The organism is Cyanobium sp. WAJ14-Wanaka (assembly GCF_024345375.1).
GTDB lineage: Bacteria > Cyanobacteriota > Cyanobacteriia > PCC-6307 > Cyanobiaceae > Cyanobium_A.
This window is the reverse complement of record NZ_JAGQAZ010000002.1, coordinates 54,589-107,975: the sequence shown is the minus strand read 5'-3', so window position 1 is coordinate 107,975 and position 53,387 is coordinate 54,589. Positions and strand designations below refer to the sequence as shown.

Annotated in this window: 64 protein-coding genes (2 of these 64 only partly in view); 35 read left to right on the top strand and 29 right to left on the bottom strand. The window is 64.0% G+C overall.

Translation table 11 applies throughout. The features are described 5' to 3' along the window. Positions 1–28 carry the 3' end of a bifunctional (p)ppGpp synthetase/guanosine-3',5'-bis(diphosphate) 3'-pyrophosphohydrolase gene (locus tag KBY49_RS07375; protein ID WP_255002964.1) on the top strand. The gene continues 2,291 nt to the left of window position 1, outside the view, so 28 of the gene's 2,319 nt are visible here — the last part of the coding sequence; its start codon lies beyond the left edge, outside the window; its stop codon occupies positions 26–28. 90 nt (positions 29–118) lie between these two features. Further along, positions 119–307 carry a hypothetical protein gene (locus KBY49_RS07370; RefSeq protein ID WP_254934167.1) on the top strand — a complete coding sequence of 63 codons (189 nt, stop codon included), beginning with the start codon at positions 119–121 and terminating at the stop codon, positions 305–307. Here the strand turns inward: KBY49_RS07370 and KBY49_RS07365 are convergent. After that, positions 304–447 carry a hypothetical protein gene (locus tag KBY49_RS07365; protein WP_396099606.1) on the bottom strand — a complete coding sequence of 48 codons (144 nt, stop codon included), beginning with the start codon at positions 445–447 and terminating at the stop codon, positions 304–306. The genes KBY49_RS07370 and KBY49_RS07365 overlap by 4 nt on opposite strands. Before the next feature lie 48 nt (positions 448–495). On the opposite strand from KBY49_RS07365, the gene mnmE reads away from it, so the two are divergent. The 8 genes from mnmE (at position 496) to KBY49_RS07325 (ending at position 9,253) form a co-directional block, all read left to right on the top strand. After that, the gene (gene mnmE, locus KBY49_RS07360) at positions 496–1,866 is read left to right on the top strand and encodes a tRNA uridine-5-carboxymethylaminomethyl(34) synthesis GTPase MnmE (protein WP_254934166.1); all 1,371 of its coding nucleotides are present in this window, start codon (positions 496–498) and stop codon (positions 1,864–1,866) included. A 63-nt stretch (positions 1,867–1,929) separates the two neighbouring features. Further along, complete coding sequence (locus KBY49_RS07355) at positions 1,930–2,757, top strand: hypothetical protein (RefSeq protein WP_254934165.1); 828 nt, start codon at positions 1,930–1,932, stop codon at positions 2,755–2,757. Continuing rightward, complete coding sequence (gene nadC, locus KBY49_RS07350; RefSeq protein ID WP_254934164.1) at positions 2,754–3,617, top strand: carboxylating nicotinate-nucleotide diphosphorylase; 864 nt, start codon at positions 2,754–2,756, stop codon at positions 3,615–3,617. The genes KBY49_RS07355 and nadC overlap by 4 nt, the downstream gene beginning before the upstream one ends. 24 nt (positions 3,618–3,641) lie before the next feature. Then, positions 3,642–4,580 carry an extracellular substrate binding-like orphan protein GrrP gene (gene grrP / locus KBY49_RS07345; protein WP_254934163.1) on the top strand — a complete coding sequence of 313 codons (939 nt, stop codon included), beginning with the start codon at positions 3,642–3,644 and terminating at the stop codon, positions 4,578–4,580. Positions 4,581–4,652: 72 nt separating this feature from the next. Further along, entirely contained in the window at positions 4,653–5,063 is a 411-nt protein-coding gene (gene grrA / locus KBY49_RS07340; protein ID WP_254934162.1) for a GrrA/OscA1 family cyclophane-containing rSAM-modified RiPP, read from the top strand. Next, on the top strand, positions 5,060–6,232 hold the full coding sequence (gene grrM / locus KBY49_RS07335; protein ID WP_315857012.1) for a cyclophane-forming radical SAM/SPASM peptide maturase GrrM/OscB: 1,173 nt from the start codon (positions 5,060–5,062) through the stop codon (positions 6,230–6,232). The genes grrA and grrM overlap by 4 nt, the downstream gene beginning before the upstream one ends. A 61-nt stretch (positions 6,233–6,293) precedes the next feature. Further along, positions 6,294–8,123: an arginine--tRNA ligase gene (gene argS, locus KBY49_RS07330; protein WP_254934161.1), complete on the top strand. Its 1,830-nt coding sequence runs from the start codon at positions 6,294–6,296 to the stop codon at positions 8,121–8,123. After that, positions 8,123–9,253 (top strand): histidinol-phosphate transaminase, encoded by a 1,131-nt coding sequence (locus tag KBY49_RS07325; protein ID WP_254934160.1) that lies wholly within the window; start codon positions 8,123–8,125, stop codon positions 9,251–9,253. Before argS ends, KBY49_RS07325 begins: the two co-directional genes overlap by 1 nt. Here KBY49_RS07325 and KBY49_RS07320 read toward each other — a convergent pair. From KBY49_RS07320 to prfB, 6 genes are all read right to left on the bottom strand, one after another. After that, positions 9,234–9,962 (bottom strand): MBL fold metallo-hydrolase, encoded by a 729-nt coding sequence (locus KBY49_RS07320; protein WP_254934159.1) that lies wholly within the window; start codon positions 9,960–9,962, stop codon positions 9,234–9,236. The genes KBY49_RS07325 and KBY49_RS07320 overlap by 20 nt on opposite strands. 64 nt (positions 9,963–10,026) lie before the next feature. Beyond that, positions 10,027–10,620, bottom strand: coding sequence for an aminodeoxychorismate/anthranilate synthase component II (locus KBY49_RS07315; protein ID WP_254934158.1), 594 nt, complete (start codon positions 10,618–10,620; stop codon positions 10,027–10,029). 6 nt (positions 10,621–10,626) lie between these two features. After that, positions 10,627–11,061: a diacylglycerol kinase family protein gene (locus tag KBY49_RS07310; RefSeq protein ID WP_396099601.1), complete on the bottom strand. Its 435-nt coding sequence runs from the start codon at positions 11,059–11,061 to the stop codon at positions 10,627–10,629. 24 nt (positions 11,062–11,085) lie between these two features. After that, complete coding sequence (ybeY, locus tag KBY49_RS07305) at positions 11,086–11,655, bottom strand: rRNA maturation RNase YbeY (protein ID WP_254934156.1); 570 nt, start codon at positions 11,653–11,655, stop codon at positions 11,086–11,088. 11 nt (positions 11,656–11,666) lie between these two features. Continuing rightward, complete coding sequence (locus KBY49_RS07300; protein ID WP_254934155.1) at positions 11,667–11,873, bottom strand: DUF3285 domain-containing protein; 207 nt, start codon at positions 11,871–11,873, stop codon at positions 11,667–11,669. After that, positions 11,866–12,991, bottom strand: a protein-coding gene (prfB, locus tag KBY49_RS07295) for a peptide chain release factor 2 (protein WP_254934154.1) whose coding sequence is annotated in 2 segments (ribosomal slippage) — positions 11,866–12,915 and positions 12,917–12,991 — 1,125 coding nt in all. Because the reading frame shifts where the segments join, the coding sequence is not laid out codon by codon here. Before prfB ends, KBY49_RS07300 begins: the two co-directional genes overlap by 8 nt. A gap of 88 nt (positions 12,992–13,079) precedes the next feature. Between prfB and grxC the strand changes: the two genes are divergently transcribed. Next, positions 13,080–13,340 carry a glutaredoxin 3 gene (gene grxC, locus KBY49_RS07290; RefSeq protein ID WP_254934153.1) on the top strand — a complete coding sequence of 87 codons (261 nt, stop codon included), beginning with the start codon at positions 13,080–13,082 and terminating at the stop codon, positions 13,338–13,340. A gap of 5 nt (positions 13,341–13,345) precedes the next feature. Further along, positions 13,346–14,350, top strand: coding sequence for a glutathione synthase (gene gshB / locus KBY49_RS07285; protein ID WP_254934152.1), 1,005 nt, complete (start codon positions 13,346–13,348; stop codon positions 14,348–14,350). Here the strand turns inward: gshB and KBY49_RS07280 are convergent. Beyond that, positions 14,320–15,747, bottom strand: a complete 1,428-nt coding sequence (locus tag KBY49_RS07280) for an isochorismate synthase MenF (RefSeq protein WP_254934151.1) — start codon at positions 15,745–15,747, stop codon at positions 14,320–14,322. The genes gshB and KBY49_RS07280 overlap by 31 nt on opposite strands. A 53-nt stretch (positions 15,748–15,800) precedes the next feature. On the opposite strand from KBY49_RS07280, the gene menA reads away from it, so the two are divergent. Genes menA through KBY49_RS07265 form a run of 3 tightly spaced genes read left to right on the top strand, consistent with a single transcriptional unit; the run spans position 15,801 to position 19,041 of the window. Continuing rightward, positions 15,801–16,787, top strand: coding sequence for a 2-carboxy-1,4-naphthoquinone phytyltransferase (gene menA / locus KBY49_RS07275; RefSeq protein ID WP_254934611.1), 987 nt, complete (start codon positions 15,801–15,803; stop codon positions 16,785–16,787). Next, positions 16,772–17,776: an o-succinylbenzoate synthase gene (locus KBY49_RS07270; protein WP_254934150.1), complete on the top strand. Its 1,005-nt coding sequence runs from the start codon at positions 16,772–16,774 to the stop codon at positions 17,774–17,776. Before menA ends, KBY49_RS07270 begins: the two co-directional genes overlap by 16 nt. Further along, the gene (locus tag KBY49_RS07265; protein ID WP_254934149.1) at positions 17,773–19,041 is read left to right on the top strand and encodes an AMP-binding protein; all 1,269 of its coding nucleotides are present in this window, start codon (positions 17,773–17,775) and stop codon (positions 19,039–19,041) included. Before KBY49_RS07270 ends, KBY49_RS07265 begins: the two co-directional genes overlap by 4 nt. Before the next feature lie 38 nt (positions 19,042–19,079). On the opposite strand, the gene KBY49_RS07260 is transcribed toward KBY49_RS07265, so the two are convergent. After that, complete coding sequence (locus KBY49_RS07260; protein WP_254934148.1) at positions 19,080–19,202, bottom strand: DUF3721 domain-containing protein; 123 nt, start codon at positions 19,200–19,202, stop codon at positions 19,080–19,082. Beyond that, positions 19,183–19,893 carry a DUF305 domain-containing protein gene (locus tag KBY49_RS07255; RefSeq protein WP_254934147.1) on the bottom strand — a complete coding sequence of 237 codons (711 nt, stop codon included), beginning with the start codon at positions 19,891–19,893 and terminating at the stop codon, positions 19,183–19,185. Before KBY49_RS07255 ends, KBY49_RS07260 begins: the two co-directional genes overlap by 20 nt. Before the next feature lie 60 nt (positions 19,894–19,953). On the opposite strand from KBY49_RS07255, the gene KBY49_RS07250 reads away from it, so the two are divergent. Continuing rightward, positions 19,954–20,334 carry a MerR family transcriptional regulator gene (locus KBY49_RS07250; RefSeq protein WP_254934146.1) on the top strand — a complete coding sequence of 127 codons (381 nt, stop codon included), beginning with the start codon at positions 19,954–19,956 and terminating at the stop codon, positions 20,332–20,334. 91 nt (positions 20,335–20,425) lie between these two features. Here the strand turns inward: KBY49_RS07250 and KBY49_RS07245 are convergent, their stop codons facing one another. From KBY49_RS07245 to KBY49_RS07235, 3 genes are read right to left on the bottom strand one after another with little or no spacing between them, the layout of a single operon-like run. Continuing rightward, positions 20,426–20,872, bottom strand: coding sequence for a thioesterase family protein (locus tag KBY49_RS07245; RefSeq protein WP_254934145.1), 447 nt, complete (start codon positions 20,870–20,872; stop codon positions 20,426–20,428). A 42-nt stretch (positions 20,873–20,914) separates the two neighbouring features. Beyond that, a complete protein-coding gene (locus KBY49_RS07240; protein ID WP_254934144.1) occupies positions 20,915–21,157 on the bottom strand; it encodes a hypothetical protein in 243 nt (80 codons plus the stop codon). Then, complete coding sequence (locus tag KBY49_RS07235) at positions 21,147–22,331, bottom strand: NAD(P)H-quinone oxidoreductase subunit H (RefSeq protein ID WP_254934143.1); 1,185 nt, start codon at positions 22,329–22,331, stop codon at positions 21,147–21,149. The genes KBY49_RS07240 and KBY49_RS07235 overlap by 11 nt, the downstream gene beginning before the upstream one ends. 50 nt (positions 22,332–22,381) lie before the next feature. Here KBY49_RS07235 and rsmH point away from each other — a divergent pair, with 50 nt between their 5' ends. Next, on the top strand, positions 22,382–23,278 hold the full coding sequence (gene rsmH / locus KBY49_RS07230; protein WP_254934142.1) for a 16S rRNA (cytosine(1402)-N(4))-methyltransferase RsmH: 897 nt from the start codon (positions 22,382–22,384) through the stop codon (positions 23,276–23,278). A 26-nt stretch (positions 23,279–23,304) separates the two neighbouring features. Here the strand turns inward: rsmH and KBY49_RS07225 are convergent, their stop codons facing one another. Continuing rightward, positions 23,305–24,072: a hypothetical protein gene (locus KBY49_RS07225; protein WP_254934141.1), complete on the bottom strand. Its 768-nt coding sequence runs from the start codon at positions 24,070–24,072 to the stop codon at positions 23,305–23,307. Positions 24,073–24,135: 63 nt separating this feature from the next. Further along, a complete protein-coding gene (locus KBY49_RS07220) occupies positions 24,136–25,287 on the bottom strand; it encodes a cysteine desulfurase family protein (RefSeq protein WP_254934140.1) in 1,152 nt (383 codons plus the stop codon). Between KBY49_RS07220 and KBY49_RS07215 the strand changes: the two genes are divergently transcribed. The 3 genes from KBY49_RS07215 to KBY49_RS07205 all read left to right on the top strand — a co-directional run bounded on the left by KBY49_RS07215 (position 25,267) and on the right by KBY49_RS07205 (position 27,654). After that, positions 25,267–25,815 (top strand): hypothetical protein, encoded by a 549-nt coding sequence (locus KBY49_RS07215; protein ID WP_254934139.1) that lies wholly within the window; start codon positions 25,267–25,269, stop codon positions 25,813–25,815. The genes KBY49_RS07220 and KBY49_RS07215 overlap by 21 nt on opposite strands. 20 nt (positions 25,816–25,835) lie before the next feature. After that, positions 25,836–26,591 carry a response regulator transcription factor gene (locus tag KBY49_RS07210; RefSeq protein WP_254934138.1) on the top strand — a complete coding sequence of 252 codons (756 nt, stop codon included), beginning with the start codon at positions 25,836–25,838 and terminating at the stop codon, positions 26,589–26,591. A gap of 91 nt (positions 26,592–26,682) precedes the next feature. Continuing rightward, positions 26,683–27,654: a pseudouridine synthase gene (locus KBY49_RS07205; RefSeq protein ID WP_254934137.1), complete on the top strand. Its 972-nt coding sequence runs from the start codon at positions 26,683–26,685 to the stop codon at positions 27,652–27,654. Here KBY49_RS07205 and bchM read toward each other — a convergent pair. Together bchM and KBY49_RS07195 are read right to left on the bottom strand one after the other, a co-directional pair. Beyond that, the gene (gene bchM, locus KBY49_RS07200; protein ID WP_254934136.1) at positions 27,625–28,329 is read right to left on the bottom strand and encodes a magnesium protoporphyrin IX methyltransferase; all 705 of its coding nucleotides are present in this window, start codon (positions 28,327–28,329) and stop codon (positions 27,625–27,627) included. The genes KBY49_RS07205 and bchM overlap by 30 nt on opposite strands. A 68-nt stretch (positions 28,330–28,397) precedes the next feature. Then, positions 28,398–29,573 carry an N-acetylglucosamine-6-phosphate deacetylase gene (locus tag KBY49_RS07195; protein ID WP_254934135.1) on the bottom strand — a complete coding sequence of 392 codons (1,176 nt, stop codon included), beginning with the start codon at positions 29,571–29,573 and terminating at the stop codon, positions 28,398–28,400. A 58-nt stretch (positions 29,574–29,631) separates the two neighbouring features. Here KBY49_RS07195 and purE point away from each other — a divergent pair, with 58 nt between their 5' ends. Next, entirely contained in the window at positions 29,632–30,189 is a 558-nt protein-coding gene (gene purE / locus KBY49_RS07190) for a 5-(carboxyamino)imidazole ribonucleotide mutase (protein ID WP_254934134.1), read from the top strand. Next, complete coding sequence (locus KBY49_RS07185) at positions 30,189–31,247, top strand: AI-2E family transporter (RefSeq protein ID WP_254934133.1); 1,059 nt, start codon at positions 30,189–30,191, stop codon at positions 31,245–31,247. The genes purE and KBY49_RS07185 overlap by 1 nt, the downstream gene beginning before the upstream one ends. Here KBY49_RS07185 and cysC read toward each other — a convergent pair. Further along, entirely contained in the window at positions 31,234–31,872 is a 639-nt protein-coding gene (cysC, locus tag KBY49_RS07180; protein ID WP_254934132.1) for an adenylyl-sulfate kinase, read from the bottom strand. The genes KBY49_RS07185 and cysC overlap by 14 nt on opposite strands. Positions 31,873–31,918: 46 nt before the next feature. Next, positions 31,919–32,263, bottom strand: coding sequence for a translation initiation factor (locus KBY49_RS07175; RefSeq protein ID WP_254934131.1), 345 nt, complete (start codon positions 32,261–32,263; stop codon positions 31,919–31,921). A 55-nt stretch (positions 32,264–32,318) separates the two neighbouring features. Between KBY49_RS07175 and trpB the strand changes: the two genes are divergently transcribed. Beyond that, positions 32,319–33,578, top strand: a complete 1,260-nt coding sequence (trpB, locus tag KBY49_RS07170; RefSeq protein WP_254934130.1) for a tryptophan synthase subunit beta — start codon at positions 32,319–32,321, stop codon at positions 33,576–33,578. Between the two features lie 10 nt (positions 33,579–33,588). On the opposite strand, the gene KBY49_RS07165 is transcribed toward trpB, so the two are convergent. Together KBY49_RS07165 and KBY49_RS07160 are read right to left on the bottom strand one after the other, a co-directional pair. After that, complete coding sequence (locus KBY49_RS07165; protein ID WP_254934610.1) at positions 33,589–34,533, bottom strand: heat-inducible transcriptional repressor HrcA; 945 nt, start codon at positions 34,531–34,533, stop codon at positions 33,589–33,591. Positions 34,534–34,678: 145 nt separating this feature from the next. Next, on the bottom strand, positions 34,679–35,023 hold the full coding sequence (locus KBY49_RS07160; RefSeq protein ID WP_254934129.1) for a rhodanese-like domain-containing protein: 345 nt from the start codon (positions 35,021–35,023) through the stop codon (positions 34,679–34,681). Positions 35,024–35,074: 51 nt separating this feature from the next. Here KBY49_RS07160 and KBY49_RS07155 point away from each other — a divergent pair, with 51 nt between their 5' ends. From KBY49_RS07155 to KBY49_RS07115, 9 genes are all read left to right on the top strand, one after another. After that, positions 35,075–36,694 carry a DUF3352 domain-containing protein gene (locus KBY49_RS07155; protein ID WP_254934128.1) on the top strand — a complete coding sequence of 540 codons (1,620 nt, stop codon included), beginning with the start codon at positions 35,075–35,077 and terminating at the stop codon, positions 36,692–36,694. After that, on the top strand, positions 36,687–37,211 hold the full coding sequence (locus KBY49_RS07150) for a histidine phosphatase family protein (protein WP_254934127.1): 525 nt from the start codon (positions 36,687–36,689) through the stop codon (positions 37,209–37,211). The genes KBY49_RS07155 and KBY49_RS07150 overlap by 8 nt, the downstream gene beginning before the upstream one ends. An 82-nt stretch (positions 37,212–37,293) precedes the next feature. Continuing rightward, the gene (locus KBY49_RS07145; RefSeq protein WP_254934126.1) at positions 37,294–38,463 is read left to right on the top strand and encodes a citrate synthase; all 1,170 of its coding nucleotides are present in this window, start codon (positions 37,294–37,296) and stop codon (positions 38,461–38,463) included. A gap of 57 nt (positions 38,464–38,520) precedes the next feature. Then, the gene (nuoH, locus tag KBY49_RS07140) at positions 38,521–39,639 is read left to right on the top strand and encodes an NADH-quinone oxidoreductase subunit NuoH (RefSeq protein ID WP_254934609.1); all 1,119 of its coding nucleotides are present in this window, start codon (positions 38,521–38,523) and stop codon (positions 39,637–39,639) included. Positions 39,640–39,699: 60 nt separating this feature from the next. Next, positions 39,700–40,275, top strand: coding sequence for an NAD(P)H-quinone oxidoreductase subunit I (ndhI, locus tag KBY49_RS07135; RefSeq protein ID WP_254934125.1), 576 nt, complete (start codon positions 39,700–39,702; stop codon positions 40,273–40,275). After that, positions 40,275–40,877, top strand: a complete 603-nt coding sequence (locus tag KBY49_RS07130) for an NADH-quinone oxidoreductase subunit J (protein ID WP_254934124.1) — start codon at positions 40,275–40,277, stop codon at positions 40,875–40,877. The genes ndhI and KBY49_RS07130 overlap by 1 nt, the downstream gene beginning before the upstream one ends. 23 nt (positions 40,878–40,900) lie before the next feature. Further along, positions 40,901–41,230, top strand: coding sequence for an NADH-quinone oxidoreductase subunit NuoK (gene nuoK / locus KBY49_RS07125; RefSeq protein ID WP_254934123.1), 330 nt, complete (start codon positions 40,901–40,903; stop codon positions 41,228–41,230). Positions 41,231–41,251: 21 nt separating this feature from the next. After that, positions 41,252–42,166, top strand: coding sequence for an NAD(+) kinase (locus KBY49_RS07120; RefSeq protein WP_254934122.1), 915 nt, complete (start codon positions 41,252–41,254; stop codon positions 42,164–42,166). 53 nt (positions 42,167–42,219) lie between these two features. Next, positions 42,220–42,783, top strand: coding sequence for a CYTH domain-containing protein (locus tag KBY49_RS07115; protein WP_254934121.1), 564 nt, complete (start codon positions 42,220–42,222; stop codon positions 42,781–42,783). Here KBY49_RS07115 and KBY49_RS07110 read toward each other — a convergent pair. Beyond that, positions 42,774–43,058: a LuxR C-terminal-related transcriptional regulator gene (locus KBY49_RS07110; protein ID WP_396099784.1), complete on the bottom strand. Its 285-nt coding sequence runs from the start codon at positions 43,056–43,058 to the stop codon at positions 42,774–42,776. The two genes, KBY49_RS07115 and KBY49_RS07110, sit on opposite strands and share 10 nt — an antisense overlap. A gap of 111 nt (positions 43,059–43,169) precedes the next feature. Between KBY49_RS07110 and KBY49_RS07105 the strand changes: the two genes are divergently transcribed. Next, positions 43,170–44,090, top strand: a complete 921-nt coding sequence (locus tag KBY49_RS07105; RefSeq protein WP_254934120.1) for a methylenetetrahydrofolate reductase — start codon at positions 43,170–43,172, stop codon at positions 44,088–44,090. On the opposite strand, the gene KBY49_RS07100 is transcribed toward KBY49_RS07105, so the two are convergent. The 5 genes from KBY49_RS07100 to KBY49_RS07080 all read right to left on the bottom strand — a co-directional run bounded on the left by KBY49_RS07100 (position 44,074) and on the right by KBY49_RS07080 (position 50,864). After that, positions 44,074–45,255 (bottom strand): NDP-sugar synthase, encoded by a 1,182-nt coding sequence (locus tag KBY49_RS07100; protein ID WP_254934119.1) that lies wholly within the window; start codon positions 45,253–45,255, stop codon positions 44,074–44,076. The genes KBY49_RS07105 and KBY49_RS07100 overlap by 17 nt on opposite strands. A gap of 45 nt (positions 45,256–45,300) precedes the next feature. After that, the gene (locus KBY49_RS07095; RefSeq protein WP_254934118.1) at positions 45,301–46,212 is read right to left on the bottom strand and encodes a segregation/condensation protein A; all 912 of its coding nucleotides are present in this window, start codon (positions 46,210–46,212) and stop codon (positions 45,301–45,303) included. A 105-nt stretch (positions 46,213–46,317) separates the two neighbouring features. After that, on the bottom strand, positions 46,318–47,907 hold the full coding sequence (locus KBY49_RS07090) for an NAD(P)H-quinone oxidoreductase subunit 4 (RefSeq protein ID WP_254934117.1): 1,590 nt from the start codon (positions 47,905–47,907) through the stop codon (positions 46,318–46,320). Positions 47,908–48,030: 123 nt separating this feature from the next. Further along, positions 48,031–50,052, bottom strand: a complete 2,022-nt coding sequence (locus tag KBY49_RS07085; protein WP_254934116.1) for an NAD(P)H-quinone oxidoreductase subunit 5 — start codon at positions 50,050–50,052, stop codon at positions 48,031–48,033. 110 nt (positions 50,053–50,162) lie between these two features. Then, positions 50,163–50,864 (bottom strand): NnrU family protein, encoded by a 702-nt coding sequence (locus KBY49_RS07080; protein WP_254934607.1) that lies wholly within the window; start codon positions 50,862–50,864, stop codon positions 50,163–50,165. A 118-nt stretch (positions 50,865–50,982) separates the two neighbouring features. On the opposite strand from KBY49_RS07080, the gene KBY49_RS07075 reads away from it, so the two are divergent. Then, positions 50,983–51,948, top strand: a complete 966-nt coding sequence (locus KBY49_RS07075) for a LysR family transcriptional regulator (protein ID WP_254934115.1) — start codon at positions 50,983–50,985, stop codon at positions 51,946–51,948. Here KBY49_RS07075 and KBY49_RS07070 read toward each other — a convergent pair. Together KBY49_RS07070 and KBY49_RS07065 are read right to left on the bottom strand one after the other, a co-directional pair. Continuing rightward, positions 51,945–52,556, bottom strand: coding sequence for a DUF3172 domain-containing protein (locus KBY49_RS07070; protein WP_254934114.1), 612 nt, complete (start codon positions 52,554–52,556; stop codon positions 51,945–51,947). The two genes, KBY49_RS07075 and KBY49_RS07070, sit on opposite strands and share 4 nt — an antisense overlap. Continuing rightward, positions 52,553–52,906, bottom strand: coding sequence for an NAD(P)H-quinone oxidoreductase subunit M (locus KBY49_RS07065; protein ID WP_315857011.1), 354 nt, complete (start codon positions 52,904–52,906; stop codon positions 52,553–52,555). Before KBY49_RS07065 ends, KBY49_RS07070 begins: the two co-directional genes overlap by 4 nt. 107 nt (positions 52,907–53,013) lie before the next feature. Here KBY49_RS07065 and pds point away from each other — a divergent pair, with 107 nt between their 5' ends. Continuing rightward, positions 53,014–53,387 carry the 5' end (the start) of a 15-cis-phytoene desaturase gene (pds, locus tag KBY49_RS07060; protein WP_254934605.1) on the top strand. Its footprint extends 1,009 nt past the window's final position, so 374 of the gene's 1,383 nt are visible here — the first part of the coding sequence; it begins with the start codon at positions 53,014–53,016; the stop codon falls past the right edge of the window.

Sequence of the window (53,387 nt, the reverse complement as noted above, 5' to 3'; positions counted from 1 at the left end):
CGATATTTGCCGCAGTGGGATTGGTTGAGCCTTGGGAAACCGGCCGAGGGTGCCCGTCGCTACAGCGGCCCGGAGCTAATGGGCCTACACCTGGACCAATCCTTTCGGGAGCCCAGCCATGACCTCCGAGCAAGCCGCCGAACTGATCGACAACACCCTGGATCTCGTGCACCAGCGGCTCCAATCCCTTCAGGCCAGTTCCCTGGCGGGGGAGCAGCGGGCCCTGGCCGAGGAGTTCCGCGAATGGCGCCATCCGGAAGGCGGCCACATCGACCTGATGGTTTTCCCGGGTTTGCAGGGCAGCTAGAGCGGTTTTTGGCGGCGATGCGCCCACTCCAGCCATTGCCAGTAGAGCCAGCCCCCCAGCAGGGAGCTGGCCAGGCCCACGCCCAGCACTATCTGCAGGCCAAAGAACGGGTAGCAGCCGCAGAAAATTCCCGCCGCCAACCCTGGAGCTTGCTGCGCAAATGGCTGGCGCGGCGCTGAAATGGGGCCATGAATGTCAGCGAAACGATTGCCGCGATTGCCACTGCTGTGGCACCCGGGGAAGGCAGTGTGGCGATCGTAAGGATCTCCGGCCCCCAGGCGGAGGAGATCGGCCAGCGGCTATTTGCGGCGCCGGGTCAGCAGTTGTGGGAGAGCCATCGGGTGCTCTATGGCCATGTGCAGGATCCAGCCAGCGGTGAGCGGGTGGATGAGGCCCTGCTCCTGCTGATGCGGGCGCCCCGCAGTTTCACCCGCGAAACCGTGGTGGAACTCCATTGCCATGGCGGTGTGGTGGCGGTGCAGCGGGTATTGGAGTTGGTGCTGGCGGCCGGGGCGCGGCGGGCCCTGCCGGGGGAATTCAGCCAGCGGGCCTTCCTCAATGGCCGCCTCGACCTGACCCGGGCGGAGGCGATCAGCGAAATGGTTTGCTCCCGCAGCCGCCGGGCTGCCCAGTTGGCGATGGCGGGAATTGATGGCGGCCTGCAGCAGCAAATTTCAGCCCAGCGCGAACGTCTGCTGGATCAGCTAGCCGAATTGGAGGCCCGGGTGGATTTTGAGGAGGATCTGCCTCCCCTCGATGGGGCGGCGGTGGTGGCCGCCCTGGTGGAGGTGCGCTCGGAGCTGCTGGAGCTGGTGCAGCAGGCCCGCCAGGGGGAGCTGCTGCGCCAGGGGCTGCGGGTGGCGATTGTGGGCCGCCCAAATGTGGGTAAATCCAGCCTGCTCAACCTGCTCAGCCAGCGGGAGCGGGCAATCGTCACCGACCTACCCGGCACCACCCGCGATCTCCTCGAAAGTGAATTGGTGCTTGAGGGGGTCCCCCTCACCCTGCTGGACACCGCCGGGATCCGACCCACCAGCGACCGGGTTGAGCAACTCGGCATTGACCGCAGTCGCCAGGCCTTGGCTAGTGCCGATGCGGTGCTGCTGCTGTTTGATCTGCTGGAGGGCTGGACCGCCGCCGACCAGGAGCTGCTGGAGCAGGTGCCGGAGGCCGTGGCCCTGGTGGTGGCCGGCAACAAGCTGGACCAGTGGCAGGCCCATGGAGGCCCTGGGGCTGACCAGCCAGCCAGGGCAGATGTGGTGTTCAGTGCCCTGACGGGCGAGGGGCGCGAAGCGTTGGTGACGGAGCTGTTGCGCCGCTGTGGGGCCGTGCCCCTGGAGGGCCTGCAGGTGGCCCTCAATGCCCGCCAGCGGGATCTGGCCGCCGCCGCCGCCGAAAGTTTGGTCCGCTCCCTGGAGGCGGCGGAGCAGCAGTTGCCCTGGGATTTCTGGACCATCGACCTGCGGGCAGCGGTGCGCAGCCTCGGGGAAATCACAGGAGAAGAGGTGAGTGAGGCGGTGCTGGATCGGGTCTTTTCCCGCTTCTGCATCGGTAAGTAGGGCTGCGGTGGGTATGGGGGGGTATTCGGGGCTATAAGGCGATTTGTAGTAGCCCTAAGCCGCATGTTTGGCCTGATATTTCGCTCCCTAGTGGCCCTGCCCCTGCCCCTGCCCCTGCCCCTGCCCCTGCCCCTGCCCCTGGTCCTGCTGGTAGCGCCCCAGCTGGCGGTCTTGCCTGCCGGGGCGGCCGAGCTCAAGGCCCCTGGGTCCCAGAGCTGCCCCCTGCCCAAACCGGGCCGCTATGTGCTGATGGGTGAGGGGCAAAAGGGAGTACAGCCCCTGGCGGAATTGGCCCAGGAGCAATGGCTGCCCGGAGGCCGCATCGAGGGGGTGCGCTATAGCCGCCTTGGTCAAGGTTTTGAGGAGGAGACCTACGGCGCCACCTACAGCTCGATGCCCGGCTGTTGGCTGTCAATTAAGCCCGTAGGGCGCTCCAGCCGCCGGCCCCTCCAGGTGGCCCTCGATCGCACCGGCCGGCCCAAGGTGGCGATTGGCACCGAGGTGGGGGTGGTGTTTAGCGCCCAGTACGTGGAGCAGTCCGAGGTGTCTTGTGGCTGGAAGCAACTGGATGGTCTGGTGATCAGCGTGCAGCGCGGCAATTCCCTGGAGGCCGGCCGTTGGCTGCCCAATGCGGTTATCCAGCGGGAGGTTTGGAACGCCGGCCAGGTGCGGGGCAAGGCCGTCTCTAGCTATGGCGGCAAGAGTGATGTGGTCGGCTACACCGGCACCATGGAGCTGGCGCCGAACTGCCTGGCCAAGCTCCGAGAGGTGGATGCGGCAGGCAGGGCTTACAACTATCGGGCGATTGTTTTGGCCTCCGGGCGGGGCTACTTCTATCTGCAGACCGACCCCACCGATCTCACCCTTGGCTACCTGGCCCGCCAGCGATGAGGGAGTTGTTTGGCCTTGAACCCCAACTGCGCCAGTGGCTTGCCGAAGACCTGGGCCGCGGCGACCTCAGCGCAGCTGCCCTCAAGGGCTCCAGGGGCCAGGCCCATTGGCTAGCCAAGGCGGACGGCATCTTTTGTGGCGGCCCGCTGGTGGAGCGGCTGTTTGGGCTGCTGGATCCCCAGTTGCGGGTGCAGCTATTGGTGGCTGAGGGCCAGGCGGTGTGCGCCGGCACCTGTCTGTTGGAGTTGGAGGGGGATGGGCCGGCCCTGGTGGCTGGAGAGCGCACCGCCCTCAACCTGGCCATGCGTCTTTCCGGTATTGCCACCGCCACGGCCGCCCTGGTGCAGCAGCTGGAGGGCACGGGGGTGCGGCTGGTCGATACCCGCAAGACCACCCCGGGTTTACGACTGCTGGAAAAGTACGCCGTGCGCTGTGGCGGCGGCCTCAACCACCGCCTTGGCCTCGATGACGCGGCCATGCTCAAGGAAAACCACTTGGCTTGGGCTGCTGCTGGGGTGGGCCAGGCGATTGCCGCCGTGCGGGCGGCGGCCCCTTGGCCGACCCGGGTGATTGTGGAGGTGGAAACCGCTGCGGAGGCAGAGGCAGCCGTAGCCGCCGGGGCCGATGGGGTGCTCCTCGATGAATTCAGCCCCGAGTTGCTATCGGCCCTGGTGCCCCAGTTGCGGGCCCTAGCTGGCCAGCGCGGAGCTTCCGTGGTGCTGGAGGCCTCCGGCATTCAGCCGGAGCAACTGCGCTCCTACGCCGCCACCGGCATTGATTTGATCTCCACCAGTGCGCCGATCACCCGCAGCGCCTGGCTCGATATCAGCATGCGCTTCCAGGTTGGCCTAAATTCCTGAAAGTCCCTTTTCGGGCTTGGCACCTTGAATTTGATCAACCCTCGCCCCAGGCGCGCCCTGTTGCTGGCAGCGCTAACGGCCTTGCTTCCCCTAGGTACGGGTGGATGGGCGGCAGCCTCCGCTGAAACCGTGCTGGAGCAGGCCGCTAAAACCGGTGAGGTGCTGATGGTGGGTCCCACCAATACGCCGCCCCTGATCAGTGTTAGTGCCCAGGGTGAACCCCAGGGTTACGCCATAGATGTGGCTCGCCGCATCGATCGCGAGCTCCAATTGGCCCTTGGCAGCAAGGTGCAAATTCGCTTTGTGCCCACCGACAACGGCGCCGAGGCGGTGCAGGCAGTGAGCGGTGGCCGGGCCGGTTTGGCCTGTGGCGTGCCCTTCAGCTGGGAGATCGAGAAGCTTGTCGATTTCTCCCTGCCGATCGGCCTATCTGGCCTGAGGCTGCTCACCCGCAGCGGCACCCTGGATGGTTCGCCAGCTTCCTTGGCCGGCCGGCAGGTTGCAGTGGTTTACGGGTCCGTGGGGGCCAGGACCCTGGCGGGTCTGCAGCCGAAGGCCAAGGCAGTCACTTACCCCACCCTGCTGCAGGCCGTTACGGCCCTGGAGCAAAAAAAAGTTGATGGGGTCCTGGGCGACACCAACCTGCTCGCCGGGCTCCGCCAGCAGCGCAAACTGCCCGGCTTGAAACTGGTGCCCGATCAGCCCTACCTCAGCTACGGCCTGGGCTGCATCGTGCCGGAGAACAACTCCTCCCTGCTCAACGTGGTCAACGTGGCCATTGCCAAGCTGTTCCAGGGTTACCTAGAGGGTCGTCCGGATGCGGTCGCGACCGTCGATGCCTGGGTCGGCAAGCAGGGCGCCTTGGGGGTGCCCCCGGAGCGCATTCGCGTTTTCTTTGGCTCCGTGCTTCAGGGCCGTGAAGGCATCATTTTGGTGACGCCTTCCCCCGCAGCTCCCCGCTGATCGCTGCTTTGCCGCCCCCGGGCGGCCCATTCCCCTCTGTTCAGTTTTTTCCTTTTCCCCTGGCGGCATCCGATGGCGACCTTCCCACGATCTGGCCTCTTCAGTTTTCTGTTGCTGTTGGCTGCCCTGGCCCCAGCCGGCGCCGGTGCCGTCACTACACCTTTGGAGGGCGATCCTGGATCGGTGGAGGCCAGGTTGCGGCGCATCTCAGCAGCCTTGAGGGAGCAGGCGCCTGAACAATCGGAAGCGACCACTGGCGAAGGCCAGCAGGCCGACGGCAGGTTGGCTTTCGTGTGGGGCAATGGTGGCGGCTTCCGCAATGGGGGCTTCCGCAATGGTGGTTTTGGTAATGGGGGCTTCGGCAACGGCGGATGGGGTAACGGAGGTTTCGGTAATGGCGGCTGGGGCAATGGGGGCTTCGGCAACGGCGGCTTCTTGAACGGCCCGCTGCTGCGCCCCGGCGGCTTCGTCAACTTCTGGTGACCTCAGCCGCCCCGCCCCCGGGCAATCCCGAGGGCTTTGGACCACTGCAGCTGCTGGTAATCCAGCCCACCCCCTACTGCAACCTCGATTGCGACTACTGCTATCTGCCTAACCGCAGTGATCGCCATCGGCTCCCCCTAGAACTTTTGGATGCAGCCCTGGAGCGGGTCCTGGAGAGCCCCTACGTGGGTGGAGATTTCACGCTCCTGTGGCATGCGGGCGAGCCGCTTACGGTGCCGATTTCCTTCTACGACGAGGCCACGGAGCGCATCCGCCGGGCGGAGCAGGCCTGGGCCGGCGGGCCCCTGCGCATTCACCAGTCGGTGCAGACCAACGCCACCTTGATCAACGACGCCTGGTGCGATTGCTTCGAGCGCAATGGCATCTCCGTTGGGGTCAGCATGGATGGGCCGGCCTTCCTCCACGACGTGCACCGGCGCACCCGCACCGGCCTGGGCACCCACGCCGCCAGCCTGCGGGGCATTGGCCATCTCCGGCGCCGCGGCATCCACTTCCAGGTGATCGCCGTGATTACGGAGGAGGCCCTGCGCTACCCCGATGAGTTGTTTGCCTTCTTCGTTGAAAACGGCATTACCAATGTGGCCTTCAACATGGAGGAAACGGAGGGCGAAAACCGGGTCTCGACCCTGAGCCGGCCCCATGCCGAGGAGGCCTATCAGGCTTTTCTGCGGCGCTTCTGGGAGCTCTGGCAGCAGCACCCCGAGAGCATGCGGGTGCGGGAGTTCGATGGCATCTGCAGCCTGGCCGCGGCTGACGCCCGGATGGAGCTCACCGACATGACCCATCCCTTTGCGATCGTCAATGTGGATGCTCGGGGGGCGATCTCCACCTTCGATCCGGAGCTGTTGGCGGTCGAAACCGACACCTATGGCGACTTCGTGCTCGGCAATGTGCTCAAGGACAGCCTCGTGTCGATCGCCGCCACGGCCAAGTTCCAGCGCATTCACCGGGACATGCGCGCTGGCCTCGCCCGTTGCCAGCAGGAGTGCCCCTATTTCGGCCTCTGTGGGGGTGGAGCCGGCAGCAACAAATACTGGGAGCACGGCACCTTCGATTGCGCCGAAACCCAGGCCTGCCGGTATCGGATCAAGCTCACGGCCGATGTGGTGCTCGATGGGTTGGAGCGGATGCTGGAAATACCGGTCTGATTCGTCTCTCGGCGAGGGATGATCAAAGGCCCCCTTCGCCGCTTCGGCCCTTCCCAGCCCCATGTTGCGCATCGCCCAGACCCTCGAAGCCCAGCTGCGGTCGGCGATGGAACGGGCCTTTCCGCAGGCGGCGGAGACAGCCCTGGCGGCCGGCCAGCCCCTCGATCCCCAGCTGGCCCCGGCCAGTAAGCCGGAATTTGGCGATTTTCAGGCCAATGGGGCCCTGCCCCTGGCTAAACCCCTTGCCCTGGCGCCCCGGGCCATCGCCCAGGCGATCGTGCACCAGCTTGCTCTCGATCCCGCCTTCCTTGAGCTCTGTCTGGAGCCGGTGATTGCAGGCCCTGGCTTCATCAACCTCACCCTGCGGCCGGAGCTATTGGCTGCTGAGGTGGCGCAGCGTCTGGGTGATCCGCGGCTGGGGGTGCCCAGCGTTGCGGAGGCCCCTGGGGCGGCAGCTCCGTCAGCCCCGGTGATTGTCGATTTTTCCAGCCCCAACATTGCCAAGGAGATGCATGTGGGGCACTTGCGCTCCACGATCATTGGCGACGCCTTGGCCAGGGTGCTGGAGTTCCGCGGCCATGCGGTTTTGCGCCTCAACCATGTGGGTGATTGGGGCACCCAGTTCGGCATGTTGATTACCCACCTGAAGCAGGTGGCGCCCCAGGCCCTGGAAACCGCCGATGCGGTCGATTTGGGTGATCTGGTGGCCTTTTACCGCGAGGCCAAGGCCCGCTTCGACGAGGATGAAACCTTCCAGACCACCTCCAGGGAGGAGGTGGTCAAGCTGCAGGGAGGTGATCCAGTCAGCCGCCAGGCCTGGCAGTTGTTGTGTGAGCAGTCGCGCCGGGAATTCCAGAAGCTCTACGACCAGCTCGACATCAGCCTGGATGAGCGGGGTGAATCCTTCTACAACCCCCATCTGCCGGCGGTGGTAAGTGATCTTGATGCCGCCGGTTTGCTGGTGGTAGACGATGGCGCCCGCTGCGTTTTCCTTGAGGGGGTGAGCGGCAAAGACGGCAAAGCCCTGCCCGTGATCGTCCAGAAAAGCGATGGCGGCTTCAACTACGCCACCACCGATCTAGCGGCCATTCGCTATCGCTTTGGGGCCACGCCCCTGGGCGATGGGGCCGGCCGGGTGATCTACGTGACCGATGCCGGCCAGGCCAACCACTTCGCCGGGGTGTTTCAGGTGGCCCAGCGCGCCGGCTGGATCCCCGCCGGAAACACCGTCGAACACGTTCCCTTTGGCCTGGTGCAGGGGGAAGACGGCAAAAAGCTCAAAACCCGTTCCGGCGACACCGTGCGCCTAAAAGACCTGCTTGATGGGGCGGTGGAGCGCTGCGAGGCCGACCTGCGCCGCAGGCTGGAGGAGGAGGGGCGCCAGGAAGAGGAGGCCTTTATCCAGCACGCGGCTACCACCGTGGGCCTGGCGGCGGTGAAATATGCCGACCTCAGCACCAATCGCATCACCAATTACCAGTTCAGCTTTGAGCGGATGCTGGCCCTTTCGGGCAACACGGCCCCCTACCTGCTCTATGCGGTGGTGCGAATCGCAGGCATTGCCAGGAAAGGTGGCGATCTCGGGGGTGATGAGGGTGGCGAGGCGGTTAGCGATCTCAGCTTCAGCGAGCCCCAGGAGTGGGCCCTGGTGCGGCACCTATTGCAGTTCGATGCGGTGATCGCTGAGGTGGAGGAGGAGTTGCTGCCCAATCGCCTCTGCACCTACCTCTTTGAGCTCAGCCAGGTGTTCAACCGTTTTTACGACCAGGTGCCGGTGCTCAAGGCCGATCCCCAGGCGCGCCGATCCCGGCTGGCCCTCTGTCGCCTCACCACCGACACCCTCAAGCTGGGGTTGGGCCTGCTGGGGATTCCCACCCTGGAGCGGATGTGATGGATTCCCAGGAGAAACCCATGCCCCAGGCCCGCCCCGAGGTGGAGGCCCTCCAGGCCTACAGCGCTCCTTTAGAGGGGCGGCGGGGCCTGCTGCGGCTGGATTTCAATGAGAACACCCAGGGCCCGAGCCCCCAGGTGGTGGCGGCCATACGGGCCATTGCTGCCGACCACTACGCCATCTATCCCGAATACGACGGCCTGCGCGAGGCCCTGATCGCCAACCTGGCGGCCGAGGCCCTTGCCTCCCCCCTAAGCCCAGATCAAGTTGGCCTTTTTAACGGGGTAGATGCGGCCCTGCATGCCGTTTTCCATGCCTATGGCCGCCCGGGGGATCGCCTGCTCACCACCAGCCCCACCTTTGGCTACTACGGCCCGTGCGCCCAGATGCAGGGCATGGTGATCGAGGCCATCCCCTACCAACTGCCGGATTTTGGCTTCCCCTTAGGGCAGGTGCGCTCGGCCTTGCTGGGTTCGGATCAACCCGGCTGGCAGCCACCGCGCATCCTGTTGATCTGCAATCCCAATAACCCCACCGGCACCCGCCTGGCACCGGAGCTGATCCTGGATTTGGCGGCGGCGGCCCCCCAGACCCTGGTGGTGGTGGATGAGCTCTACGAGGCCTTCACCGGCGACAGCGTGCTGCCCTGCGCCGATTTCGCGGCCACGCCCAATCTGCTGGTGCTGCGTTCCCTGGCCAAAACCGCTGGCTTGGCTGGTCTGCGCATGGGCTTTGCCCTAGGGGCACCCGCGGTGATCGATCGCATCGGCCGGGTAACGGGCCCCTACGACATCAACAGCTTTGCGGTCACGGCTGCCTTTGCCGCCCTGGCGGACCAGCCCTACACCGATGCCTACGTGGCGGAGGTTTGCAAGGCCAAGGCCTGGCTTGTGGGGCAGCTGAAGGCGGCTGGCGTGCGCCACCACTGCGCGGGGGGCAACTACCTACTTATCTGGCCCAAGTGCCCAGCTGAGGAGGTGGAGCGGTGTCTGCGGCAAGCCGGCATCCTGGTGCGCTCCATGGCCGGCAAGCCCCTGATCGATGGCTCCTTGAGGGTGAGCATCGGCACCTGCGGGCAGATGGAGCGTTTCTGGGCCAGCTACGCCGAAATCAACGCATCACATCAATAACTGTGGCATCGCCGAGCTTGCCGGGCAGGCTCAGCTGGGTTCCGGTGCGCTTCACCGGCGTGCCGGCCATCGCCTTGAGGAAGGGTTCCACGCTGGTTTGGTCGCAGCCCTTGGGGGTTTTGCCGCCCACGTATTGCACCGGGATCACAACCCTGGGCTGCAATTCACGCACCACTTCAGCGGCTTCGCTGCCGTCATAAACCTTGGCTCCACCTCCCACACCGATGATCAACACATCGGGGCGGCCCAGGATTACCCGATCCGCAGGGCTCAAGCGTGCCGCGGTGCCCCCCAGATGGGCAAAGTCCAAGCCCCCCTGCTTCCAGCGCCACAGGGTCGACTGGCCAAAGCGCCTGCCGCCAAGGCGGTCGTGGGCCCCGGAGATGCCTTCGATCTTCAGGCCCGCCACCCGATAGCTGCCGGGGTTGACCAAAAACTTGCCGCTGGCCACCTTGGCGCCCTCATCGAGCAGTTGGCTGCTGGCCAGGATCACATTGGCGCTTACCCGGGGTTCGCCCAGGCCCGCTGCGCAGCCCACGGCCTTGAAGGGATTCACCAAAACCCGGGCGCCACCACCCTGGATCAAGAGGGCGCTGTGGCCGTAGCTGGTAATGCTGACGCCGCCACCGGTGGCAGCTGGGCCGGCCAAGGCCAGGGGTGCGATCCCCAGAACTGCCGCAACCAGGGCGGGGCCAACAGGACGAGCCATCGAATTAAAGCGGCCGATTTCGGCACCACAGATGGCGCGAAACTAGCAGCGGCAGCCGGCTTGGCTAGCTACTGGCGAGGCTCAGGAAGTTGGCGAGCAGCCTGTGGCCCTCCTGGGTAAGCACGCTTTCGGGGTGGAATTGCACCCCTTGCAGGTGGCCAAAATCCCGGTGCTGCAGACCCATGATCGTGCCGTCTTCTAGCCAGGCGGTGATCTCCAGGCAATCCGGCAGGCTTTCGCGCTCCGCAATCAGGCTGTGGTAACGGGTGGCCGTGAGTGGATTGGGCAGTCCGGCAAACACCCCCTGGCCCCGGTGGTGCACCGGTGAGGTTTTGCCGTGCATCAATTCCTTGGCTCTCACCACCTTGCCGCCGAAAACCTGGGCAATGGCTTGATGCCCCAGGCACACCCCGAGGGTGGGGATGGTGGGGCTCAACTGGGCCAACACCTCCAGACAAACTCCGGATTGGTTGGGATCTCCCGGCCCCGGCGAAATCAGAATTGCCGCCGGTTGCAGGGCGCGAATTTGCCCCAGGCTGAGGGCGTCATTGCGCTCCACCCTTAATTCCGCCGCCAGCGGATAGTCGCTGGCCAATTCGCCCAGGTACTGCACCAGGTTGAAGGTGAAGCTGTCGTAGTTGTCGAGGACCAGCAACATCGGCGTCTAAAGGCCAAGCCGCAGCCAAAGGGGCGGCACCAGAAGCAGTAGGGCAATCATCAGCGAAGACAGCGATGCCACCAGCACCGCTGCTGCGGCGCAGTCCTTGGCAATGCGGGCCAGGGGATGGAATTGGCGGCCAATAGCCAGATCCACCACCGCTTCGGTGGCGGTGTTGAGCAGCTCCAGCACCAGCACGGCGGCCACGGTCAGCACCAACACGGCCAGGCGCTCCGGGCTCAGCCCCAGCCAGAGACCAAGGCCAAAAACCACCAGCCCGGTAATCACGTGGATGCGGAAATTGCGCTGGCTGGCAAAGCCATAGGCCAGCCCCTGGGCGGCATAGCGAAAGCTGGCCGGGAGGTCGCCGGCCACTTTCCATGCCCCTACCCGCAGCTTGCGGCCGCGGCGGTGCACGTCTGGGGTAATTCCTGGGGTCACAGTCGGCACCTTAACTCCGCCCATTTAGCTATCGCCTGCGATCAGCTTTTCCTGGCGCTCGAGCATCGCCGCCAGGCTCCCGTCGTCGGGATGGTCCCAGCCCAGCAGGTGCAACAGGCCGTGGCTGGCTAGGAAAAGCATTTCCCGCTCCAGGCTGTGGCCCTGTTCTGCCGCTTGGCGGGCGGCGGTTTCAAGGGAAATCACGATGTCTCCCAGTTCGAGCTCCTCGGCCCCTGGGCCCCCTGGCTCCGGTCGCGGCATCGCCCCAAGGGCATGGCCGCAGTCGTCTTGGCAGGAATCCTGGGCTGCGAAGGCCAGCACATCGGTGGGGCCACTTTTCTGGCGCCAGTCCTGGTTGAGTTCGGCGATGGCCGGATCGTCCACCAGGGTCAGCCCTAGGCAGTAGGCGCTCGCCTGCAGCGCTGTGGGCAGTTCAGCCGCCAGTTGGCCCAGCCAGGCGCTGATTTTTTGGTGCCATAGGTCGGCGCCGGCCAGGGGATCGGCCCAGGGCCCCGCCGCCTTTGTAAGGGCAGGGCCCAGCACAGCCCCCAGCTCAAAGGCCAAATCCAAATCGGGCGGCAGGGGTGTGGACATCGCTGCTGGCGTTAGGCGACCGGAGGCAGGGTTGGGCGTCCCAGCCAGGCGATCAGCAACAGGAAGCCAGTGAGGCCAAGGGCTGTCAGGCCAAAGTGGAACAGGCTTTGGCGGCCCTTGCGCACCATGTTGCGCATCGCCAGCTTCACAAAGCTGGCAGGTGGTGCCGCTGGGGGCGGTACCGATGGCGGCGCTTTTATATCGCTGGGATCAGTCATCGTTGCTGTTGGCCACCTCCACACCCTGGCGCAACAGCGACTGGATGAACGGATCGAGATCCCCATCCATCACGCCCTGCACATCGGTGGTTTCTTCGGCGGTGCGCAGATCCTTGACCATTTGGTACGGGTGGAAGACGTAGTTGCGGATCTGGTTGCCCCAGGCGGCTTCAACGATGTCGCCGCGGATATCGGCAATTTCGGCGGCCCGTTGTTCCTGGGCAATCACCATCAGCTTGGCCATCAAGAGGGCCATGGCCTTTTCTTTGTTCTGCAGTTGGGAGCGCTCCTGGGTGCAGCGCACCGCCAGGCCAGTGGGAATGTGCAGGATCCGCACCGCCGTTTCCACCTTGTTGACGTTTTGGCCACCGGCGCCGCCGGAGCGGGAGGTGGTGACCTCCAGGTCCTTGTCGGGGATATCGAGCTTGACGTCCTCGTCGAGCTTGGGCATCACCTCAACCCCCGCAAAGCTGGTCTGGCGCTTGTCGTTGGCGTTGAAGGGGGAGATGCGCACGAGCCGGTGGGTGCCCTTCTCATTGCGCAAGTAGCCATAGGCATAGCGCCCATCAACTTCCAAGGTGCAGCTCTTAATGCCCGCCTCTTCCCCTTCGGAGAGCTCCGCCACCGACACCTTCATGCCGTGGTCCTCGGACCAGCGGGTGTACATGCGCATCAGCATCAGGGCCCAGTCCTGGGCATCGGTGCCGCCGGCGCCGGCGTTGATGTTGATTACGGCGCCCTCCTTGTCGTAGATGCCGCTGAGCAGCCGCTCCAGCTCCCAGCGATCTAGATCAGCTTTCAGTTGTTGGAGGGCTCCATTGGCCTCTTCCAGCAGGTCGGTATCGGGCTCCAGGTCGTAGAGCTCCAAGGTGGCCTGCCCATCGGCTATGGCGCCTCGCCAAGACCCCAGTTGCTGCAGCTGGGCCTTGACCTCATCCAGCTGGCGCATCTGCTTTTGGGCGGCCTGTTGGTCGTTCCAAAAGTCGGGCTGGGAGGCGAGTTGCTCCAGGTCCTGTTGGCGTGCTTTCAGGGCCGGTACGTCAAAGACAGTCCTGGGCATGGCCCAGGCGGTCAGTGAGCTCGGAGAGATCGCGTTTGAAATCGGTGAGATCGAGCACCGGTGCGGCTTGAACTGTGGCTTGACCGTACTCAATGGCATCCCAGGCCCGCTTCTACGATTGGCGCAGCCCGATTGGATCTGTTGAGATGGCCGCCACCGTTGAGATCTACACCTGGCGCTCCTGCCCGTTTTGCATACGGGCAAAGCAACTCCTGGATCGCAAGGGGGTGACCTACACCGAATTTGCCATCGATGGCGACGAAGCGGCCCGCACCGCCATGGCCGCTAAATCGGGGGGAAGGCGCAGCGTGCCCCAAACCTTCATCAATGGCGAGCATGTGGGCGGCTGCGACGATCTCCACGCCCTCGAGCGCAGCGGCCAACTCGATGCCCTCTTGGCGGCCTGATTCCCGTGAGCATTACTGCAGGGGCGGCTTCCCAGCTGTTTGTGATCGATCTGATTGCCCGGCTAAATCCCGCTAAGGATTCGAGTGTGGCCCTGATGCAGGCGGCCCAGCGGGCGGGCCAGCAGGTTTGGGTCTGCACGCTTGCCGATCTCTCCGCGGCTGAGCGTCCCGGCAAGCCAAGCGATGGCCATGGGGCCTGGGTCCGGGCCCAGCCGGTCAGCCTGGCGCCGATGGACCATGGCCCAGAAGGCTGGCGGGTGCCTGAACCCTGGTTTGAGCTCGACGAACCCCAGCTGTTGCCCCTAGACGCTTTCCCGTTTGTCTGGATGCGCAAGGACCCGCCGGTCGATGAGGCCTACCTCTATGGCACCCACCTGCTGGGCCTGGGTGAACGCCACGGGGTGCGGGTTCTGAACCGACCTGCCTCCCTGAGGGCCTGGAATGAGAAGCTCGGCGCCCTGCGCTGGAGCCACCTGATGGCCCCATCCCTGGTCAGTAGCCAGGTGGAGCAACTCACGGCCTTTGCCGACCAGCACGGTGATGTGGTGCTTAAGCCCCTTGGCGGCCGGGCCGGCCAGGGGGTGGTGCGCTCCCATGGCGGCGCCCCTGGCCTGCGGGCCCTACTCGAACTGGTGACCAATCAGCAGCGGTTGCCGGTGATGGCCCAAGCCTTTTTGCCGGCGGTTAGTGCCGGTGACAAGCGCATTTTGCTGGTGGAAGGGGACCCCTTGGGGGCGGTTAATCGCCGGCCGATGGCCGGTGAATTCCGCAGCAACCTGGCGGTCGGTGGTGCCCCCGAGGCTACGGAGCTCACCGAAACGGAGCGCCAGATCTGCGCGGCCCTAGCCCCCGCCCTCAAGGCTGAGGGTCTGTTTTTTGTGGGCATCGACGTAATTGATGGCCGCCTGAGCGAAATCAACGTGACCAGCCCCACCGGGGTGCGCGAAGTTGAACGCCTGGGCGGAATTCCCCTGGCCGATCAAACGATCGAGAGGTTGTTGGCAGCCTGAGACTTGGCGGGAAGGTTGAGCTGTTGCTGCAAAACCCCCAGCTTCAGCGCCACCTCCTGCAGCTCCCGATCCACATCGGAGCCCTTCACCAGACCTGCTCCGGCGGTCAGCACCAACTGGCGGCCCCGCAGGGTGCCACTGCGAATGGCCACCCGCAGGTCGGCATCGCCGGAGCTGTCGATCCAGCCGATTGGGGCGGCGTAGTGGCCCCGCTCAAACGGTTCCAGGCTGCGCAGCCAGCCCATCGCTTCCCGGCGGGGCAGACCCGCCACCGCCGGGGTGGGGTGGAGTGCCGCCGCGAGGCTTAGGGGTTGGTGGCCCCGGCAATCGGCGGTGATGGGGGTGTGGAGGTGCACCAGGTGCCCGTGGCGGGCCAGGCGCGGATGGCGAGGCCGCCGGGGTTGGAGTCCAGCCTTGGCCAGTACGGCGGTGATCGTATCGACCACCAGCGCATGTTCATGGCGATCTTTGGTCGAGTTGAGCAGCTCGGAAGCTGCTTCCCCAACCGGAGTGGTGCCCGCCAGGGCATCGCTGCGCAGCCGGCCTTGGCGCACGGTGAGCAGCCGCTCGGGAGATGCCCCCAGCAGGGCCGACCCACTTTTTTGCTGCCAGAGAAAACGGCAGCTACCGCTTTGGTGTCGGCGCAGGGGGGCCAGCAGCTCCAGGGGATCGATTGCCTGATCGAGGTTTAATTCCTGGCGCACGGCTAGGACCAATTTCTGCAGATGGCCGCCATCAACCAATTGGAGGGCTTGATCCACGGCCGAGCGATAACCGTTTTCCCAGGCGGTGCGGCTTTGGATTTGGGCAGTGATCGGCGCCGGCTGCTCGGGCTCCAAGGCCATCAGGGCTAGGCGCTGCTCCCAGAGTTCTTCAGCCACGCTGCGGGCCGTGGTGCCGCCCCCCAGGGGTCTTTGCAGCCGTAGCCAGCCGTGCTGGCCATGGCGGCTGAGTTGCCAGCGGGGCAATACGGCCTGGACCCCGGCGATGGCCTCTGGCGTGCTCTCCAGGGGGGCCTCAAAGAAGCCAAAGGCCAGCAGCACCCTGGGCCGGGCCAGGGGCGGGCAGGTGGAGGGGGTGGCCAGGCGGCTCAGGCTGGCACTGGCAAAGCGTTGGGCCAGTTCGAAGCGGCGGGGCCCGCTCAGTTCGAGGCCGTTGCAGCGGCCGCTGGCGGCAATACAGAGCCCCGGGGCCCCATCCCAGAGGAAGCGGAAACCGTCGCTTGAATCCAGGTGGGGCAGCAGGGCCATGGGGTCTCCCCCGTTTAGGGGCACCGCCAAACTCAAGACGGCATCGTCCCCCAACTGGCCAGCCCGATCGGCTGCTACGGCCAGTAATTCGGCGAAGGAAGGGGCTTTTGAGGGGGTGGGCTGCACCAGCTGGGCCTGGGGCCGCATCGAAGGGCTGCTCAAATGTATGGGTCTTACCGTGATTGCCGCCTGTGGCGCCCATGCCAGAGCCCGAGGTCGTCGCAAGCCGTTACGCCAGACGAGCCCTTTGGAAGGCCGCGATCAAGTGGCCGATGTATGCGGTGGCGGTGATGCCCGTTTTGCTGGCGGCGGGCTGGCGCCTGGGCCGCGGGGAGCTGGTCAGGCCAGACCAGCTGCTGCTGTTTTTGCTGGCGGCGGTGTTGCTGCTGGCCTGGGAAAACCTCGCCAACGACGTTTTTGATGCCGATACGGGCGTAGATGCCCAGGGCAAGCCCCATTCATTGGTGAACCTCACCGGTCGCCGCGATCGGGTGGCGAGCCTGGCTAATTGCTGCCTGCTGCTGGGCTTGGCCCTGATGGCCCTGGTGGCCTGGCGCAGCACGCCGGCGGTGTTGGCCCTGGTGCTGGCCTGCTGCGGCCTGGGCTATCTTTACCAGGGGCCGCCCTTCCGTTGGAGTTACCGGGGCCTGGGCGAACCCCTCTGCTGGCTGGCCTTTGGTCCCCTGGCCACGGCGGCGGGCCTGCTGGCCCTTGGCCCAGCAGGGGCAGCGGCAACAGCCCCGGCAGCGGCCACAGCCCCGGCAGCGGCCACAGCCCTGGCCATTCCCTGGAAGCAGGCGATTGAGTTGGGGGCTGGTCCGGCCCTGGCCACCACCTTGGTGCTTTTTTGCTCCCATTTCCACCAGGTGGAGGAGGACTCCGTCCATGGCAAGCGCTCGCCCGTGGTGCGGCTTGGCACTGCTAGGGCCGCCTCCCTGGTGCCCTGGTTCGTGGCCCTGGTCCTGGCGTTTGAGTGGGCTCCGGTTCTGGCGGGCCAATGGCCCCTAACTGCCCTATTCGGGGTGGTGGGCTTGCCGCCAGCGCGGGCCCTGATTGGCATGTTGAGGGCCCACCACGCCCAACCCGAAAAGATTGGCGGCAGCAAGTTTTTGGCCCTGCGCTTCCAGGCGCTCAATGGGCTGGGGCTGGCCTTTGGCTTGGCGCTTGGCCCATGGCTGCTGCCCTAAGCCACCGCGAGGCATTGATCCACCAGCCCCTGCGCTTGGCCTGGAGGCCCTATGGCTTTGAACTGCCGGCGGTCCTGGTTACGGCCCATGGAGCGATCAAGAACCGCCGCGGCTGGCTGCTGCGCCTGGAGGCGGCCGATGGTCGCCTCGGCTGGGGCGAGCTGGTGGATTGGCAGCAGGGTTCCGCCCTGGCAAAAGCATTGCAGCAGTTGCCGGCCCTGCTCGATCGGGCCGCTCTGGAGGATTGGCTGACGGCTGGCCCTGCGCCCCTGGCCTTTGCCTTGGGATCGGCCCTGGCCGAACTCGATGGGGCAATTACGGAGTGGTTGGCGCCCCCGGCATCGGCCCACTTGTTGCCGGCGGGGCCAGTGGCTTTGGGGGCCCTCGAGACCCTCTTGGCCAGGGATTCTTTGCGGGATGGCGACCCTGGCCAGCCGCGATTCACCGTGAAATGGAAGGTGGCGGCAGCCTCCCTGGAGACTGAGTTTGAGGTGTTGGCATCGCTGCTGGCATGCCTGCCGCCCTGGGCCAAGCTGCGCCTGGATGCCAATGGCGGCTGGGATCGCGCCAGCGCCGATCAATGGGCCAGTCGGCTGGGGGATGAACCCCGCTTGGAATGGCTTGAGCAGCCCCTGGCCCCCCACGACCAATCGGGCCTTGAGGCCCTGGCCCGGAGGCTGCCGGTCGCCCTTGATGAATCCCTGCGCCAGGGCCTCGCCTGGGCTGGCGATTGGCAGGGTTGGCAGGTGCGGCGCCCCTCCCTGGAAGGCGACCCCCGACCCCTATTGGCTGCCCTGCAGGCCGGCCAACCCCATTGGATGGTCAGCACGGCCCTTGAAACCGGCATCGGCCGCCGTTGGCTGCACCATCTGGCGGCTTTGCAAATCCAGGGCCCCACCCCCACGGCCCCGGGCCTGGCCCCGGGTTGGTGCCCGGAGGGCCCCCTATTTGCGACCGATCCCGAGCAGGTGTGGGAGGCGGCGGGATGAGGGATCTGGAGGAGGCTTGGCGCCAGGGAGAGCTGGTGCTCTTGGCCCCAGCCGAACAGCAGGATCTCTTGGCTGGCTCGCTTGAGCCCGACTGCTGGCAGGCCCTGGAGGAGCGCTGGGGACCCGGAGTGGTGGTGGCCAGCGGTGGCAGCAGCAGCATGGCCAGCGGTGGCCGCCGCTGGTGCCTCCAGCCCCTCAGCCATCTGGAGGCATCGGCCAGAGCTACGGCCAGCTGGTTGAACGATCAAGGCATCGATCCTGGTCGCTGTTGGCACTGGAATCCGCTGCCGCAGTACCATGTGAGCGGCCTATTGCCACAGGTAAGGACGCGCCTCTGGGGTGCCCGCCATTGCCCCATCCCAGCGGCCCTCCTGCGGAACACGGGCCCTGCCCTGGCCCAGCTGCCCTGGAGCAAGGAGCATCCGGGCCTGATTTCCCTGGTGCCGACCCAATTGGCCAGGCTTTTGGCGGTGCCAGAGGCGGTGGACTGGTTGCGCCAGCTGGCGGTGATTTGGGTGGGCGGTGCTGCCCTTCCGGCCCAACTGGCAGCCGAGGCCCGCCGGCTGGAGTTGCCCCTGGCCCCTTGCTACGGCGCCACCGAAACGGCGGCGATGGTCTGTGCCCTGCCCCCGGCCCAATTCTTGGCCGGGGTTTGCGGTTGTGGCCTGCCCCTGGCGGATGTGCAGTTGCGGCTCGCTGCGGCTGACTCAGCGTTGGCGGGCTCGGCGGTGGAGGTCCAAAGCCCCCGATTGAGCCCCGGGTTTTTGATGGCCAACTCGGCCGGGCTGCAGCCGTTGCCGCTCACGGCCGATGGCTGGTGGCGCAGTGGCGACGCCGGAGCCATCACTGCCGCAGGCCTGGAGCTGGGGGGCCGCCTCGATGGGGCCATTAACAGCGGCGGCGAAACGGTGTTTCCGGAGCAACTAGAAGCCAGTCTCAAGGCCCTGGCCGCGGCGGCAGGCTTGCCCCTGGCGGAGTTGCTTTTGGTGGGCTTGCCGGAACCGGCCTGGGGTGAGCGGCTGGTGGCTCTAGTGCGGGCTGATGCTGGTGCAAGTGCCCGTGAAGGTGGCGGTGAAGGAGACGCAGCTAGTGAAGGCGGCGCAAGGTTGATTGGGGACCTGGCGCAGCTAACCCTGGCTTGGCCTGCCGCTGAGCGGCCGCGCCGCTGGCTCATTTGCCCCCAGTTGGCCCCCACGGCGGCGGGCAAATGGCAACGGGGCCATTGGCGCAGTTGGGCCGCCCAAAAACTGGAGAAGCTGGCTTAAAGGGACTGCTTGAAAAAGCATGGCCAGCCCGGAGACAATCAACACCACCTGGCCCTAAGGGCCGGGGACAGTACTTGCTCATGGGCGCAGGGCATCCATATCCCATTGTTCTTGTGGGTTCCCTTGCAGTCCACCTCTTTATCAGAAGGTGAATAGGGCATCGAATTGGTAGTAGTTGGGTTTGTCCAAGCCGTCGTGCTTGAGCATGCGGCGCAACTCCAAAATTTCCTGCCTTTGGGCCACGATGATTTGTTGGGCAAGGCGCCTGATGGTGTTGTTACTGCTCTTCCTGAGCGCATCGTGAGCCATTAAGAGAGCTCCGCCATGGTGAGCAATCATTCCTTCCAAAAACCAGTTGACCCGGTTTTCACGGGTGGGAGTTGAGCCCATTAACTGCATCGCCTGAATCTGAGCGGCGCCCATGGGGATCAGAGCATTTATTTCATTGGGGTTGCCATTAGGGCGCAGCACCACAGAAAACACCGGGGCTTCGGGATACCAGGCCTTGCGCCACTGACCCATCGACTTGATTTCGCGCGCCTGATCCCTCCAGATGCTGTTGGCCATGGCCCCAACACCAGGTGAGCCCACGTTGAACACGAACTCGGCCATGCGTAGGGCACCGGTGTGGTGCTGAACCATTGCATCGATCCAGCGCAGGTCGTAGGTGCTTCCCGATGGCCCCACGTCGTGGCTGTGGGCGCTGCTTTGATCAAGGGGGGGCGAGTCCGTAGCTGGCGACCCCGTCATCTGGTGATGGTCATGTTGGTTGACCTGGGCTCGGGCGGTGGGGGTCTTGGCGGTAGCTGCTAGGAGGTTTATCAGGATCAGAAAGGTCAAGGCGCGGCGCATGGCCCAAGGGCAAGGAGGACAGGATCCCTATTGTGATTACTCCTGTTACTGGAGAGTCAAGTGGCTGAGGCAAAGCTCCTCAAAATCGGCGACGTCTCGGCGCGTTCTGGCCTTACGGTCAAGACCATTCGCTTTTATTGCGATGAAGGTTTGATCCATCCAGATAGCCGAAGTGACGGTGGCTATCGACTGTTTGACCCGAATGTTTTTCAGGATCTATCCTTTATCCGCACACTCAGGGATTTGGACATTTCCTTGGCAGATGTGATGAAGATTTTGGAATCTCGGCGTTCAGGAATCTGCACTTGCACGTCTCTGCAAGACACCATTCGCAGCAAGGCAGGTGAAATTGAGTACAAGATCACCGCACTTCGGGCAATTTCAATTGAGTTGATGTCCTTGCTCAACGATTGGCAAGACTGCGGCGGCCGTAAAACTTGACGACCTTCTGGTTTTCATCAAGGTCAAAGGGTCATCAATTGGCAACGGGGCCATTGGCGCAGTGGGCCGCCCAAAAGCTTGAGAAGCTGGCTTAAAGGGGCTGGATCGTCCCCAGGGTTGAGGCTTCCAGCCAGCGGTTGATCGGCTGCGGCAGGGAACAGCGCTGGCGGCTGGCGGCTTCGATGGCCAGGTGGCGCGTTAGGGCGCGGGCCGCCGCTTTCTCGCCGCTGCTGAAGCTGAACTGCAGCTCAAAGCTGCCCGTATCCAGGCGCCTCGGCTCCAGGCGAATCGCCAGGGGGTCGCCACAGACCAGTGGTGCCAGGAAATCGGCGCTGCAATGAACTATCGGCAGGGCGACCGCTGGCATCCGGGCCTGGGTCGGGAAGATCTCCCCAGCCTTTAAGCCAAAACGCTCGAGGCTTTCCTCGTAGGCCTCGTGACACCAGCGCAGCAGCTGCTGAAAGTGCATCACCCCGGCACCGTCGGTGTCGCCAAAGCGCACGGTGCGGCATAGCAGCAGCCAGTCGGAGGGGGCCATGGGGGTCAGTGTGGCTGACTGAGAACGTTCAGTACACACACCTCACAACAGCTGTACGGACTGTACAGATTTCTGAAAGTCGCTTGGCACCACCTTGGCGATGGTTTCCCTGCCACTTTCCCCTTGGGTTTGCTCCCCAATTTGTCCGTGGGGCTTGACAAACCCCTTGCACTTATTTGGCCCTTGTTTTGCCCATTCTTTGCCACCTCTAGGCTCAATGGCGACACTGATTTCGAGTGGGGAAATGGAAAAATAACGCTGAATAACAGCCAGTTCAGCGATCAACAGAGCCCATGATTACGTCGATAGAGCCAAGGATTGCCATGATGTCGGCGACCTTGTGGCCCTTGAGTATGTGGGGCAGGATTTGCAGGTTGTTGAAGTCGGCGGCGCGGATTTTGAAGCGCCATGGGGTTACATCGTCGTTGCCTTGAATGAATACGCCAATTTCACCCTTGCCCGATTCGAGCCTGGTATAGAGCTCGCCCGATGGAATCTTGAAGGTGGGTGCAACCTTTTTGGCCACGTATTGATAGTCGAAGTCAAACCATTCGCTGCCCTTTCCTTCTGTGAGGCGCTTTGATTCGAGATTTTCGGTGGGGCCGCCCGGAATCATGTTGCAGGCCTGGCGCACGATCTTGAGGGATTGGCGCATCTCCTGCACTCGAACCCGATAGCGGGCATAGCAATCGCCTTCGGTGGCCCAGGCCACGGACCAATCGAAGTCGTCGTAGCACTCGTAGTGATCAACTTTGCGTAGATCCCAGGGCACGCCAGAAGCCCGCAACATGGGGCCAGAAAGGCTCCAATTGATCGCCTGTTCTTTGGTAATAATTCCCAGGCCTTCGATGCGGCGGCGGAAAATTGGATTGTTTGTAATCAGTTTTTCGTATTCATCGATCTTTGGACCAAACCAATCACAAAAATCCAGGCATTTTTCCAGCCAGCCGTAGGGCAAATCTGCAGCTACGCCACCAATGCGGAAATAGTTGTTGTTGACCATCCGCTGGCCGGTGGCCGCTTCCCAGAGGTCGTAGATCATCTCCCGTTCTCGGAAGATGTAGAAAAATGGTGTCTGGGCGCCCACGTCGGCCAAAAATGGACCAAGCCAGAGCAGGTGGTTGGCAATGCGGTTCAGTTCCAGCATCAACACCCGGATGTAGCTGGCCCGCTTTGGCACCGGCACATCCGCCAGCCGCTCCGGTGCGTTGACCACGATCGCCTCGTAGAACATGCCGGCCGCGTAGTCCATGCGGCTCACGTAGGGCACAAACATGATGTTCGTGCGGTTCTCGGCGATCTTCTCCATGCCGCGGTGGAGATAGCCGATCACCGGCTCGCAATCCACCACGTCTTCGCCGTCGAGGGTCACCACCAGCCGTAACACCCCGTGCATGGAGGGGTGGTGGGGCCCGAAGTTGACCACCATCGGCTCCGTGCGCGTCTCCAGTTGCGTCATGGGGCCGTGGCTTGCATTGCAATGGTGAGATCTTAGGAAGGAACTATCCATTGCTTGGATTTCCGCTGGCTGAGGTGTTCACCCACGTGCCGGTGCTGGCCCAGCCGGTGCTGAATTCCTTCGCGGAGTTGGGGCCCCTATTGGCCCAACAACCTGATCGCAGCGGGGTCCTAGTGGATTGCACCCTCGGCGGCGGCGGCCACAGTGCCCTGTTGCTGGAGGCCCATCCCGGTTTGCGCGTGGTGGGGCTGGACCAGGACCCAAGCGCCCGCGCCGCCGCCGCCGAGCGCCTCGCCCCCTTTGGCGATCGGGTCAGGATCGTGGCCGCCAATTTTGCCGGTTTTGTGCCCAGCGAGCCTGCCGTGGCGGTGCTGGCCGATCTGGGTGTGAGCAGTCCGCAGTTGGATGTGGCGGAGCGGGGCTTCAGTTTTCGGCTGGCCGGACCCCTCGACATGCGGATGAATCCCGAGGTCGGCGAAAGCGCTGGCGCCTTGATCGAACGGCTTGAGGAGGCTGAGCTGGCCGACCTGATCTATGCCTACGGCGAAGAGCGGCTGTCGCGGCGCATCGCCCGGCGGCTTAAGGAGCAGGTTCCGCAGGACACGGCCGAGCTGGCCTATCTAGTGGCCGGCTGTTACCCGCCCAAGGCGCGGCGGGGGCGGATCCATCCGGCGACGCGCACCTTTCAGGCCCTGCGCATCGCCGTAAACAACGAGCTGGGGGTGCTTGACCAGTTGCTCCAGGTTGCCCCTGATTGGCTGGTGCCCGGGGGGCTAGTTGGGGTGATCAGCTTCCACTCCCTCGAGGACAGGCGGGTCAAAACCGCTTTTAGCTCCGATGAACGCCTGCAGCGGGTAACCCGCAAACCAGAAACGGCCACGGAGGAGGAGCAAAGCTCCAACCCCCGCAGCCGTTCAGCGAAGTGGCGCGTGGCGCGCCGCCGTTAGTTAGCTCAGGTAGCTAGCTCAGGTAGTCAGCTCAGCAGACCGGTTTGGTCTTCGGGGCCGAACAGCTGGCGATAGGCGGCAGTGGAAATACACAGCAGCACGGGCACCACCACCAAGAGGCCGCCGTAGCTGAAGAGACCGCCGATGGTGTTGATCACACCTTCAATGACGGCCAGCCACAGAACCATCCACCAGCTGGGGTTGACCATGTTGACCCCGAGGCCAATTGTCTTGGTGGGCTCAGAGGTTCCCAGTAGCGAGGTTTGAATCAGGAACTTCTGGGTGATACCTAGCCAGATCAGGAAGATCGTCAAGACGATCATCGGGATCACGCTCAGGACCATGTTGACCTTGCCCAGGCCGGTGCCAATCAGGGCGGCGATGGCCACGGCCACGCCCACCAGGATTGCCAGCAGGACGGCTGAACCCAGCAAGCGGGCGCTGGCGGGACGGTCCCAGCGGGTGAAGTCGGCGAAGCTGGGCTTACGGCCCTCAAGGCAGATCCAGGCGCCGCGGGTGAGGCCCACGAAGGTCCAAAGGGCGACGATCACGTGGCCGATCACGCCCACGATCAACGCCATCCAGGCGCCGACGGGGTGCAGCACCATCAGTTCACGCACTTCGGCCAGGCGGGCACCACCTGCGGCCGCAATGGCCACAAACGGCAGCATGATTAGGCCAGAGAGGATCTGAAACAGAAGGAAACTCCAGGGGGCGCGGCAAAAGGCCTGCCAGCCATCTTCAACAGCTCGCAGAACCTGGATTTTGTTGGTGCCAGGTGTTGGCAATCCCATGGTTAAAAGAGGGGGTTTTGCAAAAAGTAGCGATTGAGTCGGACCTTGCCCAGCTTCTGTGATCTATCGAAGGCTTCTAATCGCTTCGGCCACCGCGACCGCGGCGCAGCTGATCTCTGCAGCTGTGGTGTGACGGCCCAGGCCAAATCGGATTGAGGCGCCGGCCTCTTGGCGGCTGCGGCCCAGGGCGGCAAGCACATGGGAGGGGCTGCCCTGGCTGCAGGCGGAGCCGCTGCTGACGGCGATCTTCCTGCGCAGCAGTTGGTGCAGGCGGGCGCCATCAACGCCCCCCACGGTCAGGTTGAGGTTGTGGGGTAGGCGAGCTGCCAGGTCGCCGTTGAGTTTTAGGTCGCCCAGGGGCTCCAGCTGCCGCCAGAGTTGGTCGCGCAGCTCCCCCAGCCGCTCGCTTCGCAGTTGCTGGTCGGCTAGGGCCAACTGCAGGGCCTTGGCCAAGCCCACGATCAGGGGCACCGGCAGGGAGCCGGCCCGCACCCCCTGCTCCTGGCCGCCGCCATGGAGCTGGGCCGCCAGCCGAATCCCAGGCTTTACGACCAGGGCGCCAATGCCCTTGGGGCCGTAGAGCTTGTGGCCGCTGATGCTCAGCAGATCTACGCCCAGGTCAGCCGGTTGCAGGGGAATGTGCCCCACGGCCTGGGCGCCATCGCAATGGAGGTGGATTGTTTTTTGATGGCTGCTTTCGGCTTGATGGCAAAGGGCGGCGATCTCGGCCATCGGCTGCAACACTCCGATTTCGTTGTTGGCGGCCATCACGCTCACCAGCAGGGTGTCGGGCCTGAGGGCGGCCGCCAGTTCCTCGAGATTTATTAGTCCGTTGGGAAGCACCGCCAGCTCGGTCAGCTCGAAGCCATGGCGGGCCAGGTAGCGCAGGGGATCGAGCACGGCCCGATGTTCGGTGGCCAGGGTGACCAGATGGCGTCGCTGGCCCCCCGATTCGATTTCAGCCTCGGCTAGGCCCTTGAGGGCCAGGTTGTTGGCTTCGGTGGCGCCGCTGGTAAAAATCACCGACTCCGGCTGCACACCCAGATCAGCGACGATCTGGCTGCGGGCGTTCTGCACTGCGGCGGCCGCCAGCAGCCCAGGCTGATAGTTGCGACTGGCAGGGTTGGCGAATTGTTCAGTCCACCAGGGGGCCATGGCTTCCACCACGGCGGGATCGCAGGGGGTTGTGGCGTGGTGGTCGAGGTACGCGAGCATGGCCCCATGCTGACAACTCTTCAAAAATCCCTCAAGCAGTCCCTGCTTTGCCTGGCCGTTCTGCCCGGGGTGCTCTTGCCGGCTGAGGCTAAAGAAGCAATCAAGAGCAATCCCGCCGAGGCCAGGCCCCCAGGCCTCCTGGTGATCCTGGAGAGGCCAGTGCCCTACGGCAGCCATGTAATGGGGGTTTACGCCGCCAAGGCCGATCCCCACAGACCTGGCCTATGGCAGATCAAGCTTTGGGATGAGCTGCCCAACGAGATGAAGGTGATCAGCGAGACGGTGCGCTGCAGCCCAGAGGCACCGATGCGGGTGACCAGTAATGGCAGCAATTTGTTGGTGCGGGAGCTGAATCCCGGCGGCCAGATCCATCCCGGCAACCGGATCGACCATCTGATCTGGTGGGCTACTTGCTACCCCCAGCAAGCAGGTAAGGATCCAGCCAGTTTGGGGTCCCTGGCCCGCAGCTTGGGCTACAGCGGCGCACTACGGGAATCCGAGCAGGTTTTGCCTGGACGCGGCAACTGACAGCCCCCACACTTACGGCCATGAACCCAGAATCCCCAGCACCAGAATCCACTTCTCCAGAATTGCCGGTGCCTGAGACGCCAGCTCCCCCAGCCCGGATCCTGCTGGTGGACGACGAACCGGGGCTGCGCACGGCTGTTAAGGCCTACCTCGAGGACGAGGGTTTTGCGGTGACCACCGCCAACGATGGCGAGGAGGGTTGGATCCAGGCCCAGGAGCTGTTGCCGGACGTGGTCATCACCGACGTGATGATGCCCCGCTGTGATGGCTACGGATTACTGAAGCGGCTGCGGGCCGATGAACGGCTAGGGGGCACTCCGGTGATCTTCCTTACAGCCAAAGGCATGACGGCTGACCGCATTTCCGGTTTCCAGGCCGGCGCCGACGACTACATCCCCAAGCCGTTCGACCCCGATGAGCTGGTCGCCCGGGTGCGCAATGCGGTGCAAAGGCAGGATCGCTTGCTGGCGGAGGCGGCCCGCTTTGCCGATGCCGATATCGGCCAGATGGCTAAACAGATCACCGAGATTCGATCCTTGCTGGCCACGGGCGGCAGTAAGAGGGCGATCGAAGCGGTTAACCACGTGTTCACTCCCCGGGAAGCCTCGGTGCTGCAGCTGGTGGCTGAGGGAATGATGAACAAGGAAATAGCCCGGCGCCTAGAAACCTCCATCCGCAACGTGGAGAAGTACGTGAGCCGCCTGTTTATCAAAACGGGTACGGCCAGCCGCACCGAGCTGGTCCGCTATGCCCTCGAGCACGGTCTTGTGGAGTGATTAAGCCTTGTGGAGTGAAAAGTGCTTGTGGAGTGAGTTAAACCGCGGCCACGCCTACCGCGATCGCGTTGCTCTCCAACATTCTGGTCAATTGACCAGTTTCTTTTACGCATCCCGCTACCCCCATTCCAGTGCGTTGGTGTGGCTGGAGCGGCTCGCCGCCGGTGAGATCTGCCTAAACGGCCAGCAACTCCGGGCCGATGGTCCCCTCGCAGCCGGAGATCAACTGGTCTGGCATCGGCCCCCCTGGCAAGAGCCCGCCGTACCGGTGCTGCCAAGCCCCCTGTTCGATGACGGCGACCTATTGGTGTTCGATAAGCCCAGCGGGCTGCCGGTGCTGCCGGCCGGGGGGTTCCTGGAGCACACGCTCCTGGCCCAGCTGCAGGCGAGCTGGCCCCCGGCCCGGCCCGTGCACCGCCTGGGCCGCCATACCTCCGGTCTGTTGGTCTGCGCCCGCCAAAGCAGCACCCGCGCCTGGCTCAGTGCCCAGCTCCGCGACAGCACCGCCGCCAGTCCAGAAGCATCACTAGCTGCATCGCCAAGCTCATCGCCAGCCCGGTGCCAGAAGACCTACCGAGCCCTCACTGCGCCCTTGCCTCCTGATTGGTCGGTGGCCGAAAGCCGCCCCCTCACCACGCCCATAGGCCGCAGGCCCCATCCACTGTTGGGTGAGATTTGGTGTGCCGTTCCCCCCTCCAACCCCTCCCACTCCCTAGACCCCACAGCCTTGCCGGCCCACAGCCAGCTCACCTTGCTTGAACGCCGCCAGGGGGCGTGCCTGGTGGAGGTGGCTATTGCCAGCGGCCGGCCCCACCAAATCCGCATCCATGCCGCCGCCGCCGGGGCGCCCCTATGGGGGGATCCGCTCTACCTGGCTGGTGGGTTGGCCCGCCCCGATGCCCTGCCCGGCGACGGCGGCTACCAGCTCCATGCCCATCGCCTCCAATTGGCCCGGCCCGACGGAGCGTTGTTGAAGCTGGAAGCTCCCCTGCCCACCTTTCTGATTACTGGCCCTGGCCACGGGCCTGATCAGCTAGTTGCGCTCGAAGGCGATCAGCCTTGAAAAGTAGAAGGGGGCCTTGTTGAGGCTGCGGCGCAAGGGTTTGAAGCCGGCCTCCGCAGCGGCGGCCAGGATTCCCTTCTCCCTGAGGGTGTAGGCCCGGGTTGCCTTGCTGGGGCCTGGAAATAGTTCGCCGATCTTTTTAAGCGCCGCCAGCAATGGGGTGTAGGGGGCAAAGCTGACGATCAGGTGCTTTTCGGCCATTGAGGCCAAATGGCGCACCATGGCTTCGGCCGGTTGCTGGGGGTAGTGGATGAACACATCCAGGCAGATCACGGTGTCGTAGCTGCCGCTGAGGCCCTCCAGATCAGAGGCGATCACACTGAGCTGCTGGGGGCTAATACCGGCGGCTTCGGCCCGGCGCGAGGCTTCCTTTGCCATCGCCTCAGACAGGTCTGAGGCGGCGATCGAACCGGCCCCCAGTTGGGCTAAGGGCAAGCTGAGGCTGCCTACGCCGCAACCGGCATCACAGAAGCTGCGGCCCGCCAAATCACCCTGCTCCTGTAGCCAGGCCAGCACGTTGTCGACGGTCTTTTGGTGGCCGATGCGGATGTTGCGCTGCACCCGGTTGACATCGTCAGATGTGCTGTAGATGCGGTTCCAGCGGTCAAAACCCGTGCTCTCGAAATACCCCTTCACCACCTCCTTCTCAGCAGCTTGTTCGGCTTGGGTGCTCATGGGTGATGGGGGCATTGACGGCAGACTGGGGGCGGGATCAGAAGGATTGGATCCTAGGTAGCTGGTCCCTAAGGGGCTGCTTTTTGGGCGGCCGCAGCGCGCTGCCAGTTGAGGCCCGAACTGTCTTGGTGCCAGCGCAGGGTTTCCGTAATGGGGATCCCCAAAAGCATTTCAGCGGCTGGGCGGTGATCGCCAAGCACCTGCCGAGGAGTCAGGGTGGCAGCGGCAATCGCCTGGCCAGCTGGGCAGCCCCACCCGGCCAGGCGCCGCGCTCCCTCCAGCAGGGGCAGGGTCACCCCGGCCAGGGTGCCATCGGCCAGGCGGCAGGTGCCCTTGTGCACCAGCAAAACCCTTTCATCCCAGCGGTGTTCGCCATCGGCTAACCCATAGGGGGCCAGGGCGTCGCTCACCAACACCAGCCGGCCCGGCGCCAGTCGCTGCAGCAACAGCGCCATGGAGGGAGCCACGTGCACCCCATCGGCGATCAGCCCCAGGGCCACGTCGTCCCGCAGGCAGGCTGCGGCCACCGGGCCGGGTGCTCTGCGGTGCATGTCGGCCATGGCATTAAGGGCGTGGGTCACCATGCCAACCCCTGCAGCAAAGGCCGCCTCGGCCTGGCTTTCGTTGGCGGCGCTGTGGCCCAGGCTCACCACGATGCCCTGGGATCTGAGGGCATCGATCAGTTCGGCGGCACCGGCCAGCTCTGGCGCCAGGGTCACCAGGTCAATGTCGGCTTCAAATCCCCCAATCCGCTCCGCGAGGGCCTCCAGGCTTGGAGCACATAGGTGAGCTTCCGGGTGGGCGCCCCGCCGGCTGGGCTCCAGAAAGGGCCCTTCCAGGTGGGCCCCCAGCAGCTGACACCGGCCCGGCCGGTGGCGCTCTCGGGCTTCGGCAAGCACCGCCAGGGCCTGGCGCAGGGGGGCCACGGCGCAGGTCACCAGGGTGGGGCAGATCGCTTCCACCCCATCGGCCCAAAGGGTTTCCAGCAGCTCCTCGAGGCGGGGCAGATCGGCTTGGGTTAGCTCGGGAAAGGCCAGGCCAAGGCCGCCGTTTATTTGTAGATCCACCCCGGCTGGACTGAGCCAGTCGCCGCTCCAATCGATCCCAGCTGCCACGCTGCCCGCTGGCAGGGGTTCCACGGCCGAAATCGTGCCGTCCGCATCTACGCCCACCCGCCAGAGCTGCTGGGCTCCATGGCTACAGCGCTTGGCCTGGGGCAAACGCACGTTGGTTAACCAGCGCATGGATGGCTCCTGTGGGGCGAGCGGGGGAGAATGGAATTCTTGCTGGCCCCAGCTCCCCATGGTTGCTCCTGCTACGGCCCCTTCCGGAATTGCCCCTGCTGAGTGCCTGGTGGCGGTTGTGATGGGCAGTGATTCCGATCTGCCCACCATGCAGCCGGCGGTGGAGATCTTGGAACGTTTTGGGGTGGCGGCTGAGGTGCGGGTGCTCTCTGCCCACCGCACGCCCTTGGAAATGGTCGAATTTGCCCAGCAGGCTGCCGGCCGCGGCCTCAAGGTGGTTATTGCCGGTGCCGGGGGCGCGGCCCACCTGCCCGGGATGGTGGCTTCGCTCACAACCCTGCCGGTGATTGGCGTACCAGTGCAGAGCAGGGCCCTTGCCGGGGTGGATTCGCTGCACTCAATCGTGCAAATGCCGGCTGGCATCCCCGTGGCCACCGTGGCCATCGGCAACGGCACCAATGCGGGCCTGTTGGCGGTGCAGATTTTGGCCACCGCCAGGCCAGAGCTTGCCGCCGCCCTCACTGCCTACCGCGCCGATCTCCATGGCCAGGTGCGCGCCAAGGACAGCCGACTGCAGCAGCTCGGCAGCCACCGCTACCTGGAGCAGATGAACTGATGCTTGAACGGCTTGTTCTACCGCCCTGGCTGAAGGTCGGCCTGGCCCTGCCCCTGCTGGTGCTCAACCTGTGGGTGCTGCGCCAGTTGTTGTTGCCCTTGGCGCCTTTCCCCGCGCTGTTTTTGGGTGCGGCATTGATTGCCTTTCTGCTGGACATACCCAGTCGCTGGTTGCAGGGTCGGGGCTTCTCCAAGCTGCTGGCCATTGGCCTGGTGCTGGGCGTGAGCCTGGGGCTGCTGGCCCTTGCTGCGGTATGGCTGGTGCCCCGGCTCGTTGAGCAACTGGGCGAGCTGCTCAATGCTTTGCCCGGTTGGCTTTCAGAGGGCGAACTGCTGCTGCAGAAGCTGCAGGCCTGGTCTGCCTCCCGCGGATTGCCCACCGATTTCGGGGACATCAGCAGTGCCCTGCTTACGCGCACAAGCCAGGTGGCGAGCCAGGTGAGCCAGCGCCTGCTGGGTCTTTTGGGGGCCACGGTGGGGATCACGGTCAACACCTTGATCGTGGCGGTGCTGGCTATTTTTCTGCTGCTGGGGGGCGAGTCGATCGCCGCTGGCCTAGCCCAATGGTTGCCCCCTGGCGCAAGGCAGTTGGCGGTTGGCACCTTGAGCCGCACCTTCCGGGGCTATTTCGCCGGCCAGGTGCTGTTGGCCCTGATCCTCAGCGGCGCCCAAATCCTGGTGTTCACCCTGTTGGGCATTCCCTACGGCGTTTTGTTTGCTGTGGCGATTGGCTTCACCACCCTGGTGCCCTATGCCAGCGCGGTCACGATCGTGGCCGTGAGTGTGCTTTTGGCCCTTGAGGATCCCCGCACGGGCCTGGAGGTGCTGGTGGCGGCGATCAGCGTGGGCCAGGTGGTGGACCAGGTGATCCAACCCCGGCTGATGGGCAGCATCGTGGGACTGCAGCCCGCCTGGCTGTTGATCAGCCTGCCCTTGGGGGCCAGGCTGGGCAGCCTGTTGGGGCTGGGGGAGCTCCTCGGGTTGCTGTTGGCGGTGCCGGTGGCCAGCTGCACCAAAACCTTCCTGGATGCCTGGGGCAACCAGCTCAGGCGGGAATGATTCCTTTGGCTACGAGGTGGGAGATCACCTGGGCCACGCATTCCTCCAGGTTTTGGCTGCCCGTGGCAATGCTCAGCTCGGGCTGTTCGGGGGCCTCGTAGGGGCTGGAAATGCCCGTGAATTCCTTGATTTCGCCGGCGCGGGCCTTGGCGTAGAGCCCCTTGGTGTCGCGCTGCTCGCATACCCCCAGGTCCGCGGCGCAGTGGATTTCGATGAAATCTCCCTCGGCCACCAGGGCGCGGGCCCTGTCGCGATCGGCCCTAAAGGGCGACACAAAGGCCGTAAGCACCACCACGCCCGCATCCAAAAACAGCTTGCTCACTTCGCCAATGCGGCGGATGTTCTCTTCTCGGTCGGCATCGGAGAAGCCCAGGTCTTTGCAGAGGCCGTGGCGGATGTTGTCGCCATCGAGCACGTAGCAGGCCAGACCCCGTTCAAATAGGGCTGAATTGACCGCATTGGCCAGGGTGCTTTTGCCGGAGCCACTCAGGCCGGTGAACCAGAGGATGGCGCTGCGGTGGCCCCGGCGCTCGGCCAGGCTTTGGCGATCCACTGAGGTGTGGTGCCAGGCGATGTTGGTGGAGGCACCCTGGTTGCTGAGCTCGCCGTAGGGGCTCTTGGTCATGGCTGCTGCTGCGGGTGAGTTCGTGGCCGGCATTCTTGCTGGTGGCTCAGCCGCCTGCCTGCTTGGGCCGGTAGCCCGCCTGCTCCAGGGTGTTAAGGGCCAGGGCCACTTGGTCGCCCTGCAATTCGATCAGGTTGTCTTTGAGGGTGCCGCCGGTACCGGCGCTGGCCTTGAGCTGTTTGAGCAGGGTTTTGAGTTCCGCCTCTGGGGCCTCCAGGCCGCTGATGGCTGTCACCAGCTTTCCGCCCTTGCCGGTTTTGGTGCGCTGCACCCGCACCCGCTGCTGGTTTTTGGGCAGCCCGCCGCCAGCCCCACCATTGCCAGCCCCCCCAGCCGTGGGCCGTTTCAGGCTCTCGGCATTGCTGAATTCCTGCCAGCCGCCCTTGGTCATGGCCTTGGTCTGTGTTCTCAAGTTCTTACCCTTACATCACAACGCACCGCAGCCGGTGACCAGCACCTTCCCCTTGACTTCCGTTGATCCGGCAGCCCTGGCCCTGGATGCCCGGCCCAACAGCCTCGGCCGCTATGGCCAGTTCGGCGGCCAATACGTTCCCGAAACCCTGATCCCGGCCCTGGGGGAGCTGGAGCAGGCCGCTGCGGAAGCCTGGAAGGATCCGGCCTTCACCGACCGGCTCAACCACCTGCTGCGCACCTATGTGGGGCGCCCCAATCCCCTCTATGAGGCGGAAAGGCTCACCGAGCATTACCGCCGCGCCGAGGGCGGGCCAAGGATCTGGCTGAAACGGGAAGACCTCAACCACACTGGTGCCCACAAGATCAACAACGCCCTGGGCCAGGCGCTGTTGGCCCTGCGCATGGGCAAAAAACGGATCATTGCCGAAACCGGTGCCGGCCAGCACGGCGTTGCCACAGCGACGGTCTGCGCCCGCTTCGGCCTGGATTGCGTCATTTACATGGGCGCAGAAGACATGCGCCGCCAGGCCCTGAACGTGTTCCGCATGCGCCTGCTGGGGGCCAGGGTGCAACCGGTGACCGCCGGCACCGCCACCCTCAAGGACGCCACCAGCGAAGCGATCCGCGACTGGGTGACCAACGTGGAGAGCACCCACTACATCCTCGGTTCGGTGGCCGGCCCCCATCCCTTCCCAATGCTGGTGCGCGATTTCCATGCCGTGATCGGCGAGGAAACCAAGCGCCAGTGCCATGAGGCCTTTGGCCGCAACCCCGATGTTTTAGTGGCCTGTGTGGGCGGTGGCTCCAATGCCATGGGCCTGTTCCACCCCTTCGTAGAGGATGCCAATGTGCGCCTGGTGGGGGTGGAAGCCGCAGGCGATGGCGTTGCCACCGGCCGCCATGCCGCCACGATCACCGAAGGCCGGGTGGGGGTGTTGCACGGCGCCATGAGCCTGCTGCTCCAGGACAGCGAAGGCCAGGTGCAGGAGGCCCACTCGATTAGCGCCGGCCTCGATTACCCCGGCGTGGGCCCCGAGCACAGCTACCTCAAAACGATCGGCCGGGCTGAATACGGCGCCGTCACCGATGCGGAGGCCCTCGATGCCCTCCAGCTGCTCTGCCAGCTTGAAGGGATCATCCCGGCCCTGGAAACGGCCCACGCCTTTGCCTGGCTGGAGAAGCTCTGCCCGACCCTGGCCCCTGGCACTGAGTTGGTGCTCAACCTGTCGGGTCGGGGCGATAAGGACGTCAACACTGTGGCCGAAAAGCTCGGCGGTTCCCTGATGGGCTGATGGCTGGTTTTCAGGCCAGGAGTCGCTCCAGTAGCTCTGCCACCGAGGCCACCGCAGCCCGGGCGGTGGCATAGGCCATCCGCATTGGTCCCACCAGGGCCACATGGCCCAAGCCCCCATCGCCACTGCGATAGCTGGCCTGAACCACGGCGCACTGGCGCAGGGCCTGGTGGGGATGTTCTGCCCCAATGCACACATTTCCCTGTTGGAGGAGCTGCTGGGGTGCCTCCTCCACCAGTTCGACCAAGGGCCTCAGCTGGGCCGTTTGGCTGAATTCCGGCTGCCCCAGTAGGCCCGCCAGGCCGGTGGCCACGGCCCCGGCCCCATGGCGCTGTTCGGCCTCTGCGTGGGCATCGAGGGCTTGGCGCAATAGGGCGCCGGGACGGCCCAATTGGCGCGGCAGGTTGTTCCAGTCGATCGGCTTGTGCGATGGCCCCTGGAGTTGGTCCGTAACCCAGCGCTCCAGGGCGGCCAAATCACCCGGTTGGTGGCCGGCTAGGGGCAGGTTGAGATGGCTGCTGGCAGCGGCGCCTCCCACCACAAACACCATCAGCCGATCACCCCTGGGAACAAGCCTGAGGGCTTGCACCTGGCCCTCAGGCCGCTGGGGCCTGGTGATCAGGCTCAGTAGGCCCGTGAGGTCGGCTAGGCGCCGGCCGAGGTGCAGTAGTAGATCGTCGAGGGCCGCCCAGGGCAGGCTCAGATCCAGCAATTCCCGCTGCAATTGCAGGGCTCCAGCTCCTGGGGCGGGCAGCAGCTGGTCCACAAAGAGGCGATAGCCCTCCTGGCTGGGGATCCGGCCCGCCGAGGTATGGGGCTGGGTGAGTAGGCCCCGTTGTTCCAGGGCCCCCATCGCCGAACGCACCGTGGCGGGGCTGGCGGCTAGCCCAAAGCGCCGCACCAGGGTGCCGCTGCCCACCGGTTCCACCGTGTCCACGTAGTGCCGCACGGCCATCTGCAGCACTTCCCGCTGGCGAAGCGAGAGGGGGCGCTGGGATGGGGGCCTCAGGGAGAGGGGACGCAGCGGTAGGGCGCTCTGAGACAAGGGGCCCAGGCAACGTGGCTTGCGCAAACAGTAGGAAAGCCCCCTGGGCTGCCGGCTAGTAGCGGGGCACGCTGCGGTCTACTTCGACGCTCCAGGAATCAATGCCGCCCTGCAGGTTCCATACCTGCTCGTAGCCGTGCTGCTCCATCAGCCAGCAGGCGAAATGCCAGCTGCGCACCCCGGCATGGCAGATCACGGCCACCGGTCGCTGCCGATCCAGCTGCTCCTCCAGACTGCCCATCCATTGCTCCGACTGGCTTAGGGGCAGGTGCAGCACCGGGTAGGGGAGGCGGGCCAGGGCCAACTCCTCCATCTCCCTGACGTCCACCAGCTGGATGGGCTCACCGCTCTCCAGGCTTTGCTGGAGTTCCTGGGGCCGGATTGTTTGGGGGCTGGCCATGGGGCAATCGCGCCGGTTCAGGTCAAGATGGACCCATCCTGCTTTGGGCGCATGAAGGCCCGCCCCTTCCTGGCCGTTGTGCTGGCGGTGGCGATTGTGTTGGCAAGCCTCGGTTTTGGAGGTTGGTGGATCGTGCTGCGCCAGTCACCGCTGAAGTTGCAGAACCAGCTGCTGGCGGTGCCCATGGCAGCCCGTTTTGTGCCGCGCCTAACGCCCTTAAGCCTTTACTGGCTCACCGATCCAGAGCAGCCCGTGGTCTATGGCCGGGCCGTGGCGCCCACGGCCCGGCGCCACCAGGCGGCCGCAACCGTTGCCCGTTTGCGCGATGGCGCCTTTGCCGCCGCCGGGATCGATTACCAGGCCGAATTGGCCAGTTGGCTGGGTCCGGAGACCAGCCTGGCCTTGATCAACGGGGGATCGTCAGAGGCGCCCCAGGGTTGGTTACTGGCCCTGCGCAGCCGCCATGGCGATGGAGCCAGGCGCTTCCTACAGCGTTTCTGGCAAGTCCGCAGCCTCGCCGGCACCGATGTGCAGGTCAGCACCTATCGGGGCATGGGTTTGATCAGCGGCCGCGGCGCCCTGGTGGGCTCCACCCCGATGCCCCTGGCCACCGCCCTAATCAACGACGACCTGGTGCTGATCGCCTCCGGCCAGGGCGTGCTCCAACAGGCCCTCGACGTTTCCCAGATCGATGGCCTCAACCAGGCCACCACCGCCAGCTTCCAGGCTGGGGTGAAGCGGTTGGCCCAGGGTTCTGCCCTGCTCACTGCCCGACCAGAGGCGATGGCCCCATGGTTGGGCCTGCCGAAAGATCTGATTGATCAGGCAGGGGTGAAGGATCTGCTGGCGACCCTGAGGCCAGAGCGGGGAACCCTGGTGGCCGACGTGGTGGTTGGCCTGGACGAGGGGAATTTGCCCTGGCGACCCTTGCCCGACACCAGCCGCACGGCTGCCCTGTTGGCCGCTCTGCATGGCCAGAAGAGCAGCTTGGCCCTGCTCCAAAACCCCGCCGGCTGGCCCGCCCCCTGGCAGCCCCTGCTCCAGGCAATCCTGGCCGAAACCAGCTCCCCTGATTCCACTTCCGCCGAACCCACTTCTCCGGAACCCACAACCCCTAGCCCAATCCCTGCCCTGGTGGCCCTGGCCGATGCCGGCCCCCTGCTCTGGAGTGAGGCAGCCGAGGGTTGGCAGATCGGTACGGGCCTTAACCAGCCAGCCCCCGAGGCCCTAGACGGGGCCTTGCCTGGCCAGGGCCTGATCACCGCCCCCCTGGCGGTGGAGGGGGGGCCTCCCCTCCAGGTCTGGACTCGGCTCAAATCCCCCGCCTCCGTTAGGGAGCCGCTCCAGGCCAGCCTCGAGGGGGCCCGCAGCGCCGAGGGCACCATTGCCTGGTGGGGCCAAACCCTGGCGGTGCTCCAGCAACAACGGGACCTGCGCCAGGGTCCCCAGCAGCGTCAAAACCAGTTGACAGAGCTGGCGATGCCCAAGGCCCCCCTCCAATGGGCGATGGCGGGCCCTAAGGCCCAGGGCCTGATCCAGGGTTGGGGTACCTGGCGACTGCTCTCGGGCCTGGCTGGCCAGCCCCTGGCGGCCTCGGTAGATGGCCTGACAGTGGGGCTTGAACCCGAAACCAATGGGCTGCATTTCAAGGCCCGGTTGAGCTTTGCTTGAAATCCTGCTGTTGCGCCATGGCATAGCCCAGGAGCTTCAGCCCGGGCTGCTCGACCACGATCGAGCGCTCACCCAGCCAGGTCGCTTGCGCAGCCGTGCCGTGGTGGAACGGCTAATCGCCATGGAGCTGCACTGCCAAGGCATTTTCAGCAGTTCGCTGCTGCGGGCCAGGCAAACCGCCCAGATTGCAGTGGAGGCTGGCTTGCTGCTGCCCGGGGGCCAGTGCCAAATCGAGCCGGGTTTGGCGCCTGGAGCTGATGCCCGGGCACCAGGCGCAGATGGCTGGGCCCTGGTTCAACGCCTGCGCCAACAGGTTTGCTGTGATGGTTTGGCATTGGACTCCCGCTGGGCCCTGGTGGGCCATGAACCCGACCTGGGCGACCTGGCCGCCCTTCTGATTGGGGCCCCCGCAGGCACCATCCCCCTCAAAAAGGCCGGGATTGCCCTGCTGCAGCTCGGGCCTGGGGCCGCCCAGTTGAGGTTGCTGATGGCACCCAGGCAAATCCTGGCTGGCTAGGGGCCCTACCCCTGCTGGCAGCGTGCGCTACTGCATGGGTCGGCCGGTCGGCCGTAGGTTTCAAGGATCGGCTCCCCTGCGGATGGCATCAGTAGCAACCAGTGCCGGGCTCGAATCCCTAAACGCCCTGTTTCGCCCAGGCTTGGAGGGGGTACCCGCTACCCAGTCGGCCATATGCGCCATCGATGGCCAGGCGGGCAGGCTCACCTATAGGGGTTATGAGGTGGGTCAACTGGCGATCCACAGCAGTTTTCTGGAAACTGCCTATCTCTTGATCTGGGGTGAACTGCCCAAGTCGGATCAACTCCAGGAATTTGAGCAGGAGGTGCAAATGCACCGGCGGGTCAGCTTCCGCATCCGCGACATGATGAAGAGTTTCCCCTCGGCGGGGCACCCGATGGATGCCCTCCAGGCCAGCGCGGCCTCCTTGGGGCTGTTCTATTCACGCAGGGCCCTCGATAACCCCGAGTACATCGTGGCGGCGGTGGTCCGCCTGATCGCCAAGATCCCCACGATGGTGGCGGCCTTTCAGTTGATTCGCAAAGGTCAGGATCCGATCCAGCCCCGCGATGACCTGGCCTATTCGGCCAATTTTCTCTACATGCTCACCGAGCGGGAGCCGGATCCCTTGGCGGCCCGCATCTTTGATGCCTGCCTGATCCTCCACGCCGAGCACAGCCTCAACGCCAGCACCTTTAGCGCCCGCGTCACTGCCAGCACCCTCACCGACCCCTACGCGGTGGTGGCCTCGGCTGTGGGAACCCTGGCAGGCCCGCTCCATGGCGGTGCCAATGAGGACGTGCTCACAATGCTGGAGCAGATCGGCAGCGAAGACCAGGTGGAGCCCTGGCTGGAACGGGCGATGGCCGAGAAGCAAAAAATTATGGGTTTTGGCCATCGGGAATACAAGGTCAAGGATCCCCGGGCCGGAATTCTCCAGAAGTTGGCCGAACAGCTCTTCGACAAATTCGGCCACGATCCCCTCTATGACAGGGCCCGCAAGCTCGAAGCAGTAGCCGCTAATCGGCTTGGCCCAAAGGGGATTTTCCCCAACGTCGACTTTTATTCAGGGCTTGTATATCGCAAGTTGGGCATCCCCGAAGACCTCTTTACCCCAATTTTTGCCATTGCCCGCACGGCCGGCTGGTTGGCCCATTGGAAGGAGCAACTCGGGGCCAACCGCATCTACCGCCCTACCCAGATCTACACAGGCCATGCCGAAAGACCATGGCTTCCCCAAGGGGCCCGCTAAGTTGCTCAAATCTGAACAACCCCAATGGTGAGCAACCCGGCTCTCGCCCCTGGCGTGGTGCAAGGGGGCCTTGATTTGCAGGCCAGCTTTGAGCAGGCCCTATCCGGCTTGGGCCTCAGCCCAGGCGCGGCACACCTGCTGTGGTTGCCCCTACCAATGCTGTTGGTGTTGGTGTCCGCCGTGGTCGGCGTGCTGGTGAACGTCTGGCTGGAGCGCAAGATCTCCGCCGCCGTGCAGCAGCGCATCGGGCCTGAATATGCGGGCGCCCTAGGCATTCTTCAGCCCATGGCCGATGGCCTGAAGCTGTTGTTTAAGGAGGATGTAATCCCAGCCAGGGCGGACGGCTTGCTGTTCACCCTCGGGCCAATCCTGGTGCTTGTGCCGGTGATCTTGAGCTGGTTGGTGGTGCCCTTTGGTCAGCACATGCTGATCAGCAATGTGGGCGTGGGGATCTTCCTCTGGGTTTCCCTCAGCAGCATCCAGCCCATTGGCCTGTTGATGAGTGGCTACGCCTCCAACAACAAATATTCCCTGCTGGGGGGATTGCGGGCTGCGGCCCAGTCGATTAGCTACGAAATACCCCTGGCCCTGGCGGTGCTGGCGGTGGTGATGATGAGCAACTCCCTCAGCACCGTTGCGATCGTTGATCAGCAGAACGGAGCCGGCATCCTCAGCTGGAACATCTGGCGCCAGCCGGTGGGCTTTGTGATCTTCTGGATCTGTGCCCTGGCCGAGTGCGAGCGCCTGCCCTTCGACCTGCCAGAGGCGGAAGAGGAGCTGGTGGCCGGCTACCAGACCGAGTATTCGGGCATGAAGTTTGCCCTCTTCTACCTGGGCAGCTACATCAACCTGGTGCTTTCGGCACTGCTGGTCTCGGTGCTTTACCTGGGTGGTTGGGGATTCCCCATCCCAGTGGAGTGGCTGGCCGGCTGGCTGGGTCAGCCCCTGGATGCCCCAGTGGTGCAGGTGATTACGGCCTCCGTTGGCATTGTTATGACCGTGCTGAAGGCCTACCTTCTGGTCTTTTTCGCGATCCTGCTGCGCTGGACCGTGCCCCGGGTGCGGATCGACCAGCTACTCGACCTGGGCTGGAAGTTTCTGCTGCCCATTGCCCTGGCCAATTTGCTCGTAACCGCCGCCCTCAAGCTTGCCTTCCCGGCAGTTTTCGGCGGGTAAGGCCCTAGCCAGTCATCATGGGGGGAGCTTTGGTTCCCCCCGCCCTTTCCCCCCCATTCCATGTTCGGGTTCCTCAAGAAAGTCGGCGACTACACCCGCGATGCGGTTGGGGCAAGCCAGTACCTAGCCCAGGGGCTATCGGTCACCTTTGACCACCTGCGCCGCAGGCCGATCACGGTCCAGTACCCCTACGAAAAGCTGATCCCTTCGGAGCGCTACCGGGGCCGGATCCACTACGAATTCGACAAGTGCATCGCCTGCGAGGTGTGTGTGCGGGTCTGCCCGATCAATCTGCCGGTGGTGGATTGGGTGATGAATAAGGCGACCAAGAAAAAGGAACTGCGCAACTACTCGATCGATTTCGGGGTATGCATTTTCTGTGGCAACTGCGTGGAGTACTGCCCCACCAATTGCCTTTCGATGACGGAGGAATACGAGCTGGCCACCTTTGATCGCCACAGCCTCAATTTCGACAACGTTGCCCTGGGCCGTCTACCCACCAGCGTCACCAGTGATCCCGCGGTCTTTGCCCTGCGGGAACTGGCCTATCTGCCCAAGGGCGAAATGGACCCCCATGGAGTGCCGGATACGGCCCCACGGGCCGGCAGCCTGCCCGCAGCTGAAGTGAAACCCTGATGACTATTGCCATCACCACCCAGCTGATTTGTTTTGTGCTGCTCTCGGCCGCCCTCGTAATTGGCGCCCTTGGAGTGGTGCTGCTGCCCAACATCGTCTACTCAGCCTTCCTTTTGGGCGGTGTTTTCCTGTCCGTAGCTGGCCTCTACCTGATGCTTAACGCCAGCTTTGTGGCGGCAGCCCAGGTGCTCGTATACGTGGGCGCCGTGAACGTGCTGATCCTCTTTGCGATCATGCTCGTTAATAAAAAGGAAACCCTCGAGGCCATCCCTGGCCTGGCCCTGCGCCGCGTTTTATCCGGGGCTGTCTGTGGTGGCTTGCTGGTGCTCCTGATCCGGGTTGCCTTCACCACCGCCTGGAACCTGCCCGGCCCAATTCCGGTGGGGGAAGACGCCACGATCAGGATTGGCGAGCATCTTTTCAGCGACTACCTGTTGCCATTTGAATTGGCTTCCGTACTGCTGCTAATGGCGATGATCGGTGCAATTGTGTTGGCCCGCCGCGATGTCAGCAGCAGTGATGTGATCACTGGTGAGCCTGCGGATCAGGGTCTTTTGGAAAAGTCCCGCACGCCCTTGCTGGTCGATAAATCTTCGGTTTAACCTTCCTTACCCCCTCCCCTCTGATGGACGCAAGCTTCTCCAACGGCATTCCCCTGCAGGCCTACCTGGTGGTGGCTGCGATTTTGTTCTGTACTGGGGTGTGGGGTTTGATCAACAGCCGCAATGCCGTGCGGGTGCTGATGAGCATTGAGTTGATGCTGAATGCGGTGAATATCAATTTGATGGCCTTCTCCGATTACATGGATGGCCAGCTGATCCGGGGCCAGGTGTTCGCGATTTTTGTGATCACGGTGGCGGCAGCAGAAGCGGCGGTTGGCCTGGCGATCCTGCTCTCCCTGTATCGCAACCGGGAAACGGTGGACATGGAGCGCTTCAACCTGTTGCGCTGGTGAGCCAGCCACACTTCCAGCACCATGCAGCTTGAGCGGGTTTGGTTGATCACGCGCTCCGGCAGCCAGGCTGCGCAGCGCCAGGCCAAGCGCTGCGCAGAAGACCTGCGCTCCCTCGGTACCCAGGTGGTGATGGCCCAGAGCGGCCTCACCTCCAATCCCTTCCCCGGTTTGCTGGCCACGGAGCCCTCCCTGCCGGATCTGGCCCTGGTGCTCGGTGGAGATGGCACGGTGCTTGGGGCCGCCCGCCACTTGGCTCCCCTGGGGGTGCCGATCCTTTGCTTCAACGTGGGCGGGCACCTGGGTTTTCTGACCCATGAGCGGCGCCTGTTGCAACTCTCCGGTGAGGCCGATTGCCTCTGGCAACGCCTCCGCGACGAGCGCTACGCCCTGGAGCGTCGGATGATGTTGCAGGCCCATATTGAAAGGCCCGATGGCAGCTCAGAGGAGGTGCACCTGGCCCTCAATGATTTTTATTTCCGCCCCTCCCTCGATGAGGTCTCACCCACCTGCATGCTGGAGCTGGAGATTGATGGAGAGGTGGTCGACCAATACCGCGGCGATGGTTTGATCCTGGCAACTCCCACGGGTTCAACGGGCTACGCCATGGCGGCGGGGGGGCCGATCTTGCACCCCGGCATCGAGGCGATTGTGGTCAATCCGATTTGTCCGATGAGCCTCTCGAGTCGGGCGGTGGTGGTGCCGGCCCGCGCCCAGCTTTCGGTGTTTCCCCTTGGGGAAGCCAGCCGCCGGGTCAAGCTCTGGAAGGATGGGGCCCATGCCACCGTGCTCGATGCCGGTGATCGGGCGGTGGTGCAGCGCAGCTCCCATCCAGCCCTGCTGGTGGTTCTCGAACAGAGCCCCTCCTATTACCGCACCCTCACCCACAAGCTCCATTGGGCCGGCAGCCTCACGGCCGTGGAGCCCTCCCATAACTGAGCCCCAATAAGACTGACCCCAAACAAGACTGAGCCCCAAGAGCACTGATCGCGATGGCCCTGGAAATTGAGCGGCGTTTTTTGGTGCGGGGCGAGGAGTGGCGGGAGCTAATCGCCTGGCAGGCCCATCTCCAGCAGGGCTATCTGGTGAGCGGGCCCGAGGGCCTCACGCTGCGGGTGCGCACCGCCACGTCTACCGCAACTGCGAAAGCTGAGGCTGGCCAACAGGCCTGGCTAACCCTCAAGACGGCCGCTTCCGATGGCGGCCTGGTGCGCCAGGAGTTTGAGTACGACATTCCCTTGGCAGACGCCCAAGACCTGCTGGCGATCGCCCCCAGCCAGCTCAGCAAGAGGCGCCACGGCCTCAGCCTGGCTGGTGGGGATTGGGTGCTGGATGTATTTGAGGGCAGCAATGCCCCCCTGGTGGTTGCTGAGGTGGAGTTGGAACATGCCGAGCAGTCGTTGCTGGTGCCCAGTTGGTGCCATCTGGAGCTAACCGGCCACTCCAGCTTGAGCAACGCGGCCCTGGCCCACCGTCCCCTGGCCGACTGGCCGGAGCTGCAGCGCCAGGCCCTATTGGCTGGCCTGGCCGATTGGCCGACAGCAGGTCAGGTCTGATCTAGGGCGCAGCAATTAAAGCCATCGCGGCAAATCTTGCCGTTGTCCATGGCCCAATTGAGCAGGGCCACCCGGTTTTTGGCTCCGGTTTTGGTGAAGATATTGCTCACGTGGTTATCCACGGTGCGCTTGCTAATCGTTAGGGATTGGGCGATTTCCTGGTTGGTCAGGCCCTGGGCCACCAGCTCAATGATCTCAATCTCTCGCTGGGAAACAGCACCCTCTGGACTGGAAACAGGGATGACGGCAGGGTTCGAAGCAGGGCTAGAAGCAATGCTCGAATTGGCGCCATATTCGCGATCGCTATCCATCCCTAAACCCGTAGGCCTGTAACTACTGTAGGCAGCTTCCTAGCCCATTATGGGAGTTGCTCTTTAGGGTTTGGCTTGCTGCTCCAACAGGCCCTGGCCAGCGGTCAGCTGGTCATCACCGCTGAGGTAACCCCCCCCCGGGGCGGCGACCCAGGCCGCACCCTGGCGGCGGCCCAGGCCCTGCGGGGCTGGGTGCATGCGGTCAACGTCACCGACGGCAGCCGCGCCGTGATGAGGATGGCCAGCTGGGCGGTGTGTCGCCTGTTGCTGGATGCGGGCATTGAGCCCGTTTTGCAGCTGGCCTGCCGCGACCGCAATCGCATTGCCCTCCAGGCCGATTTGCTCGGGGCCCATGCCCTGGGCCTGCGCAATGTGCTCTGTCTGACGGGCGATCCCGTTAGGGCTGGCGATCAACCGGGGGCCCGCCCGGTCAATGAATTGGAATCGGTGCGTTTGCTGCAGTTGGTGGCCCAGCTCAACGCCGGCATGGATCCGGTGCAGGGCAGCCTTCCCGACGGCCCGACGGCCCTGTTTGCCGGAGCCGCTGCCGATCCCCAGTCGCCGAGCTGGAGTGGCCTCAAGAGCCGAATGGCCCGCAAGCAGCAGGCCGGTGCCCGCTTCATCCAAACCCAGATGGTTACGGATGGGGCCGCCCTAGAACGCTTTGTGAAAGAGATCGCAGAGCCCCTGGGGCTGCCCGTATTGGCGGGGGTTTTTCTGTTGAAGTCGGCCAAAAATGCGGCCTTTATCAACCGCGTTGTGCCCGGCGCCAACATTCCCCAATCGGTGGTTGATCGTCTGGCCATGGCAAGCAACCCCGCGGAAGAGGGTCTGGCGATCGCCGCCGACCAGGTGGCCCGTTACCTGGAGAGCGCCCAGGGGGTGCACCTGATGGCGATCAAGGCCGAGGAAAAGATCCCCAGGATCCTGGAAATGGCCGGCCTTAGGCCAGAAGTACCCCCAATCCCAGTGCCAGCACTTAGTTCGAGCCCGTAAGGGCCAGGTCGGTGCCGAGCAGTTCGGCCATGGCCTTTTGCTGCGGTGAGGGGGAAACCACATCCAGGCGGCGCACGTCGGTGATCAGCCAATCGAGGGCAGCTTCCTGCAGGTCGAAGTGGTCGCCGTTGCGGTCAACGCAGTAACGGCCAAACACCAGTTTTTCCACCAAGCGCACCCCCGCACCGATGCGGGAGTAGTCGAAGATGATCGAGTTGTCGATCGTGGCGCCTTCACAGATGTGGCAGTTGGGGCCAATCATTGCCGGGCCAATGATCGTGGCTCCGTTCTCAATTCTGCTCATCCCGCCCACATAGATTGGGCCCTTCACCGTGATGTTGTCCCAGTCGGCGGCCACGTTTAGGCCGGCATAGACGCCTGGTCGCACCTCCTTGCCGGGGATCTGTACCTGGCGCACCTGACCCTGCAGCACGCTGCGAATCGCCTGCCAGTAATCGGGCACCTTGCCGATATCCACCCACTCGAATTCCATCGGTAGGGCATAGAAGGCTGCCCCGGATTCCACCAGTTTGGGGAACAGGTCGGAGCCGATGTCAAATGGCTGGCCCGTGGGCACGAAGTCCAACACTTCGGGCTCAAAGATGTAGATGCCGGTGTTGATCATGTCGCTGGCGGCCTCCTCGATGGCCGGCTTCTCCTGGAAGGAGCGCACCCTGCCGTCGTCATCGGTCACCACTACGCCGTAGCTGCTCACCTGGTCGCGGGGGACCCGTTTGGTGATCAGGCTGGCCAGGGCACCCTTGGCCTTATGGCGCCGCACCGCTTCGCTGAGGTCGAGGTCGACCAGGGCATCGCCGCAGAGCACCACAAAGGTGTCGTCGAAGAAGTGCTGGAAGGTTTGGATCTTTTTCAGGCCACCGGCCGAACCCATCGCATCACCAATCAGCTCGCCGTCTTCAATGCGGCCTTCAAAGCTGTAGGCAATTTCAACGCCAAATCTTTGGCCGTCGCGGAAGTAGTTCTCGATCTCCTCAGCCAGGTGCGAAACGTTGACCATGATCTCGGTGAAACCATGCTCCCGCAGCAGCTCCAGCAGAAACTCCATCACGGGTTTCTGGAGGATGGGGATCATCGGCTTGGGAATGGTGTGGGTGATCGGCCTCACCCGTGTTCCCTTGCCTGCCGCCAAGATCATCGCCTTCATTGGCGTTTGCTCATTTCTGACGGACAAGTAAGCCTAGTGAACGGCCTAGGCAGCCAGCGCTGCATGGGTCGGCATGGCAGCTGGTCCCTGGGGCGATGCAACGGCCTTCACCAGCGGCAGCTGGACGCTTTCGCCCTCGTTTAGCAGCCGTTTCAGGCTCAATGCACCAAACAGTCCTCCCTCCTGCTGCAGCTCCACCTTGCCCTGATGACACAGAAACAGCAGGGCCCAAAAGACCCCAACCCGATCGGCGTCGAGGTCGGCGGCGGCCCCTTTGCTTTCAACGCACTGGGCCCAGGAGTGCACGAGTTGGTCAAAGCCTGTCCAATCAAGGGCCTCGGGCCACTGCAGCAGAAATTGGCTGAGGGCGGCCGTGGTTTCCGGCAGCTTTTCGCGGTGGGCCAGGGCGGCCACCTGCTCAATCGCGGCCCGCTCGCTATAGCGCTTGGGGCGATGGCGATTGCGGGCCTTGCCCTCGTCGTCTTCGAGCCGTTCGGCAATTTCCTCGAGTTGGCGGATCAGTTCCCCGAGGGTTACGGGCCGCTGTAGGGGCGGTGGGGCCACGGGCCGGCGCCAGAGATGGCGTTCCGGCCTGCGGGGCAATGCCAGGCCAGGATTCATCAGCCAGCCCTGGCCGTCGTCGTCAAAATCGAAGCCAAAGTCGGTTTCGATCGGTGCCGGCGGGAAGGTGGCAGCCTCCAACACCTCGGCCTTCAGGCCCACGAGCACGGAGGCGGCCAAAAAGGCTTCACTGCTCTCGGCCAGGTCCTGTTCGTAGCTGCCGCCTCGCCCCTGGCGCAAGGCTGCCACCAGGCGCGGCACCTCAATGCGCTGGCGCAATTGGTCTAAAAAGCCGTCGATCACGGCAATTACATCGACATCCCAAGGGTCGAGATCGCCCCGTTCCGCCGCGTCCTGCAGCAGCCGGATGGCCAGCCTGGCGCCCCCCTCTGCCACTTGCTGCTGTTTCCCCAGGGAATTTGTATTTCCACGCTACCGGTATCGGCCGGTTCCGGCCAGCAGCTTCATTCGCCACCAGCTGTGGCGGCTTGGAGTGGTGGCCTAGCCCAGGGAAGGTGCGGAGAGGGGCGCCTGGCGGATCAGGCCGGAGCCGATCGGGGCAGGCCCCCTTGAATTGAGCATCTTCATGGCACTTTCATCTCGGGCCACGAGGGCTTCCATGGAGGCCCGGTAGGTGTCCGTCATTAGCCGCGGATAGAGGCCAATGCCAATGATCGGCACCAGCAGGCAACCCACGATGTAGATCTCCCTGGGTTCCGCATCCACCAACTGGGTGTGGGAGGCCAGTTCAACGTTTTCCTTGCCGTAGAAGATCTCCCGCAGCATCGAAAGCAGGTAGATCGGCGTCAGGATCACCCCGATTGCGGCCAGGCCGTCAACCACGATCCGGAAGGCCAGGCTGTAGGCGTCGTCGGTGGCGAAGCCCACAAAGATCATCAGTTCGGACACAAAGCCGCTCATGCCAGGCAGGGCAAGCGATGCCAGGGAGCAGATGGTCCAGAGGGCAAACATTTTGCGCATGTTTTGGCCCACGCCACCCATCTCGTCGAGTTGCAGGGTGTGGGTGCGGTCGTAGGTGGCCCCCACCAGGAAAAACAGACTTGCCCCGATCAGTCCGTGGCTGATCATCTGCAACATCGCCCCACTGCTGCCGAGGGCGCTGAAACTGCCGATTCCAATCAGCACAAAACCCATGTGGCTGATGGAGCTGTAGGCGATTTTGCGCTTGAGATTGCGCTGGGCAAAGGAGGTGAGGGCCGCATAGATGATGTTCACCACCCCCAACACCACCAGCAGGGGCGCGAATTGGGCGTGGGCATCGGGGAGTATTTGGCAGTTGAAGCGCAGCAGGGCGTAGCCGCCCATCTTCAGCAGGATGCCCGCCAGCAGCATGTGCACCGGGGCCGTGGCCTCGCCATGGGCATCGGGCAGCCAGGTGTGCAGCGGCACAATTGGCAGCTTCACCCCAAACGCAATCAGCAGGCCGGCGTAACAGAGCAACTGGAAGCTGGGCGGGAAGCCCTTGGCCATCAGCTCGCTGTACTCAAAGGTGGGGATGCCGCCGCCGTAGAAGGCCATGGCCAGGCCCGCCAGGAGGATGAAAAGCGAGCTGCCCGCTGTGTAGATGATGAACTTGGTGGCTGCGTATTGGCGTTTTTTGCCCCCCCAGATCGCAATTAGGAGGTAGACCGGCAGCAGCTCCAGTTCCCAGGCCAGGAAGAACAGCAGCATGTCCTGGACTGCAAAGACGGCGATCTGGCCGCCATCCATGGCCAGGAGCAGGAAGAAAAACAGCTTGGGCTTGAAGGTGACAGGCCATGCCGCCAGCACCGCCAAGGCCGTGATGAAGCTGGTGAGCAGGATCAGGGGCATCGAGATCCCATCCGCCGCCACCGACCAGGACAGGCCGATGCTGGGCAGCCACTGCACCCGCTCCACCAATTGCAGGCCGGGGTCGCTCGGGTCGTAGCCAGTCAGGTAGCCACCCACCGTCAGCAGGAAGGTGATCAGGGCCACCGCCAGGGCATACCAGCGGACCTGCTTGCCTTCCCCCTCGTCGGGGAAGAAAGGAATAACTAGGGCTGCGGCGATCGGAAACAGGATCGAAGCGCTCAGCCAGGGGAACGGCACGAACCAAACCTCACCAATGGCTGGAGTGTAGAAATCCTGTCCAGCCCAACCCCGCCCGGGTCGGGGATGTCACACAGAGCAATGGCGCTGATGGAGCCGATCTGCCCGGCCCTAGGGACGGGATCAGCCCAGCGAACCGAACAGCACCACTAGGGCCACCACCCCGCCAAACACGATCAGGGCATAGAACTGGGCCCGGCCGGTTTCGAAATACTTCAGGCCCTCACCACTGCCCAGGGTCACCAGGCCGGTGAGGTTGACCACCCCATCCACCACCTTTGAATCCACCTCAAGCACCTGTTTGGCCAACTTGCGGCTGCCCTGCACAAACAACTTGTCGTTGATTTGATCGAGGTACCACTTGTTGGCAAAGAAGGCATTGATTGTGGGAAAACGGCCGGCCACGGCTGTGCCGAGGTCGATCTTGTGGAGGGCGTAGGCGAGCACGGCGATGCTGATGCCCAGCAGGGAAACCCCCACCGAGGCCCCAGCTAGGGGTAGAAATTCGGCCCAGCTGAAGTGGGAGGCCATGTGGGCCGCTTCCTCGGGGTTGAGCAGGCGGGCAAAGCGGCTGTTCCAGGGGGTCCCCAGCAGGCCGATCAGGGCCGAGGGCACCGCCAAAACGGCCAGGGGCATGGCCATCTGCCAGCCGGATTCATGGGGGTGATCGGCATGGTGGTGGCTGCCGCCATGGGCTTCTGCGGCGTCATCGCCCTGGCCCTTGCCGGCGGCTGAGAGCAGTTGGGCCTGAATGGTTTGGTCTCCGCCCCGGAAGCTGCCCTCAAAGGTGAGGAAGTACAGCCTGAACATGTAAAAAGCTGTCATTCCAGCCGTGATGAAGCCAGCTGCCCAGAGCACGGGGAAATGGCCAAAGGCCTGGCCAAGGATCTCGTCCTTGCTCCAAAAACCCGCCAGGGGGGGGATGCCACTGATGGCCAGGCAGCCGATCAGGAAGGTGGCGCTGGTTATGGGCATGTATTTGCGCAGGCCACCCATCAGGCGCATGTCCTGGGCCAGCACGGGTTCATGGCCCACCACCTCTTCCATGGCGTGGATCACCGAGCCTGAGCAGAGGAAGAGCATCGCCTTGAAAAAGGCGTGGGTAACCAGGTGGAACATCCCGGCCACCGGCGCGCCGCAGCCCATGGCCAGCATCATGTAGCCCAGTTGGGAAACGGTGCTGTAGGCGAGGCCCTTCTTGAGATCCATCTGGGTGAGGGCGATTGAGGCCCCCAAGAAGAGGGTGATGGTGCCCACCACGGCAATCACGGTTTGCACCGCCTCAAAGGGCACGTAGATCGGCTGGAGCCGGGCCACCAAAAACACCCCGGCCGCCACCATCGTGGCTGCGTGGATTAGGGCCGAGATAGGTGTGGGGCCCTCCATCGCATCGGGCAGCCAAACGTGAAGGGGGAACTGGGCCGACTTGGCCATGGGCCCCATGAAAACCAGCAGGCAGAGCAGGATTGCCACCCCATTGCTGACGCTGCCCCCTGCTATTGCCTCCTGCAGGCGCACGCCAATTTCCTCAAAACCAAAGCTGCCCGTGGCCCAAAACAGCCCCAGGATTCCCAGCAGCAGCCCAAAGTCGCCGACCCTGTTGACAACAAAGGCCTTCTGGGCCGCATTGGCGGCGCCATCGCGGTCGTACCAAAAACCCACGAGCAAGTAGGAGCACATGCCCACCAGCTCCCAGAAAACGTAGATCTCCAGCAGGTTTGGGCTGATGATCAGGCCCAGCATCGAGCTGCTGAATAGGGCCAAGTAGGTGAAAAAGCGCACATAACCCTTGTCGTGGGCCATGTAGCCATCTGAATAGATCATCACCAGCACGGCGATGGTGGTCACCAGGGCCAGCATCACGGCTCCCAATGCGTCTACCCGGAACCCCATTTCCAGGCTGAAGGTGCCGGCGGTGGCCCAGGGGAAGAGCACCTCCGTCATGGCTGCGCCGGCCAGTTGTTCGGCCAGCACTGCATAGCTCAAAACGCCGGAGGCGCCCACGCAGCTAATCAGCAGCAGCGCGACGGGTTTTCGCAGTCGGTTGATCGTGCGGTTGAAGCTGATCAGCCCCAGCCCCACAAGGCAGGCCCCCGCCAGGGGCAACACGGGTATTAACCAGGCGATTTCAGCGGCTGAGGGCATGCTGCGGCGCGGCCTGTTGTTGTAATGAGTTTAGGCAGCTCGTTGGGGGATTCCACGCTTGGTGGGGAGCTCCCCATCGGTTCGGCCCTGGAGCCAGCTGGCTCAGCCAGTTAGCCGAGCAGATGGCCCAGGCCCGTGCGGGAAAAGGTGGTGGCGCCTGCGCCGATCCAGCGATGGGCCCACCAGAAAACGCCAACGGCAATGGCAATGCCCAGCTGGGCCGGCCTCAGAAATTCGCCTAGAACCAGCTGCTGGCGCCCATCGAGCACGGCCCTAAAGGGGATCACCGAGGTGTGGGCTTTGAGCTCCTCAAAGGCAGCGCCAAAACGGTTGGCCAGGCGCCGATCCCCATTCCAGATGGCAAATAGGTGGTGGGCAATCAAGCCAAAGCAGGTGACCACCATGAAGCTGCTGCCTATCCAGAGCAGGTGGGTGGCGCACCAGAGCACCTGGCCCACCGCCTGGGGATGGCGACTGATGCGAATGATTCCGGTGGCATAGAGGCGCACCTGGGGCTTGAGTACCGCCGGTATTTCCAGCAGGTTGTAGGTGGCTGGATAGAGAAACAGGAAGCTGATCGCGGTGCCAACCCACACCACTGGAATGATCCAGGCCTGCTCCTGCAGGTTCCAGAGGCGGGTTCCGTCGTAGCGGTGGGCCAGGAAATATCCAATCACCACCACCGCTGAGGGGATGCTCAGGGCCGCAAACAGCACCCGCCAGGCCCGCTCGCCAATGCGTTCCACCCCCCACGCCCGCAGCGATGCGCCGCCGCTGTGCAAAACAGCAAAGGCCAGCAGAAGGGCCAGCATCACCAGGCTGCTGTGGTGTGGGCTCACGGGTTGGGCCTCGGGGGCTGATGGGGAGTTGTGAAGTTGCGGATTCTCGCTGCCGGCGGCCCCCCCTAGAGTTTTGTTCTGCATGGCGACCATGGCAGATCTGCCTTTCACCCTCGACCAGCTCCGCATCCTGCGGGCTATTGCCAGTGAGGGCAGCTTTAAAAAGGCGGCCGACAGCCTTTATGTCACCCAGCCGGCGGTGAGTCTGCAAATCCAAAACCTGGAGAAGCAGCTCAGTGTTTCGCTCTTTGATCGCGGTGGCCGCAAGGCCCAGCTCACGGAAGCGGGCCACCTGCTGCTGAGCTACTGCGACCGGATCTTGAGCCAGTGTCAGGAGGCCTGCCGGGCCCTCGACGACCTTCACAACCTCAAGGGCGGATCCCTGGTGGTGGGGGCAAGCCAAACCACGGGCACCTATTTGATGCCCCGGATGATCGGCCTGTTTCGCCAGAAATATCCAGATGTGGCTGTGCAATTGCAGGTGCACAGCACCCGTCGCACCGGCTGGAGCGTGGCCAATGGCCAAATCGATTTGGCGATCATCGGCGGCGAATTGCCCACCGAACTGGGCGAGTTGCTGCAGGTGGTGCCCTACGCCAGCGATGAATTGGCCCTGGTGCTGCCGACTAAACACCCCCTGGCTCGGTTGCCTGAACTCACCAAGGACGACCTCTACCGGCTGGGGTTTGTCTGCCTCGACTCCCAGTCGACCACCCGAAAAATGGTCGACCAGCTGCTGGCCCGCTCGGGTCTGGATGTGGCGCGCCTCAAGATCGAGATGGAGCTCAACTCCTTTGAGGCGATCAAAAATGCGGTGCAATCGGAGCTGGGGGCTGCCTTTCTACCGGTGGTTTCGATTGAACGGGAGCTCTCGGCTGGCAGCCTGCATCGCCCCCAGGTGGCTGATTTGCTGGTGCGGCGCCAGCTGAAATTGATCACCCACCCAGCCCGCTACTGCTCCCGCGCCTCGGACGCCTTTCGCAAGGAGGTGCTGCCGGTTTTTGCCAGCCCCGATAGCCCCCTACGGCGCCCCCTCCAAGCGGGACAAGCCCCCTAGAACTTGTCCGCTTCAGGGGTTATGCCCACGGTGTCGTCAGCGACGCCCTTGGTGAGGAATTTGTTCTCGCTGATATCGGTTTGGTAGACGCAGCGCACGATCGGCTTGTCCTTGACCGAGCCGATGTAGGCGAAGGTGTTCATGCGCTGCTTGCACTGACGCATTTGCTCCGCCGTTACCGCCCCCTCTTTTTGGAGCACACTCCAGTTCTCCCGGCGAATTACGCAACCGGGCTTGAGCGCCGGCTGGGTGACGAAGCTGGAGCTGGGGTTCATGGTTGTGTAGAGCTCAACATCCATCACGAAGGCGCTGGCTCCCCACTGCTTGCAGAACTCAGGGTCGGCCACGGCCATGTCGAGCTGCTGGCTGCTGGCAATGTTGCCCTGATCCCCCTGGGTGTTACTGGAAAGGCTGGTGCCAATGCCGATTCCCACCACCAACACCCCCGCCAGCACTGCCACGGTGGCCACATTGAACTGAAAGGGTCCCTTGCCGTCTCCGGGGCCATTGCCGCCAGGACCGCCGGGCCCCCGGCCAGGGTTCCCCCTGCTGGGTCCGCGGCTTTCCTCCCCATATCTGGGGTCAGGGCGATAGCGGGAGCGGGTCACAGGCTTTCAGGGCTGCGGGGGAGGCCCATCGAATAATTCAGCACCCGGGCGTCGGGGTTGTAGCGCAGCTCCCCGGCCTGTAGGAGCTGGCGGATGAAGCCCTCCAGGTCTGAGCCGATGCGGCGCAGGTTGTATTCGCTCAAATCAGCGCCGGCGAAGGAATCCACCAGTTCGCCAAAGCGCTGCTGAACCTTGGCCAGCACCGGCCCATCCCAGACAAATTCGTTGTCGGGGTCTAGATCCATGGTCAACTCGCCAGGCTTCGGCACGAGATTGCCGTCCACCACGCTGGCGGTGAAAATCCGCACGTGGCGGGTGGTCGACTTCAGCAGGATCTCGGCTTCAGACACGTTGGAAAATTTGCTGGACGCAGCAAGCCTTTTCACTTTAGGCAGCTCGAGCAGCCCCTGGCCTTGAAGTGAGCCCTTTAAGGTTGGCCTTGAATTTTCAAGTCGGAATGCGGGTCGTCATCGCTGGGGCGGGTCTTGCCGGCCTTTCGTGTGCCAAATATCTCTGTGATGCCGGCCACACTCCCGTGGTGGTGGAAGCCCGTGATGTGCTCGGAGGCAAGGTGGCTGCCTGGCAGGACGAAGACGGCGACTGGTACGAAACCGGTCTGCACATCTTTTTTGGTGCCTACCGCAACATGCGCCAGCTCTTTAATGAGCTGGATATCGAAGACCGCCTGCAGTGGAAATCCCACTCGATGATCTTTAACCAGAAGGAAACCCCGGGCACCTATAGCCGTTTTGATTTCCCCGACCTGCCGGCCCCCCTCAATGGCTTGGCCGCAATCCTGGGCAACAACGACATGCTCAGCTGGCCGGAGAA

What these genes read in the sequence shown, in the direction of transcription:
- KBY49_RS07370 (WP_254934167.1), top strand. Translation starts at nt 119, where the DNA reads ATGACCTCCGAGCAAGCCGCCGAACTGATCGACAACACCCTGGATCTC.
- mnmE (WP_254934166.1), top strand. Translation starts at nt 496, where the DNA reads ATGAATGTCAGCGAAACGATTGCCGCGATTGCCACTGCTGTGGCACCC.
- KBY49_RS07355 (WP_254934165.1), top strand. Translation starts at nt 1,930, where the DNA reads ATGTTTGGCCTGATATTTCGCTCCCTAGTGGCCCTGCCCCTGCCCCTG.
- nadC (WP_254934164.1), top strand. Translation starts at nt 2,754, where the DNA reads ATGAGGGAGTTGTTTGGCCTTGAACCCCAACTGCGCCAGTGGCTTGCC.
- grrA (WP_254934162.1), top strand. Translation starts at nt 4,653, where the DNA reads ATGGCGACCTTCCCACGATCTGGCCTCTTCAGTTTTCTGTTGCTGTTG.
- argS (WP_254934161.1), top strand. Translation starts at nt 6,294, where the DNA reads ATGTTGCGCATCGCCCAGACCCTCGAAGCCCAGCTGCGGTCGGCGATG.
- KBY49_RS07325 (WP_254934160.1), top strand. Translation starts at nt 8,123, where the DNA reads ATGGATTCCCAGGAGAAACCCATGCCCCAGGCCCGCCCCGAGGTGGAG.
- KBY49_RS07320 (WP_254934159.1), bottom strand. Translation starts at nt 9,962, where the DNA reads ATGGCTCGTCCTGTTGGCCCCGCCCTGGTTGCGGCAGTTCTGGGGATC.
- KBY49_RS07315 (WP_254934158.1), bottom strand. Translation starts at nt 10,620, where the DNA reads ATGTTGCTGGTCCTCGACAACTACGACAGCTTCACCTTCAACCTGGTG.
- ybeY (WP_254934156.1), bottom strand. Translation starts at nt 11,655, where the DNA reads ATGTCCACACCCCTGCCGCCCGATTTGGATTTGGCCTTTGAGCTGGGG.
- KBY49_RS07300 (WP_254934155.1), bottom strand. Translation starts at nt 11,873, where the DNA reads ATGACTGATCCCAGCGATATAAAAGCGCCGCCATCGGTACCGCCCCCA.
- grxC (WP_254934153.1), top strand. Translation starts at nt 13,080, where the DNA reads ATGGCCGCCACCGTTGAGATCTACACCTGGCGCTCCTGCCCGTTTTGC.
- KBY49_RS07280 (WP_254934151.1), bottom strand. Translation starts at nt 15,747, where the DNA reads ATGCGGCCCCAGGCCCAGCTGGTGCAGCCCACCCCCTCAAAAGCCCCT.
- menA (WP_254934611.1), top strand. Translation starts at nt 15,801, where the DNA reads ATGCCAGAGCCCGAGGTCGTCGCAAGCCGTTACGCCAGACGAGCCCTT.
- KBY49_RS07270 (WP_254934150.1), top strand. Translation starts at nt 16,772, where the DNA reads ATGGCTGCTGCCCTAAGCCACCGCGAGGCATTGATCCACCAGCCCCTG.
- KBY49_RS07265 (WP_254934149.1), top strand. Translation starts at nt 17,773, where the DNA reads ATGAGGGATCTGGAGGAGGCTTGGCGCCAGGGAGAGCTGGTGCTCTTG.
- KBY49_RS07260 (WP_254934148.1), bottom strand. Translation starts at nt 19,202, where the DNA reads ATGCCCTATTCACCTTCTGATAAAGAGGTGGACTGCAAGGGAACCCAC.
- KBY49_RS07255 (WP_254934147.1), bottom strand. Translation starts at nt 19,893, where the DNA reads ATGCGCCGCGCCTTGACCTTTCTGATCCTGATAAACCTCCTAGCAGCT.
- KBY49_RS07245 (WP_254934145.1), bottom strand. Translation starts at nt 20,872, where the DNA reads ATGGCCCCCTCCGACTGGCTGCTGCTATGCCGCACCGTGCGCTTTGGC.
- KBY49_RS07235 (WP_254934143.1), bottom strand. Translation starts at nt 22,331, where the DNA reads ATGACGCAACTGGAGACGCGCACGGAGCCGATGGTGGTCAACTTCGGG.
- KBY49_RS07225 (WP_254934141.1), bottom strand. Translation starts at nt 24,072, where the DNA reads ATGGGATTGCCAACACCTGGCACCAACAAAATCCAGGTTCTGCGAGCT.
- KBY49_RS07220 (WP_254934140.1), bottom strand. Translation starts at nt 25,287, where the DNA reads ATGCTCGCGTACCTCGACCACCACGCCACAACCCCCTGCGATCCCGCC.
- KBY49_RS07210 (WP_254934138.1), top strand. Translation starts at nt 25,836, where the DNA reads ATGAACCCAGAATCCCCAGCACCAGAATCCACTTCTCCAGAATTGCCG.
- bchM (WP_254934136.1), bottom strand. Translation starts at nt 28,329, where the DNA reads ATGAGCACCCAAGCCGAACAAGCTGCTGAGAAGGAGGTGGTGAAGGGG.
- KBY49_RS07195 (WP_254934135.1), bottom strand. Translation starts at nt 29,573, where the DNA reads ATGCGCTGGTTAACCAACGTGCGTTTGCCCCAGGCCAAGCGCTGTAGC.
- purE (WP_254934134.1), top strand. Translation starts at nt 29,632, where the DNA reads ATGGTTGCTCCTGCTACGGCCCCTTCCGGAATTGCCCCTGCTGAGTGC.
- KBY49_RS07185 (WP_254934133.1), top strand. Translation starts at nt 30,189, where the DNA reads ATGCTTGAACGGCTTGTTCTACCGCCCTGGCTGAAGGTCGGCCTGGCC.
- cysC (WP_254934132.1), bottom strand. Translation starts at nt 31,872, where the DNA reads ATGACCAAGAGCCCCTACGGCGAGCTCAGCAACCAGGGTGCCTCCACC.
- KBY49_RS07175 (WP_254934131.1), bottom strand. Translation starts at nt 32,263, where the DNA reads ATGACCAAGGGCGGCTGGCAGGAATTCAGCAATGCCGAGAGCCTGAAA.
- KBY49_RS07165 (WP_254934610.1), bottom strand. Translation starts at nt 34,533, where the DNA reads ATGGCCGTGCGGCACTACGTGGACACGGTGGAACCGGTGGGCAGCGGC.
- KBY49_RS07160 (WP_254934129.1), bottom strand. Translation starts at nt 35,023, where the DNA reads ATGGCCAGCCCCCAAACAATCCGGCCCCAGGAACTCCAGCAAAGCCTG.
- KBY49_RS07155 (WP_254934128.1), top strand. Translation starts at nt 35,075, where the DNA reads ATGAAGGCCCGCCCCTTCCTGGCCGTTGTGCTGGCGGTGGCGATTGTG.
- KBY49_RS07145 (WP_254934126.1), top strand. Translation starts at nt 37,294, where the DNA reads ATGGCATCAGTAGCAACCAGTGCCGGGCTCGAATCCCTAAACGCCCTG.
- ndhI (WP_254934125.1), top strand. Translation starts at nt 39,700, where the DNA reads ATGTTCGGGTTCCTCAAGAAAGTCGGCGACTACACCCGCGATGCGGTT.
- KBY49_RS07130 (WP_254934124.1), top strand. Translation starts at nt 40,275, where the DNA reads ATGACTATTGCCATCACCACCCAGCTGATTTGTTTTGTGCTGCTCTCG.
- nuoK (WP_254934123.1), top strand. Translation starts at nt 40,901, where the DNA reads ATGGACGCAAGCTTCTCCAACGGCATTCCCCTGCAGGCCTACCTGGTG.
- KBY49_RS07120 (WP_254934122.1), top strand. Translation starts at nt 41,252, where the DNA reads ATGCAGCTTGAGCGGGTTTGGTTGATCACGCGCTCCGGCAGCCAGGCT.
- KBY49_RS07115 (WP_254934121.1), top strand. Translation starts at nt 42,220, where the DNA reads ATGGCCCTGGAAATTGAGCGGCGTTTTTTGGTGCGGGGCGAGGAGTGG.
- KBY49_RS07100 (WP_254934119.1), bottom strand. Translation starts at nt 45,255, where the DNA reads ATGAAGGCGATGATCTTGGCGGCAGGCAAGGGAACACGGGTGAGGCCG.
- KBY49_RS07085 (WP_254934116.1), bottom strand. Translation starts at nt 50,052, where the DNA reads ATGCCCTCAGCCGCTGAAATCGCCTGGTTAATACCCGTGTTGCCCCTG.
- KBY49_RS07080 (WP_254934607.1), bottom strand. Translation starts at nt 50,864, where the DNA reads ATGCTGGCCCTTCTGCTGGCCTTTGCTGTTTTGCACAGCGGCGGCGCA.
- KBY49_RS07075 (WP_254934115.1), top strand. Translation starts at nt 50,983, where the DNA reads ATGGCAGATCTGCCTTTCACCCTCGACCAGCTCCGCATCCTGCGGGCT.